The sequence below is a fragment of the Nostoc sp. genome (assembly GCF_036919595.1).
GTDB lineage: Bacteria > Cyanobacteriota > Cyanobacteriia > Cyanobacteriales > Nostocaceae > Nostoc.
Genome location: NZ_JBALCO010000011.1, coordinates 1 through 57,671, shown reverse-complemented (window position 1 = coordinate 57,671; position 57,671 = coordinate 1). Strand labels below are relative to the sequence as shown.

General features: G+C 40.5%; 48 protein-coding genes and 4 pseudogenes (1 of these 52 running past the window's edge). 23 read left to right on the top strand and 29 right to left on the bottom strand.

Annotation, left to right across the window (positions count from 1 at the left end; translation table 11 throughout):
* Positions 1–1,162, bottom strand: the 5' portion of a protein-coding gene (locus tag V7K21_RS01515) for a DUF3352 domain-containing protein (protein WP_335171069.1). The gene continues 518 nt to the left of window position 1, outside the view; only the first 1,162 of its 1,680 coding nucleotides appear in the window; it begins with the start codon at positions 1,160–1,162; its stop codon lies beyond the left edge, outside the window.
* A 534-nt stretch (positions 1,163–1,696) separates the two neighbouring features.
* On the opposite strand from V7K21_RS01515, the gene V7K21_RS01510 reads away from it, so the two are divergent.
* From V7K21_RS01510 to V7K21_RS01500, 3 genes are all read left to right on the top strand, one after another.
* Positions 1,697–4,336: a M1 family metallopeptidase gene (locus tag V7K21_RS01510; protein ID WP_335171068.1), complete on the top strand. Its 2,640-nt coding sequence runs from the start codon at positions 1,697–1,699 to the stop codon at positions 4,334–4,336.
* 1,217 nt (positions 4,337–5,553) lie between these two features.
* Entirely contained in the window at positions 5,554–7,278 is a 1,725-nt protein-coding gene (locus V7K21_RS01505) for an ABC1 kinase family protein (RefSeq protein WP_335171078.1), read from the top strand.
* 29 nt (positions 7,279–7,307) lie between these two features.
* Entirely contained in the window at positions 7,308–7,682 is a 375-nt protein-coding gene (locus tag V7K21_RS01500; protein ID WP_335171067.1) for a hypothetical protein, read from the top strand.
* 43 nt (positions 7,683–7,725) lie between these two features.
* On the opposite strand, the gene V7K21_RS01495 is transcribed toward V7K21_RS01500, so the two are convergent.
* The 9 genes from V7K21_RS01495 to V7K21_RS01455 form a co-directional block, all read right to left on the bottom strand.
* Positions 7,726–8,763 carry an Npun_R2821/Npun_R2822 family protein gene (locus V7K21_RS01495; protein ID WP_335171066.1) on the bottom strand — a complete coding sequence of 346 codons (1,038 nt, stop codon included), beginning with the start codon at positions 8,761–8,763 and terminating at the stop codon, positions 7,726–7,728.
* Positions 8,764–8,779: 16 nt separating this feature from the next.
* Positions 8,780–9,670, bottom strand: a complete 891-nt coding sequence (locus V7K21_RS01490; RefSeq protein ID WP_335171065.1) for an Npun_R2821/Npun_R2822 family protein — start codon at positions 9,668–9,670, stop codon at positions 8,780–8,782.
* A gap of 3 nt (positions 9,671–9,673) precedes the next feature.
* The gene (locus tag V7K21_RS01485; protein ID WP_335171064.1) at positions 9,674–10,654 is read right to left on the bottom strand and encodes an Npun_R2821/Npun_R2822 family protein; all 981 of its coding nucleotides are present in this window, start codon (positions 10,652–10,654) and stop codon (positions 9,674–9,676) included.
* 3 nt (positions 10,655–10,657) lie between these two features.
* On the bottom strand, positions 10,658–11,617 hold the full coding sequence (locus V7K21_RS01480; protein ID WP_335171063.1) for a glycosyltransferase family 10 domain-containing protein: 960 nt from the start codon (positions 11,615–11,617) through the stop codon (positions 10,658–10,660).
* 51 nt (positions 11,618–11,668) lie between these two features.
* Entirely contained in the window at positions 11,669–12,880 is a 1,212-nt protein-coding gene (locus V7K21_RS01475) for a glycosyltransferase (protein ID WP_335171062.1), read from the bottom strand.
* 4 nt (positions 12,881–12,884) lie between these two features.
* Positions 12,885–15,203 (bottom strand): ATP-binding cassette domain-containing protein, encoded by a 2,319-nt coding sequence (locus V7K21_RS01470; protein WP_335171060.1) that lies wholly within the window; start codon positions 15,201–15,203, stop codon positions 12,885–12,887.
* A 231-nt stretch (positions 15,204–15,434) separates the two neighbouring features.
* Positions 15,435–16,586, bottom strand: coding sequence for a glycosyltransferase family 4 protein (locus V7K21_RS01465; RefSeq protein ID WP_335171059.1), 1,152 nt, complete (start codon positions 16,584–16,586; stop codon positions 15,435–15,437).
* Positions 16,587–16,695: 109 nt separating this feature from the next.
* Entirely contained in the window at positions 16,696–17,538 is an 843-nt protein-coding gene (locus V7K21_RS01460; RefSeq protein WP_335171058.1) for a glycosyltransferase, read from the bottom strand.
* Positions 17,539–17,582: 44 nt separating this feature from the next.
* The gene (locus V7K21_RS01455) at positions 17,583–18,506 is read right to left on the bottom strand and encodes an alpha-1,2-fucosyltransferase (RefSeq protein WP_335171057.1); all 924 of its coding nucleotides are present in this window, start codon (positions 18,504–18,506) and stop codon (positions 17,583–17,585) included.
* Positions 18,507–18,918: 412 nt separating this feature from the next.
* On the opposite strand from V7K21_RS01455, the gene gloB reads away from it, so the two are divergent.
* The 4 genes from gloB to V7K21_RS01435 all read left to right on the top strand — a co-directional run bounded on the left by gloB (position 18,919) and on the right by V7K21_RS01435 (position 22,656).
* Positions 18,919–19,692 (top strand): hydroxyacylglutathione hydrolase, encoded by a 774-nt coding sequence (gene gloB / locus V7K21_RS01450; RefSeq protein ID WP_335171056.1) that lies wholly within the window; start codon positions 18,919–18,921, stop codon positions 19,690–19,692.
* 233 nt (positions 19,693–19,925) lie between these two features.
* Positions 19,926–20,384, top strand: a complete 459-nt coding sequence (gene rplI, locus V7K21_RS01445; RefSeq protein WP_298907546.1) for a 50S ribosomal protein L9 — start codon at positions 19,926–19,928, stop codon at positions 20,382–20,384.
* A 144-nt stretch (positions 20,385–20,528) separates the two neighbouring features.
* Entirely contained in the window at positions 20,529–21,890 is a 1,362-nt protein-coding gene (gene dnaB / locus V7K21_RS01440; protein ID WP_335171055.1) for a replicative DNA helicase, read from the top strand.
* Positions 21,891–22,137: 247 nt separating this feature from the next.
* Entirely contained in the window at positions 22,138–22,656 is a 519-nt protein-coding gene (locus tag V7K21_RS01435) for an alpha-ketoglutarate-dependent dioxygenase AlkB (RefSeq protein ID WP_335171054.1), read from the top strand.
* 171 nt (positions 22,657–22,827) lie between these two features.
* On the opposite strand, the gene V7K21_RS01430 is transcribed toward V7K21_RS01435, so the two are convergent.
* Positions 22,828–23,349, bottom strand: coding sequence for an FKBP-type peptidyl-prolyl cis-trans isomerase (locus tag V7K21_RS01430; RefSeq protein ID WP_335171053.1), 522 nt, complete (start codon positions 23,347–23,349; stop codon positions 22,828–22,830).
* Positions 23,350–23,427: 78 nt separating this feature from the next.
* Positions 23,428–23,751 (bottom strand): phasin family protein, encoded by a 324-nt coding sequence (locus tag V7K21_RS01425; protein WP_273769398.1) that lies wholly within the window; start codon positions 23,749–23,751, stop codon positions 23,428–23,430.
* A 136-nt stretch (positions 23,752–23,887) separates the two neighbouring features.
* Here V7K21_RS01425 and V7K21_RS01420 point away from each other — a divergent pair.
* Positions 23,888–24,199: pseudogene (locus tag V7K21_RS01420) on the top strand (TIGR03792 family protein).
* Between the two features lie 76 nt (positions 24,200–24,275).
* Here the strand turns inward: V7K21_RS01420 and V7K21_RS01415 are convergent.
* A complete protein-coding gene (locus V7K21_RS01415; protein ID WP_335171052.1) occupies positions 24,276–24,680 on the bottom strand; it encodes a 2TM domain-containing protein in 405 nt (134 codons plus the stop codon).
* A 479-nt stretch (positions 24,681–25,159) separates the two neighbouring features.
* Here V7K21_RS01415 and V7K21_RS01410 point away from each other — a divergent pair, with 479 nt between their 5' ends.
* Both V7K21_RS01410 and V7K21_RS01405 read left to right on the top strand, forming a co-directional pair.
* A complete protein-coding gene (locus V7K21_RS01410) occupies positions 25,160–27,433 on the top strand; it encodes an FAD/NAD(P)-binding protein (protein WP_335171051.1) in 2,274 nt (757 codons plus the stop codon).
* 81 nt (positions 27,434–27,514) lie between these two features.
* On the top strand, positions 27,515–27,754 hold the full coding sequence (locus V7K21_RS01405; RefSeq protein ID WP_335171050.1) for a hypothetical protein: 240 nt from the start codon (positions 27,515–27,517) through the stop codon (positions 27,752–27,754).
* On the opposite strand, the gene modA is transcribed toward V7K21_RS01405, so the two are convergent.
* Entirely contained in the window at positions 27,751–28,158 is a 408-nt protein-coding gene (gene modA / locus V7K21_RS01400; RefSeq protein WP_335171049.1) for a molybdate ABC transporter substrate-binding protein, read from the bottom strand. The two genes, V7K21_RS01405 and modA, sit on opposite strands and share 4 nt — an antisense overlap.
* Positions 28,159–28,909: 751 nt before the next feature.
* Here modA and V7K21_RS01395 point away from each other — a divergent pair.
* Complete coding sequence (locus V7K21_RS01395; protein WP_335171048.1) at positions 28,910–29,311, top strand: fasciclin domain-containing protein; 402 nt, start codon at positions 28,910–28,912, stop codon at positions 29,309–29,311.
* 193 nt (positions 29,312–29,504) lie between these two features.
* Here the strand turns inward: V7K21_RS01395 and sfsA are convergent, their stop codons facing one another.
* Positions 29,505–30,230, bottom strand: a complete 726-nt coding sequence (sfsA, locus tag V7K21_RS01390; protein ID WP_335171047.1) for a DNA/RNA nuclease SfsA — start codon at positions 30,228–30,230, stop codon at positions 29,505–29,507.
* A gap of 264 nt (positions 30,231–30,494) precedes the next feature.
* On the opposite strand from sfsA, the gene V7K21_RS01385 reads away from it, so the two are divergent.
* Positions 30,495–31,163 carry a 2OG-Fe dioxygenase family protein gene (locus V7K21_RS01385; protein WP_335171046.1) on the top strand — a complete coding sequence of 223 codons (669 nt, stop codon included), beginning with the start codon at positions 30,495–30,497 and terminating at the stop codon, positions 31,161–31,163.
* A gap of 2 nt (positions 31,164–31,165) precedes the next feature.
* Here V7K21_RS01385 and V7K21_RS01380 read toward each other — a convergent pair.
* Positions 31,166–31,570: pseudogene (locus tag V7K21_RS01380) on the bottom strand (DUF711 family protein); the annotation flags it as partial.
* A 161-nt stretch (positions 31,571–31,731) separates the two neighbouring features.
* Positions 31,732–31,881: pseudogene (locus tag V7K21_RS30540) on the bottom strand (transposase); the annotation flags it as partial.
* A gap of 431 nt (positions 31,882–32,312) precedes the next feature.
* Between V7K21_RS30540 and V7K21_RS01370 the strand changes: the two are divergent.
* Entirely contained in the window at positions 32,313–33,581 is a 1,269-nt protein-coding gene (locus V7K21_RS01370; protein ID WP_335171045.1) for a tetratricopeptide repeat protein, read from the top strand.
* Positions 33,582–33,961: 380 nt separating this feature from the next.
* On the opposite strand, the gene V7K21_RS01365 is transcribed toward V7K21_RS01370, so the two are convergent.
* From V7K21_RS01365 to V7K21_RS01350, 4 genes are all read right to left on the bottom strand, one after another.
* The gene (locus V7K21_RS01365; protein ID WP_335171043.1) at positions 33,962–35,560 is read right to left on the bottom strand and encodes a B12-binding domain-containing radical SAM protein; all 1,599 of its coding nucleotides are present in this window, start codon (positions 35,558–35,560) and stop codon (positions 33,962–33,964) included.
* A gap of 219 nt (positions 35,561–35,779) precedes the next feature.
* Complete coding sequence (locus V7K21_RS01360) at positions 35,780–36,736, bottom strand: NAD-dependent epimerase/dehydratase family protein (protein WP_335171042.1); 957 nt, start codon at positions 36,734–36,736, stop codon at positions 35,780–35,782.
* Between the two features lie 202 nt (positions 36,737–36,938).
* Positions 36,939–38,000, bottom strand: coding sequence for a uroporphyrinogen decarboxylase (gene hemE / locus V7K21_RS01355; RefSeq protein ID WP_335171041.1), 1,062 nt, complete (start codon positions 37,998–38,000; stop codon positions 36,939–36,941).
* Between the two features lie 855 nt (positions 38,001–38,855).
* Positions 38,856–39,545, bottom strand: coding sequence for an Npun_F0296 family exosortase-dependent surface protein (locus V7K21_RS01350; protein WP_335171040.1), 690 nt, complete (start codon positions 39,543–39,545; stop codon positions 38,856–38,858).
* 907 nt (positions 39,546–40,452) lie between these two features.
* On the opposite strand from V7K21_RS01350, the gene V7K21_RS01345 reads away from it, so the two are divergent.
* Positions 40,453–41,190 (top strand): hypothetical protein, encoded by a 738-nt coding sequence (locus V7K21_RS01345; RefSeq protein WP_335171039.1) that lies wholly within the window; start codon positions 40,453–40,455, stop codon positions 41,188–41,190.
* Positions 41,191–41,251: 61 nt separating this feature from the next.
* On the opposite strand, the gene V7K21_RS01340 is transcribed toward V7K21_RS01345, so the two are convergent.
* Positions 41,252–42,568, bottom strand: coding sequence for an ABC transporter substrate-binding protein (locus V7K21_RS01340; RefSeq protein ID WP_335171038.1), 1,317 nt, complete (start codon positions 42,566–42,568; stop codon positions 41,252–41,254).
* A gap of 552 nt (positions 42,569–43,120) precedes the next feature.
* Here V7K21_RS01340 and V7K21_RS01335 point away from each other — a divergent pair.
* On the top strand, positions 43,121–44,167 hold the full coding sequence (locus tag V7K21_RS01335) for a glycosyltransferase family 4 protein (RefSeq protein WP_335171037.1): 1,047 nt from the start codon (positions 43,121–43,123) through the stop codon (positions 44,165–44,167).
* A gap of 83 nt (positions 44,168–44,250) precedes the next feature.
* On the opposite strand, the gene V7K21_RS01330 is transcribed toward V7K21_RS01335, so the two are convergent.
* Together V7K21_RS01330 and pgsA are read right to left on the bottom strand one after the other, a co-directional pair.
* The gene (locus V7K21_RS01330; protein WP_335171036.1) at positions 44,251–45,150 is read right to left on the bottom strand and encodes a S66 peptidase family protein; all 900 of its coding nucleotides are present in this window, start codon (positions 45,148–45,150) and stop codon (positions 44,251–44,253) included.
* A 133-nt stretch (positions 45,151–45,283) separates the two neighbouring features.
* A complete protein-coding gene (gene pgsA / locus V7K21_RS01325) occupies positions 45,284–45,826 on the bottom strand; it encodes a CDP-diacylglycerol--glycerol-3-phosphate 3-phosphatidyltransferase (RefSeq protein WP_335171035.1) in 543 nt (180 codons plus the stop codon).
* Positions 45,827–45,963: 137 nt separating this feature from the next.
* On the opposite strand from pgsA, the gene V7K21_RS01320 reads away from it, so the two are divergent.
* The 7 genes from V7K21_RS01320 (at position 45,964) to V7K21_RS01290 (ending at position 52,207) form a co-directional block, all read left to right on the top strand.
* Positions 45,964–47,385 carry an aspartate ammonia-lyase gene (locus tag V7K21_RS01320; RefSeq protein ID WP_335171034.1) on the top strand — a complete coding sequence of 474 codons (1,422 nt, stop codon included), beginning with the start codon at positions 45,964–45,966 and terminating at the stop codon, positions 47,383–47,385.
* A 116-nt stretch (positions 47,386–47,501) separates the two neighbouring features.
* Positions 47,502–48,473, top strand: a complete 972-nt coding sequence (locus V7K21_RS01315; protein WP_335171033.1) for a DUF362 domain-containing protein — start codon at positions 47,502–47,504, stop codon at positions 48,471–48,473.
* A 36-nt stretch (positions 48,474–48,509) separates the two neighbouring features.
* Complete coding sequence (locus V7K21_RS01310; RefSeq protein ID WP_335171032.1) at positions 48,510–48,680, top strand: hypothetical protein; 171 nt, start codon at positions 48,510–48,512, stop codon at positions 48,678–48,680.
* 881 nt (positions 48,681–49,561) lie between these two features.
* A complete protein-coding gene (locus V7K21_RS01305) occupies positions 49,562–49,747 on the top strand; it encodes a hypothetical protein (RefSeq protein WP_273769420.1) in 186 nt (61 codons plus the stop codon).
* Positions 49,748–50,277: 530 nt separating this feature from the next.
* A complete protein-coding gene (locus V7K21_RS01300; RefSeq protein WP_298907371.1) occupies positions 50,278–50,790 on the top strand; it encodes an inorganic diphosphatase in 513 nt (170 codons plus the stop codon).
* 119 nt (positions 50,791–50,909) lie between these two features.
* Positions 50,910–51,293, top strand: a complete 384-nt coding sequence (gene panD, locus V7K21_RS01295) for an aspartate 1-decarboxylase (protein ID WP_335171031.1) — start codon at positions 50,910–50,912, stop codon at positions 51,291–51,293.
* 11 nt (positions 51,294–51,304) lie between these two features.
* On the top strand, positions 51,305–52,207 hold the full coding sequence (locus V7K21_RS01290; RefSeq protein ID WP_335171030.1) for an MBL fold metallo-hydrolase: 903 nt from the start codon (positions 51,305–51,307) through the stop codon (positions 52,205–52,207).
* A gap of 165 nt (positions 52,208–52,372) precedes the next feature.
* Here V7K21_RS01290 and V7K21_RS01285 read toward each other — a convergent pair whose 3' ends face one another.
* The 4 genes from V7K21_RS01285 to V7K21_RS01270 form a co-directional block, all read right to left on the bottom strand.
* On the bottom strand, positions 52,373–53,977 hold the full coding sequence (locus V7K21_RS01285) for a serine/threonine-protein kinase (RefSeq protein WP_335171029.1): 1,605 nt from the start codon (positions 53,975–53,977) through the stop codon (positions 52,373–52,375).
* Between the two features lie 429 nt (positions 53,978–54,406).
* A complete protein-coding gene (locus tag V7K21_RS01280; protein ID WP_273769426.1) occupies positions 54,407–55,237 on the bottom strand; it encodes a phytoene/squalene synthase family protein in 831 nt (276 codons plus the stop codon).
* Between the two features lie 733 nt (positions 55,238–55,970).
* A complete protein-coding gene (locus V7K21_RS01275) occupies positions 55,971–56,243 on the bottom strand; it encodes an FAD-dependent oxidoreductase (RefSeq protein ID WP_335171028.1) in 273 nt (90 codons plus the stop codon).
* 2 nt (positions 56,244–56,245) lie between these two features.
* On the bottom strand, positions 56,246–56,671 hold the full coding sequence (locus tag V7K21_RS01270; protein ID WP_335171027.1) for an FAD-dependent oxidoreductase: 426 nt from the start codon (positions 56,669–56,671) through the stop codon (positions 56,246–56,248).
* Positions 56,672–57,206: 535 nt separating this feature from the next.
* Here V7K21_RS01270 and V7K21_RS01265 point away from each other — a divergent pair.
* Positions 57,207–57,524, top strand: coding sequence for a hypothetical protein (locus tag V7K21_RS01265; RefSeq protein ID WP_335171026.1), 318 nt, complete (start codon positions 57,207–57,209; stop codon positions 57,522–57,524).
* 15 nt (positions 57,525–57,539) lie between these two features.
* Here the strand turns inward: V7K21_RS01265 and V7K21_RS01260 are convergent.
* Positions 57,540–57,671, bottom strand: a pseudogene (locus tag V7K21_RS01260) (IS630 family transposase); the annotation flags it as partial.

Below are 57,671 nucleotides of genomic sequence, written 5' to 3'. Positions count from 1 at the left end.
GATTAGATGGAATCGCACCAAAGGCGAATTCTCCATTCATCCAACCAAAAATATCCTTATCCAGGTCAATATTGACAAATTTCAGTTGTCCGCGCACTTGTTCCAAAGCTTGCTTCATTTCTGGATAATCTTTTGACTGTTCTACTAGCGTTTCCCAGCCACGGCTGATGCCATTTCCGCTAATCAAAGCAAAGGTATCAGTGGGAAATTGCCCCAGTATATTTCCCGGACTTGATTGATACTGAAATTTATTTAGTTGCGGATCTAAATTGGCGATCACTTTTACCCGCATTCCTGCATCATCAACACCAACACCCGCCACCACAGATTTTATCTGCTTCAGTTGCGCCAAGGCTTGTGGAGGTAACTGCTTTGCCTGCGGACTTGCAGCTGCTAATTGCTGTACCATCCCTGCATAGTCTGGTACATAAATTTGGGCGAGGCTGTTTTTGACATCTACTCCTTTGTTGAGAATGGTGCTGGCACCTTCTTTACTGGCAAAAGAAGATTGTCCCTTAAAGGTGTCAATTGCTTTTTCTACAGCTTGCTTTTGGGGGGCTAATACCAAGTGACTATTATTTAAAACTACGCTATATGTCAGCTTGCCATTTTCTGTAGTTTCGATAATTTTTTGACCTTGGTAGTCAGATTCCTGGAATTTTACCCCTTTTTCTGACTTCAATTTTTTAGCAAAATACAAGGCACTGAGTTTATCCTTGATTCCCACCACCATCAGGATATTTGGTTCCTGCTGTAAATTTGTTGGTACATTAGGTGCCTCAGAGGGCACGTTTAACTGTGCGGATTTCACAGGATTTGGTGGCAGTACAGCAATCATTACACTACCAGCCCAAGGCTTTATGTCTTTTTCATAAGAAACGTTACTGCCACTGAATATTTGCTTATTGAAATCTTCCAGACTTTTTGCCACTAACTTTTGTGCTTCTGGAGTGCCAAACTGCTGTAACTTTGCCCAGCCTTGAGAGTCAGTAGTAATATAAGTTGCCATCAATGCTGTTGAAGGTACTACTTTAGCACTGCTTAGAGCGTCTGAGCTACCTCCTGATGGGCTTTTAAAATACGTATAAGTTGCTATACTTCCTGCTACAACTACAGCAGCGCCAATAGCAGGAATGAAAAGCTTTGATTTACTTTCGGGCATTTTATTATCCTCTTTTGCTCAGATTGTCACCGAGATTTATACAAGTGTCATTGTAGAGTTTTCGGATTTATTAATAATTTCCGCTCATTGATCGGTATTTACTGATAAAATTAGTAGTCCTATAAGTTAGCGGTCTAAAATTACTCTCAAAAATACTTCAATGGCATGAGGAGCGAATCCGCAAATGATATGCTGTTCATTTCAAACAAAATAGCCTGTTCAACAGAGGCAAGCTATCCTAAGTTATAAGAATAATTAGGAGTATTTGTACTTAATGAGAATCTATTGAGGTGTAAGAGACTCTTGACTCGATGACAAAAAAGTGCAAAACATCAGGAAAAGTAGATGCGGGAGGGATATGGAAAAAAGTTCAAGGATCGGCAGCCGACGTTCAGAAATTCGGGTGAGATTAATTTCAATTCCCCAATCGCAAAGGGGAGTCCTCAATTGATTTGGGAAATACAGACACCGCTTTTTGCTTAACTACATCCAGCCAAGCCAGACTTTTCAGGATTACAAGGTCAGTAAGGATCAATGTCGAAGTTTTATTTTGATACAGATAATAACGCACACAAACCTTTTGAGTTACCGGGAGCAAGACCACACTACAACCCCGATCGCCCCGGACAGGTAGAGCATATTTTTCTCGATATCAGCTTGGATATTCCCAAGCAAAGCTATCAGGGCAGTTGTAGCATTCGCCTCTTACCAATCCGTAATGGCATTGATCGTCTGACTTTGGATGCTGTCAACCTGAATATCGAGTCTGTGCAGGTGGACGAGGTGGCACAAAATTTTGACTACGATGGGGTAGAGCTTTCCATCCAACTTTCTGAGGCGACCCAGATTGGTAAACGCTTGCTGATTGCGATCGCCTACTCGGTGGCAAAACCGCAACGCGGTATTTACTTTATTCAACCAGACAAGCACTACCCCAACAAGCCTACTCAAGTTTGGACTCAAGGAGAAGACGAAGACTCTCGCTTTTGGTTCCCCTGCTTTGACTATCCAGGACAACTGTCTACTTCAGAAATTCGCGTCCGCGTCCCTAACCCTCTGGTGGCGATTTCTAACGGCGAACTGATTGATACTACAGAAGATAGTGATTACAAAATCTACCATTGGTCACAGCAACAAGTTCATCCTACCTACTTAATGACTTTGGCAGTCGGTGACTTTGCCGAAATTCGGGATGAGTGGAACGGGAAAGCAGTCACCTACTACGTAGAAAAAGGACGGGAGGAAGATGCTAAACGTAGCATGGGCAAAACTCCGCGCATGATCGAATTTTTGAGCCAAAAGTATGGCTATCCCTATGCTTTTCCGAAATATGCCCAGGTTTGCGTCGATGACTTCATCTTTGGGGGGATGGAAAACACCTCCACAACCTTGCTAACAGATAGATGCTTGCTGGATGAACGCGCCGCCTTAGATAACCGTAATACCGAAAGTTTAGTCGTCCACGAACTCGCGCACCAGTGGTTTGGTGATTTAGTAGTGATTAAACATTGGTCTCATGCTTGGATTAAGGAAGGAATGGCTTCCTACTCTGAGGTGATATGGACAGAACAGGAATATAGTCTAGAAGAAGCAGCTTACTATCGTTTATTGGAAGCTCGTCGTTACATTAGTGAAGATAGCAGCCGCTACCGCCGGCCAATGGTAACACATGTTTACCGGGAAGCTATTGAACTTTATGATCACCACATCTACGAAAAAGGGTCTTGTGTTTATCACATGATTCGGTTTCAATTGGGAGATGAATTATTTTGGCAGGCTATCCAAACATTTATCCAAGATAATGCCCACAAAACTGTAGAAACAGTAGACTTACTCAGGGCGATTGAAAAGGCTACTGGACGAAATCTTTTGTTCCTCTTTGACCAATACGTTTATCGTGGTGGTCATCCCGATTTTAAAGTAGCTTACTCTTGGGATGGAGATGCTAATTTAGCAAAAATTACGGTAACTCAAACCCAAGCTGCTGAAGGTAAAAATGGGAGTAAGGATTTGTTTGATTTAAAAATCCCTATTGGTTTTGGCTATCCGCTACAAGAAGTGAGAAGTGGGGAGTTGGGAGTTAAAAATAATTCCCAACTCCAAACTCATAACTCACAACTCAAAACTTTTGTAGTGCGGGTAAATGAACGTGAACAAAGCTTCTACTTTCCCCTAGAAAATAAGCCCCAATTTATCAGCTTTGATGTTGGGAATAATTACCTGAAAACAGTAGCTTTGGAGTATCCAATACCAGAGTTAAAAGCCCAGTTAGAATCTGACCCCAACCCAATTTCGCGCATCTATGCAGCAGAAGCTTTGGCGAAAAAAGGCGGGTTAGAAGCTACCATTGCACTATCTGTGGCGCTAAAAAATGACCCCTTGTGGGGTGTGCGTGTGGAAGTGGCTAAACAACTAGCCCAAATTAATTTAGACCAAGCCTTTGATGGCTTAGTTATTGGATTAAAAGATAAAAATGCTTACGTGCGACGATCTGTAGTGGAAGTACTTGCTCAAATCAAAACCGCTGAAAGCTATAAAGTTGTGAGAAGCTTGTTGCAAAAGGGCGATCCCAGCTACTACGTGGAAGCAACAGCCTCTCGTGTGATCGGGGCGATCGCATCTGCAAATTTGGAAGAAAAACCCAAGGAAGACAAGGTATTAAAGCTGCTAAAAGGCGTTTTAGAAGAGAAAGCAGGTTGGAATGAAGTCGTGCGGAGTGGTGCAGTTGCTGGTTTAGCTGAATTCAAAACTTCGGAAACAGCCTTAAATCTGCTAATCGAATACACCAAACTTGGCGTACCACAACCTCTACGTTTAGCCACAATTCGCGCTTTAGGAAAGATTTCTGTAGGTCAGAATCCGGTTAATTTAGAACGAATTTTAGAAAAATTAACAGAACTAGCCAAAGAAACCTTCTTTTTAACGCAAGTGGCGGTAGCAGCAGCATTAGGACAAATGGAAACACCCAAAGCAGTCAGGATTTTGCGATCGCTAGCTGAACAAGCAGTCGATGGGCGTGTACTTCGTTATGCTGAAGAAGAAATTTCTAAGGTGCAAAAGAATATTGGTTCAGAAAAAACCCTGCGTCAATTGCGTGAAGATTTCGACCAACTCAAACAACAAAACCAGGAATTAAGAAGCCGTCTAGAAAACTTGGAGGCTAAATCTAAATAGCACTACATGATAATTAAAAGTAGCTTATTGGTAATTGGTAATTGTGGCAAAACCACTACCAATTATCAAATTTATATCATTCCTAAATGATAATTATATTATGAGTCGCGGGTTGATTCATCCACCTAACTATACATTTTGTCCTGCAAGAAACCGAACAGATATAGGACTTACGCAAAAAACCTCTCAAACTCTTATTCCTTCGTGTCCTCTGTGGTTCGATTTTTCGTTACCTGTGCGTAAGTCCTGATAAGCTAATCGTCATTCATTTTTCCAGGATGATTCGCTTGTAGTAAGGGCTTCAGCCCTGTTTTTATGCAACTTAAATGCTGATTAGCTTATCATTTCTCTGTGAGGCTACGCCAAATTTTCTTGGCTTCTTATTTGTTTATTTATTTCTTTGTGTCCTCCCCTGCGGTAAGCCACAACTCTTAGAGACGCTTCTCTACGAGAGGCTCCGTCAACGCGAACATGTCTATGCGTTCTTTGCGGTTCGTTCGTCATATAGTTTGGTGCATATTCATACAGAATTGGTATGAAATAAATCATCTGACTTACGCTCGTTCTATGCGCGTTTTGGCTTCGTTGAAACTAATATACGGTGAGGATATAACATGTTTAAATTGCAGTAGTATACTACTTGGGCTTGTCCTGGTTAGTCAATAAAAGTTTGTTTCTGTTAGGAATAACTTCTGAATGGGCTGTAATTACAGTTACAGCAGTCACCTGTAATGCTATTTTATCAACTTCATTATGGACGAGTGTTTTAGAAGACCATGATCGCAGGAGTATTCAGGCAAAGCTAAATGGGTCGCTAAGACAATCTGAATTTTAAAATGATTAAATCCAAGACAGTAATAGTACTACTGCTCCATATAACTGTTAGTAAATAAAGTTACTTAACTGTCACAGTTTATTTAAATTTTTATACATCAAATATAGGTAAATATTTATATTTTTATAAACAATGGTTAAAAAAAGATAAAATCATCTGAAACTTGGATAAGTAGTTGTAGTTTTATAAAGTATAATTAAGAAAAAGATAAAGAAATCTAGGCAGTAATATAGGCTAAAATCGCCTCGAACAATATCCCCAAAGGATAAAGTTTTAGTTGTTTTAGATAAAAGACTACTGCAATCCTGAACTTGCAACTAACTTGTGGGTCAGCATAAAAACCATAATTGTAAATTTTTCAGTGGAAGAGGCAAAAAAAGGCGTGGGTCAGTATCAACCTACTCAGCTAAAACTCTATAATCCAGATGTGATCGCTCGCTACTATAGTTACCGTCCGTGGCTTGCCTGGGGGCGACTGCTGAGAATTATCTCCTCTTTTGCAGGATTTCTACTCAATCTCAAGTGGGACGAATGGCAAGATAAAGTTGAGCAGAATAAAGGTAAACGAGCTATCCAGTTGCGAGAACTGCTGACCAGGCTCGGTCCGACTTTTATTAAAGTTGGTCAAGCCCTCTCTACCAGGCCTGACCTGATACGCAAAGATTTTTTAGAAGAACTGATCAAGTTACAAGATCAGTTACCACCTTTCGATAATGCGATCGCTTACAAAATTATCGAAACTGAGCTAGACCGTCCAATCCATGAAAGCTTTAGTGAACTGTCACCTAACCCGGTAGCTGCTGCTAGCTTGGGTCAAGTATATCGTGGTCGTCTGATCAGCGGCGAAGAAGTCGCAGTTAAGGTGCAACGCCCCAACTTACGCCCGATTCTCACCCGCGACCTCTATCTATTGCGGTGGGCGGCGAGTTGGATAGCTCCCTGGTTACCCCTCAATCTCGGTCACGACCTAAGTTTAATTGTGGACGAGTTTGGCACGAAGCTATTTGAAGAAATCGACTATATTAATGAAGGCCGCAATGCCGAACACTTTGCTAGCAACTTCCGCAACGACCCGCAAGTTAAAGTTCCAGGAATTTACTGGCGTTATACCAATACCCACGTTTTAACGCTGGAATGGATTGATGGCTTCAAGCTGACGGACACTAAACGCATCCGCGAAGCAGGTTTAGACCCAGAGGCGATCATCCAAATTGGTGTTACTTCAGGATTGCAACAGCTTTTGGAACACGGCTTCTTCCATGCTGACCCTCATCCCGGCAATTTGTTTGCTGTGGTTGATGGTCGGATGGCTTACATTGATTTCGGGATGATGGATCAGTTGGGGGAAACCACCAAAGAAACGTTAGTAGATGCACTAGTGCATTTGGTGAATAAAGACTATACCGACTTAGCTGAAGATTTTGTAAAATTAGGATTTCTGACTCCAGACACGAATATTTGCCCAATTGTGCCAGCATTAGAAGCGGTGCTGGGAAACGCCATTGGCAAAAATGTCAAGGATTTTAACTTCAAAACTATTACCGATGAATTCTCGGAACTGATGTACGAATATCCTTTCCGAGTCCCAGCGAAGTTTGCTTTGATTATTCGTTCCCTGGTGGCTCAGGAAGGTATTGCCCTGAGCCTGAACCCAGATTTCAAAATTGTTGAAGTGGGTTATCCCTATATAGCACGGCGGTTGCTGACAGGGGAATCGCCCGAATTACGGCGGCGATTATTGAATGTGTTATTCAAAGATGGTAAATTCCAGTGGCAGCGGTTAGAAAATTTGATTGCGATCGCTCGTAGTGATAACAACTTTGATGTATTGCCCACAGCCCAGATGGGGTTCCAATATTTAATGTCCCAAGAAGGCAAGTTTCTACGGCGACAACTGGTACTTGCTCTTACCGAAGATGACCGCCTCCACACCGAAGATGTCCAACGCCTGTGGAACCTGGTTAAAGATGACTTAAAACCGGATCGTTTACTAAATATAGCGATCGGTATTTTAACAGACTTATCCAGGGAAGGCGCAGCGGCTATCCTCCCAAAAGCTACATTCCTTGGGTCTTTTGCTGGAAACCAGTCAACAAACAAAAAATAAAAATTATTTAATATCAATCAGGAGTTTTCATGTACTATTTTCCTCTGCAACCGCCTTATTTTCTGTTACTTGTTGGCTTTCTAACAGCATTAACATCTGGTTTGGCATTATCTGGCACTTTGAAAGTAATTGTGCAGAAATGGCCAAGCGATCGCACGGAAAATACTAAACCTCGTTCTTCACTGAAACAATTATTTGTGCCATTTCTCGGCATAACTGCCGGTACTTGTGTATTTCTGTCTTCAGGCTTAGAAATATTTGGCTTTCCCTCCTCTTTGGCTTTAGGAGTCGGTCTACCAATTAGTCTGTTTACTTGTTTATTAGTTTGGTTGCAGTTGGGAAGTATGATGACCTTTATAGAACGCGAAGGTATGCAATCTTTAGATTTAGATTCTATGTCATAGATTTAGAACAAGCTGATTTAACTGGCATAGCTTTGCTATATTATTAGTACCCATTAATTCTATCTTTGAGGTTACGATACTTTAACTTGATGTTATTGACTCTTTGCTGAATGAAACTACTAGTAGACTTTTGTAGAAGCAGTAGCTGGCTTGGACGCGTAAAGGTTTGAGGACGTTGTTCAGGCGATTTTAAATACCGATAATATAAGAAAACATCGCGGTAAGGAATATCAACATCTTCACCCCCACAAAGCCGCACAAAAGCTGAAGAAGATATACTCATATAGTGTAAGTACATCAACTTCCGCCCTTCGTCGTAAAGGACGTTATTTAGCAGATCAAATTGAGAACTCCAGTGGTTACCCGTTGCCTGTTCGCAGTCATGAAAAGCAAAGTTATAATACGAAATTCCGCTTCTCACAACCATGTAGTTAAATAAAGATTGGTCAGGCGCTAAAAAAGCCATAACATCTGCCTCACCTGATGTTAATTTGTTGAGTAAGTCGGCTCTTATAGCTGTAGAAAAAACATTTTTCTTAGTGGCAAACCAACCAGCGCAAAACACTTTAGATTGCAAGTTATCTGAGTTGAAAACTTCCTGCATCTGCTCTGGCGAACCATCAAAAATAAATTTTAAATCAGACTTATACTGAAAATCATTGACTACCCAATCATAGGTATCTAGTTTTTCATATACATCATCTACGGATCCCATTAATAAAGTATCTGCATCAAAATAAATAAATTTATCAAAGGAACCATCCACAGCACAAAATTTGCGGTGCATTGGTAACTCATAGAGTTCCGGGAAGCCCCATTCTCGCCAAGTTTTTTGTGCTCTAGGATAATTTTTCCATATCTGGATAGCAAAGTTATCCCAATAAGCTATGGAATCATAATTTTCAAATAAGGTGACATTATCTCTAGATGCAATCTCTACCTTTACTTTGTCTAATCGCTGATTATATGGAAGTATACAAATAGGAATTTTCCTGCCAGCATTAGCTTCTATACTGTTGAGCAACGCAACTAATTGGTCATAGACAACATCATTTGCTAAGATATAAATGCCATCAATCATTGGGATACTCCTAATATTAAGTGCGGGCAGCAACAAAGGGAAATAAACGGCGAGTCAGTTTGGGGATGAAGGCGAATTTGCCCTCATGGAGATAGCGATAGTGTTCCCACAATTGCCAATAGGGACTACCAGTTTTAATCCGCGTACCAGCCCAATGAAGATATTTTAGTCGTTGTCCTCGGTCATAGAGGGCGTATTCTTGCTGCTGGAAATTTTGCGAACCTGCCCAACTACCAGGCCCTCCCCCAGGAATTTTAACGAGATTACCACGCTTGGCAATAAGTTTGAGAACAAGATAATTCAGAATAGGTTGGTCTGTAACTCCTTCAGAAAAATCAAAATATTCGCGATGCACTGCACACTCGCGCAAAACTTCATCCATCTGTTGTTCGGTAATAATTCCTTTTCTTGAAGCCCAAAAGCCACTGTTAAAAACATCTTGAAGTTGAGCATCGGAAAAAATTTGCTGTTCTTTCACAAATGGGTCAAAGATATTTCGCAGCTTGTCATTGGCATGATGGTAATCACAACAGAAGAAATCGACTTCTGAAAGTTTGTCTAAATTGTCGGCGATTTTTTCAAAAACGACAATATCTGTATCTATATAAATAAATTCATCTAAAGGGCCAAACCATACCACCAGTTTACGCATTTTGTTGGGTAAGGCAAGAAAATCTCGATCAAAAATTTCTCCAATGCGTTTGGTAAATTTGTCAATAAGTTCTAAATCTGGGAAAATTTTGATGTTGTGTAAGGTAGCAAGCTGTTCTGCTACCTTATGATAACTTTCATTAAAAGGTATTAGATAAATGGTTACTTCTGGGTCATAGTAACGAATGCTATTGAGTAAGGCAATAGCATTATCGATAACACGATCATTGGCAACAATATAAATTCCCCTACTCATAAATTATCCTTGGTTAATTAACTTAAATTTTCGCAAAGCTCTTGTAAGTAAATTTGGTATTGAAGCGTCATTATAACTTTTAGGAGGGTTTTGAAAGACTGGACGCTTTTCTGGTTCGTGTAAGTAACGATAGTAGAGAAATAAATCCCGATAGGGAAACTCAATATTTTCTCCGGCACAGACTGCTTGATTGATATTAGGAGGAACACCAATGTAATGCAGGTAAGTTAGTCGATTACCTTTGTCATAGAGAATATGTTCTCGTTCCTCGAAGTGCTTAGATGTGGCAGAACATCCTGTTTTTTCATTATCTGGCAGTTGGCGAGCAAAGTTATAAATAGAAAGATTAGACCTCATTACCATGTAGTTTACTAATGGTTGTTCCCCAGCACCTTCATATAAAATTTCTGCCTCACCATTTTGTAAATGGGATATCAGCCAATCTCTTTGTTCAGAGTTAAATATTCCCTGTTTCGCACCATAGAAGCCTGAGCAAAATATTTCGGAATCAATGCGTTTTTGCTCGAAAACTTCTAGTAATTTGGGAGAATTAACATTATATATTTTACTAACGTCTTTAAATTGGAAATCGTAGACAATAAAATCATAACTATCTAGTTTTTCAAATACTGTCGCTAGTGAGTTCATCACCAAAGTATCTGCATCTAAATAAACAAACTTATCGAATGGCCCATCAAAAGCGCAAAAACGACGGTGAGCGCCATAAAGACGGGATTTCCTACGATTCAATCGTTCTGGTGCTGCTGTCAGCATAAATTGATCCCAGCGGTTGATTGATTCTTGATTATCGTAAATAAATACATTAGGACGTTTAGCTATTTCATCAGCAATTCGCTGTGTCTGATCATCGAAAGGATAAATGCAAACAGGAGTTTCTGAACCTAAAATAACATCAATACTGTTGAGCAAAGCCACCAGTTGATCGAAAACATAGTCATTGCCAAGGGTACAAATACCATTCATAATTTATGAGTGTTTAGCAACAAAGTTTGACAACCAGTTAAGCAAGTTTAATTTGTGTAAAATGATTTGACGTGCTTCTGCGATCGCATCTTTGGCAGCATACCAAGCATCAGGTGTAGCTGTCACTTGTTGGATGTAGGCAATGCCTTTTTCATCTAAACTGGGCAATCTTAAAAAACTACCTGGTGGCAATAATTTATCAGCTGCCGGCCCACCATAGTAGATTGGTAGACACCAAGCAAGCAAACTATCCCAAAGTTTTTCACTCACATACCAATTATTATCAGCATAATTTTCAATTGCCAGATTGTAATAGTATGGTGCCATGCCATACCATTTATTACCCAATTCTCCCGATTTTTTAGCCGATTCTGGTAAGTTACGCCCATATAAATCAAATTTAATGCCACTAGATTGCAGAGACTGCAAAAAGTCTAAACGCTGGCGATGATTAACTGTGCGGCTAATTCCTGAAGTAATCCAACTACATGGAGCAACCTTTTTGGGAGGTGGCATTTCATTTAAATCTTGAAATGAATTTGAGTGATACCAAATAGCAGGCATATAGTCTGGAGTAGGAGCAAAATTATCAGGACCAGAAACGTAGCCGGAATACTTTTGGGCTTGTTGATAATTATGATTAGTTATTTCAACAATTTCATCTAAAGGTGGTTCTCTTAGTAAATAAATAATCCCCTCTTTGTTCACACCACGCAGTAGAGAATCAACATTTACTATTGATTTTTGCTGCTGTTTACGAAAACTATCTAACCAAGATTTTTGTGGCGGTGCTTGAGGAAAATCAAATTGATACATCAACAGAAAATCTGGTTTTACTGCCAGTGCCTGCATTTGTATATTTCCCCAAACTCCAAATTGATTCGGGGTTTGTTGCCACAGCCAATCGGCTCTGGTTTCTAAACCTCGATAGCTGCTAATCATACCTACAGTTTTAATAGTCATTTTAGTTATTAATTGTCATCAGTTATTTTCCCTAATTTCACCCATTTTCACTTACACAATAAGTGAGGGAAGCAGAGATTCATCAACATAACTAAGGATTTTGGCCGCTCTATTTTCCCAAGAAAACTGCTTGACAAACTCGATACTATCTGGATAACCTTCTACTTTTCTGGGATGAGTTTCTAAAACCTGTTTCAGACATTCGGCAAAATTGCTGGGGTTATCAGGCTCACACCAAGCAGTAATGGACTGAGTATCTTTAAATTCAACTAATGAAGGAATTTCTGTCGCTACAATGGGAGTTCCAGAGGCAAAGTAGTCAAATAACTTTAAGGGAGATGTGAAAGTTGCCGCTTTTCCCGAACAATGAGGGTGAGCTAAAACATCGGCTGCTTGTAGCAAAGATGCTAACTCATTATGCAAAACATATCCCAAAAATTTAATATTATGAATCTGTTTTTTTGTGACAAATTGCTGATAATATTCGACTTCTGTTGGCTTACCACCTGCACAGGCAAATTGCACATTCGGCATTTCATTAGCCACATCAATTAGTACATCAATACCTTTAAATTGCTGTAATGCTCCCGCATAAACTACTAATTTTTGGTTTTCGTCTGGCAATAGTTTTTTACGCCATTCTGCTGCTTTTTCTGGTTGTCTCTGCATAAATAAGCGATTAAAACCATTGTGCAACCTAATTACTTTTTCTGGCGGCATCCCATTTTTAATCATGCTTTCGCGGATAGTGTCTACAACTGTGACAGCAATTTGCAATAGCGGATTTGTGACAATTTCTGGCTCAAACAGCTTATCTTCATGGTGATGGTGTTCGTAAATTGCGGGAACGCCATTTTTGATGGCAGCTTTTACAAAATTCCAGTTGCGACTGTGGACAAGTTTAGTAGTTGGAAGTATGTGAAATGGTAAATAATACTTGCTTGCAATAGTGTTAGAGTCAGTAAATTTGCTCCGAAAATGATCAATTGGCCAAGGCATCGGTAAGGGAGCAACTTTTAACTTATCATGGAGGTTGTAATATTTAACAAGTTCCGTTGGTGTTTTTATCGGTTGAAAAGGACGAGCTATATTAGCTATATTAATAACTTTTGCTTTTTTGTGAGGGTATACTAAAACTGTTGAGTATCCCAAGTTGGCGGCGGCATTAGCTGCATTTGTAGACTGCACTAGATGAGCCTCTGGTTGGGGTAACTCTTCACCAATGAAAAAAATATAGTGTTCTTTTAAAGTAGAATTTTTCATAATTTTAGAGATTAATACTATCCTCAAAATTTTCTAAATTATCGAGCAGATATATAGCAGATTCATAAGTTTCAGTAATTAATCCATTTTGTTCTTCTGTAGTGGATATTAAATTATCAGCTAGAGAGCGGAGAGAGCTAAGGATGAGATTAAGAGAAGTCCGAAACTCAACGGAGATATGATTAAAGCTTTGAGAATAGGTATTTATAATATCTTGATTTTGATCAGAAATTGAGATGAATCGCCCCTTCATTTGCAAGTTGATAACATCCTCAAAAACATCTATGGTATTGAGAATTCTCCAAGCTGATTTGTAAGAGTCTTCAATTAATTCCTGCCGTTCTTGGGAATTGTCTACCAGATCATCAAGTAATAAGCGCAGGAACCCAATCATCGAGTTCAGTTGCGTCCGAATTTCGTGAGAGATGCGGAGCCAGCTTTGATTGTGTTTAGTAGCTTCAGGATATTCAGCAAATCTTTTGGAGTTTAGGCGCATTGCCTTAAGAATTTTTGTCTGAATCAAGTTTTTATTAGGGCGATCGCTAAATTGCATTGAGTACAAACGTGAGTAGTAACCACCCTTTTGTAAAAGTTTTTCATGGGTTCCTATCTCTACTACTTGTCCTTGATCTAATACGGCTATTTGATCGGCTTTTTGGACTGTGGAAAGGCGGTGAGCAATTACTAAGGTGGTGCGATCGCGACTAAGATCATCGAGTGCAGCTTGTACTAAGCGTTCAGAAACGGTATCTAAAGCGCTGGTGGCTTCATCTAAAATCAGAATTTCGGGGTTTTGGAGTAGGGCGCGGGCGATCGCTAATCTTTGCCTTTGTCCACCAGACAACATCACGCCGCGATCGCCAATCAAGGTGTCAAATTCCTGAGGCAATTTGCTAATAAACTCATAGGCATTTGCCCGCTTGGCGGCTGTAAGAATTTCATCTCCAGTAGCTTCTGGTCGTCCATAGGCAATGTTATTTCGCACCGAGTCATTAAAAAGAAAGGTATCTTGACTGACAATTCCCATTCGCTTTCGCAGGGATATAACATCGAACTCCCGCAAATCGATGCCGTCAATGGTAATACTGCCAGCGATCGGGTCATAGAATCTGGGTAAAAGGTCTGCCATAGTGGATTTCCCAGCACCAGAACTGCCTACTAATGCTAAGGTTGTGCCACGCGGTAAATATAAATTCACATCTTTGAGTACCAACTTCTCATGACCAGGGTAAGCAAAGCAAAGAAAATTAAAAGACACGCCCTCTTTTAATTTTGTATAGGGAAGCTTACCTTTGCCCATGAACGGCTTATCATGCAGGCTTAAAAACTCATTGGTAACATCTACACTGGCGGCGGTACTGGCAAAGTTGCTGCGAATAGTATTTAACTGAGAAATCAATGGCAGCACTCGCAACAGCACTAATAAATATGTCAGAAGTACGGTAGAAAGGGAAGAAACTTGGTTAGCAAAGAAGGTTTTACTTAAAAGTACAATCAGCAGTAAAGCTGTAATACCCATCACCTCACCCATAGGTGTAATCGCTTCCGAATTAACCTGAGATTCAAAATCTGCTGTTTCTCGATCGCGAATTAATTTTTTAATCCGTTGATATTCTTTTTCTTCATTTCCTGTTGCCTTTACCAATCGAATTCCGTTCAAAGTCTCTAGCACAGAGATTGAATATGCTCTAGACATCTGACTGAGTTGCTTACCAAAGTTTTTAGACCGGGAAATGGCATACTGATTTATTAACGTCACCAACGACAGCAAAAATGTAGCAGCAATTGTCAATTGCAAAGAAATTGACAGTAATAAACCGACAAAAACTAAAATTGTAATTACCAGAATAACTATCTTGACTATACTACCTATAGCACTTGCAGCCCGGCCAATTTCTCCACCAAGACAGTTGATTAAATCACCAACCTTCGTTTTGGCATAATAATCTATATCAATTTCTAGTAACAGCTTTAACCCGGTTTCGCGCATATCCGATGTCAGCTTTCGGGTTAAAGAACTCGATGTTAAGGAACTGGCATAAGTAGCTAAGTTCTTTAAAATAATTGTAAATATAATTGCCCCAGCCATTACTGCTATCCGGTAAGGTTCTGGAGTATGATCAAATGGAGATATCAACCTTTTTAGGATGGGAGGAGCGCTACTTAAATCTACTTCTTGCCCCACAATTTTTAAAACCACTGGCACAATTAAAGCTGTGCTGATCCCATTAAATAAAGCTCCAGAAAATCCTAACAATATTGTCAGCAGAATTAAACCTGGATAGGGTTTAGCGAATCTTAGTAGTAGTTTTCTGGTAGACATTGGGTATTTTTATGCAACTTTCACTTATTAATATTATTCACAAATTACTTGCAAAATTTGCTAAAGTTCAAATAAATCAAACTAAATAATTTTCATGTCTCAACTCCGTTAAAACACGGTTCCATCTACAACACCAGCTTCTAAAGATTTTGCTAGATAGAATACCAGAACTGCTGTGGCACAATGAAAGAATGAAAATCTCTTTTTCAATGCCCCACGCTCAATCAAGATTCACAACTGAGCAATTACTGACTTGAGCACAGAAGCCATAGCCTCTATGCTATAGTGTTCAACACATCTTTCTCTTGCCTTGATACCTTGCTGGTTTGCTGACTCTAAATTTTTAAATATCAATTGAATTTGTTCAGCAAGTTGTTCAGGACAAGCAGGGTCAACCAAATAACCAGTATTACCTAAAATTTGGGGAATATCTCCAACGCGCGTTGATAATACAGGTTTAGCCATTGCCATGCCATCTGTCAACTTCAGGGGAAACTGAGCGCGAGCAGTCAAAGTATCTCGCTGGGGAACAACTACAATGTGAGCAGCTGCTACAACTTTAGGCATTAATTCTACAGGGCACTTTGGTAATTTAATAATCCAACGCCCCCACTTTTGAATCAATTTCTCGTCATAATCATCGTAAGGACTACCACCCACAATCACTAATCTTAAATCTGGCTCATGCAACAAATTGAGCGCCATTAGGATGTCTTCAACCCCCTTGTGAGGTCGTGGTGCCCCAGGAAACATGAGTATTCGATACTCAGAAAGACCATAATCCGTTCTGCTAGACTCAGAATCATACTTCTGGGGGTCAAACATTGCGGTATCTTTACCATTAGGTACGTAAACACCACCGAAGCGTTTTTGGAGAAATTGAGTATCTATCGTTACTGCATCTGCTTTTGAGACTAAGTTTTCCATCCAGTTGAGATACAGTGGGTGATCTGGAAATTTCAATGCCCCATTTTTCTTGAAAATGTCGCGATAAAATTGCTTAAGACTAGGACGATATTTCCACTCATCACCTCCGTGCCAACTAAGTTCCCAATCATCCATATCTAAAATTAAAGGACGACGACCACTAAATTTTTTAAGTAGCGATAGACCAAAACTTGTAAACTTTGGTTTTACTGCATAAATAATATCTCCATCTATTTTTTGCAGGAGTTGACGAGCAGATATCAGAAATTCCGGATAATTTGTACCTGCAAGAGAAACAACTGAAATGCAAGCTGGAGGAATCGCATACAGTTCTTTCCCATAAATAAAACCAACAATCTCTACTTGATAATTAAGGCTTTGCAGTACTTGAGCTAGTAAATATGCTCGAATACTACCGCCTCCTGATAGATCACCAACAACTAATGAAACTTTCAATTGTGAAATGTTCTCCTGTCAATTTGCAATTTCAATATTAATAAATATTTAAATTTTGCCAGAGTGTCATACAGGAAAAAGACCCGTGCATATCTTTATAATGAATATGTCATTTCTTGCGCCAGGGATTTGTAACTTGGTTCGGTAAAAATACTTTAGCGAATCTGTCAAAAATCCTTGTATATAATGAACGACTAATATTTTTAGCATATTGAGGTCGATAAGGATAGGTACAGTGAAGAACTTTAATTTGTTCCTGAATATTATAAGCATCCTCCCATTTACTGAGATAATTATAGGTGGGTGGTAGGATTTTCATGTGAGGGCGTACAGATGCGATCGCAGAAGCAAAAGCCCCTTGGTCTTTTAAAAGTAATTTATCTTGGTTGTTTTTGACAATCTCAAAATAACGTTGAAATTCCTGAAAAAACACTTTAGTTACTTCTGTTTTACAAAAAGCTATCAAACCGCTATTATACTGCACACTATCTGCTTCCAAAGGTAACCCGATAGATTGCAGAATTGGCAAAACATCTTGTAAAAGGTCTTCTTGCTTTCCACGCAATAAATTTGTGGCTTTAACAATAGAAGGTTGCACATCTTCAGTTAATAGCAAATCATATTTATCTAAATATTCAAATACGTCGTTGATATCGGAAAGTAAGCAAATATCTGAATCTAAGTAAATCGTTTTATCAAACTCAGAGGCTTCATAGAGAGCCAGTTTTGCTTGACGTGATGCTAAAACAGTATTTTCATTTGCAGGTGCTGGCTTTAAAATTACATTTTTAAAAGCTTTCAGAAAAGGATAGAGTACTATTGGAACTTGGTCAATTAAAATAATGATTGGCTCTTGATGAAACTTTCTAATTGCCGCCAAAAAATGAATACAATCTTGAAAAGGGTAAAGTCCAGTTAAAATTGTAATAAATCCTCTACTTTCTGTTTTCATAAATAAGTTAAATAATTATTACTTTTAATCCTAGTTCATCAATTTTAATGTGTCCATTCCCAGACACTTTTACTCCAGTCTTCGTTATAGTAAAAAACTCCTTGCCATTGGGAAAAATGAACAAAATCTTCGATTTTTAACGTTTTATTCACATCCCTAATCATATAGAGAGGTCGCTCACCGTAAAATGATGCCCACATAGTATAACTACTAGGAGGGCCAATAATATAATCACATTCAGCTAAAGAATACATATCTTCAATTATATGATTATTGCCATAAACATAAGATAAATGTTGGAAATAATCCTCATTTTGTTCCTGATTTGAGCAAATCAAAAATGTCACTTTTTTGTTATGAAATAGTGTTTGTGCTGATTCCATAACCTTTAAATAATCTTCAACTAAATAAAAATATCTGCCATTTTGATGTTGCTGATAATCTCCATGACGGACATGGACTCCAATGAGCACATCAGTCTGGCTACGAATATTGGATATAAGTTTTCCTACATTTAACTGATACTTCTTTAAAGGTTGAAAGTAAGCACGAATTTTTCCCCCATGTTTTTGCAGATTTGATATATCATCTACAAACCATCCATCGCGAAATATCCATCCTTGAAAAAAGTTGATATACCGTGATTTTAATTCTTTTGTGATGCTTGAATTACTCCAGCTAAAGGGCTGATTCCGCTTAATATTAATTGTGTTAAAGCGTCCGCTTTCAGCTAAATAACGATTGATATTATAATAGTATTTACGTAGCAATCGGTTTCCTACAACTGAAAATTGTGTAGAAGGGTAGCAACATAACAAATCTTTATCTGTTGACGTAAAAAAATCAGCATACTCTTCAAATGCTGGGTTTAGAACTGTGAAATTATTTTCAATAGCAAATGCAAGAAAATTAGCATATAACAATAACCTGTTACCTAGTTGTCCAGATTTTGCAGAGATTACTAACACGTATAAAACCTCTAAAAATGAACAGTGATAATATTTAATCAACCTTTAATATCCAAAAGAATATATATAGAATTTTAATTCTATTAAATCTTACAGATGAAAGAAAATATCCCCAATGATTGAATCGATTTTTTGGTATCCTTATAACAGGAAATAACAAAGTAAATCTAACTTTGTATTTGCGGTTATTTCCAGAGAAAATCCACTGATAAATCCAGATAAATTTTGTTTTTTTCTGGTAAAGTTACCGTATACCTACGGTTGTATATTATCATATATTAATCAGGCTTTACATTTATACTAAACCAAGTATAAATACTTGATGTAACTTATGCAGGTAGCCTGGTTACTTGCTGAGACTTAGGATTGTTACACAATACAAAAGATTTATGTTGTAAGGGAGGCAGAGGTAATGCAGGTAATCCGTCTGGAAGCACTCTCAGACAACTACGTATTCTTGTTACATGATCGCAAACAAAATATCGCTGCTGTTGTCGATCCAGCAGAGTCTCAACCAGTATTAGAGAAACTGGCAGAATTAAAAGCTGAGTTGGTAGCAATTTTCAACACGCACCACCATAACGATCATGTGGGTGGTAATAAGCAATTAATAGAACAATTCCCCCAACTGATAGTTTATGGAGGCGCCGAGGATCGTGGTAGAATTCCGGGACAGCAGGTGTTTTTGCAACAAGGCGATCGCGTCCAGTTTGCAGACCGCATAGCTGAAGTTGTCTTCGTTCCCGGACATACCCGCGCTCACATCGTTTACTACTTTCCCCCCGAAAAAGCTGGTGAGACAGGCGATTTATTTTGCGGCGATACCTTATTTTCTGGCGGTTGCGGTCGCTTGTTTGAAGGAACAGTAACCCAAATGGTGGACTCTTTAAGCAAACTGCGCTCTCTACCCGATGATACACGCGTCTGGTGTGCCCACGAATACACCTTAAAAAATCTGCAATTTGCCCTAACTTTAGATGGCGACAATGCCGACTTACAAAGACGCTTCAATGAAGTAGAAGCTTGCCGTAGTCGAGGAGAAGCTACCATACCCTCGCTACTGGCAGTAGAGAAGCGAACCAATCCCTTTTTACGTTGGGATCAGCCATCATTACAATTAACTGTTAAGAGTAGTGATGCAGTCCAAACCTTTGCGCGTATACGGGAAATGAGAAATAACTTTTAGGCATTGGGCATGGGGCATTGGGCCCCTGCTCCCCCTGTGTTCCGTCATTCCCCACTGCCCAATCCCCCACTCCTTCAATTTTCTAGCGTTAATAGTTGCGATCGCACCCTTCCTTTCGCTACGATCTGTAAGCTTTAGGGTATAGGCAAAGAAGCTTGGAATACAGCATTGACATTGTGAGCTATCCTACCCAAACCCAAATTAATCAGATTTTACAGGAAAAACGAAAAACGATGGCGAAACGTGTGCAGTTAGTTTTAAATCAAGATATCAGCAAGCTAGGAAAATCTGGTGACTTAGTGGAAGTAGCTCCTGGCTACGCTCGTAATTATCTGATTCCCCAGAAATTGGCAACTAATGCCACTCCTGGTATTCTCAAGCAAGTAGAACGCCGTCGTGAGCAAGAGCGTCAACGGCAATTAGAACTTAGACAACAAGCTCTTGAGCAAAAAGAATCTTTAGAAAAAGTTGGCAGCTTGACAATTGCCAAGCAAGTTGGTGAAAACGAAGCAATTTTCGGTACTATCACTACCCAAGATGTTGCAGATGCCATTAAGGCAGCCACTGGTCAAGAAGTTGATCGGCGGGGAATTACCATCCCCGATATTAACCACCTTGGTACTTATCAAGCCGAAATCAAGCTGTATTTGGAAGTAGCGGCACAACTAGATATTCAAGTCGTCGCTAGCTAAAAGACAGCAAAAGGAGCAAAAGGAGCAAAAGGAGCAGAGCAAGCAGGGGTAGCAGGGGTAAATAACAACTCCTAACTCTTATACAGACGCGATTAATCGCGTCTCTACTCCCGACTAGCTTTCATCTCAAAACTAAAATCGTTTATGGCTGAAGAACTGAGTTTTCAAGGGCTAGGTAGCGATGCCTACGGCGGTAAACTACGCGTACCACCCCAAAATATCGAGGCGGAAGAAGCTATTTTGGGGGGTATTTTGCTAGATCCAGAAGCGATTAGTCGAGTTAGCGATCGCCTCCTTCCAGAAGCTTTTTACATTAGCGCTCACAAAGATATTTATCAAGCAGCTGTGAGGCTCCACGCCCAAGGTAAACCCACAGACTTGCTCTCTGTCACCAGTTGGCTGACTGACCATGAGATCCTTGCCCGTATTGGTGGTAGAAATAAGTTAGCAACTCTGGTAGACCGCACAGTGTCAGCTGTGAACATCGACGCCTTAGCAGGGTTAGTGATGGAAAAATACCTGCGGCGACAGTTAATTAAAGCTGGCAATGAAATTGTACATCTTGGTTACGAGACAGAAACCGAGTTACCAACTGTTTTAGATCAGGCAGAACAGAAGGTCTTCGGGGTTACTCAAGAACGTCCCCAATCGGGTTTAGTTCATATTTCTGATACTCTAATTAATAATTTCCAGGATATTGAGGATCGAAATCAAGGCATCGCCTTACCTGGAATTCCCTGCGGATTTTACGATTTAGATGCCATGACCAGCGGCTTTCAACGATCTGATTTGATTATTGTCGCGGGGCGCCCATCAATGGGGAAAACGGCCTTCTGCTTGAACCTAGCTCATAACATCGCCGCTTCTTATAAATTACCAGTTGCTGTTTTCAGCTTGGAAATGTCTAAAGAGCAACTGACACAACGCCTATTAGCTAGCGAGGCGCAAATTGAAAGTACTTATCTGCGAACTGGACGCCTGAGCCAAACACAGTGGGAACCTTTAAGCCGTGCTATTGGTATCCTCTCAGAGATGCCAATTTATATTGACGACACGCCAAATATTACAGTTACACAAATGCGTAGTCAGGCAAGAAGACTACAAGCTGAACTTGGAACTGAATTAGGATTAATTGTAATAGATTACTTACAATTGATGGAAGGAGCAGGCGATAATCGAGTTCAAGAATTATCAAAAATTACGCGTCAACTTAAAGGTTTAGCACGCGAATTATCTGTACCAGTTATTGCTTTATCTCAATTGAGTCGAGGGGTGGAAGCGCGTACTAACAAGCGTCCGATGTTGTCAGATTTGAGAGAATCGGGTTCGATCGAACAGGACGCAGATTTGGTAATAATGTTGTACCGCGATGAATATTACTCTCCAGATACTCCCGATCGCGGTATTGCAGAAGTAATTATAGCTAAACATCGCAATGGACCTACAGGGACTGCAAAACTTTTGTTCAATCCACAGTTTACAAAGTTTCAAAATTTAAAAATTTAGCCAGACTAAATAATTATTTAAATCAATACCTTCGCCAAAGATAGACTACCTCTATCTTTGGCCGAAATAGCCCAACACAAGAGCGTGCAATCCTCTTAGGCAAATATCCTAGTGTAGATTATTCAGAATATTTAATCGAGGGCTTGTTGATGAAACCATCAGGCTGGATACAATAGGAAATAACTGCAACAGAATTTTATATTTATGATTTAAAAGATTAAACCGTAACAAGATTTTTATTTGAGCAATGAACGAGCCTGATTTACTCATTAATGATGAATTTTTGCCGAATAGTCATTCTCTATTTGATAGTCTTATATCCATAACTAACTGGGATGAGCGTATACGGGCGCGAAAAACAGCCAGCTTTGGTTCCCCATATAACTACTCAAACATTTCTTATGAATCATGCCCGATGCTGGATGAGTTACTTCCTATTATTGATAGGCTTGAAAAAAACTTTGGGTTTCGACCGAACAACTGTTTAGTCAATTATTACACAAATGGTAACTCAACAATGGGATTTCACTCCGACTCAATTGATGAACTCATGCAGAATACTGGTATCTCTATTATTTCGTTAGGGGCTGAAAGAATAATTACATTTCAGAATAAACAAGACAAAAGCATAGAATATAGTTACTTACTTAAAAGTGGTTCTTTACTTTTTATGCCTCAAAAGACGCAGCAAGATTGGAAGCATGGAATTCTCAAGCAACCAGAAATATTCGGGCGTATCAGTCTGACGTTTAGGTTGTTGGTATAGTCGCGGCAGTTTGATCAAAGTTACAGATACTTTTTCTCACGTTTTCTAGCTGTACTTCTGCCCCATCTATACTCTGAAATATCTAATTTATTTAATAGGGCATTGAGAACAGAGAAAATAGAAACTTCTTTTAATAATTCCCTCTCGTCCCCATTCCCCATGCCCTAGTTCCTACTTAACTCCCAGCAATTCCACATCAAACAGCAGAGTTGCATTGGGCGGAATCACACCACCAGCGCCACGAGAGCCATAACCTAACTCTGGAGGGATGATTAACTGACGACGACCGCCTACTTTCATAGTGCTAAGTCCTTCATCCCAACCTTTGATTACTTGTCCGACGCCAATTTTAAAGCTGAAGGGTTGACCGCGATCGCGTGAACTATCAAACTTAGTACCATCTTCTAGAGTGCCGATATAGTGAACTTCAACCGTTTGTCCAGGTTGAGGAGTCGCCCCAGTCCCCTCTTTTAACTCGACATACTTTAATCCAGAGGGGGTAGTTACAGCATTGGCATCAGACATAGTATTACTCGCAATTAAGATATTGTTTTCAGTTACAGTTGTGGGCGCTGACGACGTTTGGGTTAACTGGGCAGCAATGGCAGTATTCTGTTTACTGCCTACTTGCCCCACAATCAACAGCACAACACACACCAGCATGAACGCCACGCTGAGGAAAATTGGTTTCAAAATCAGTTCTCCTTACTTAGGTATCCTGGCAAAAACATTACCAACAGGACACAATTAGTTTAAATCAGAAAGGACATCCTAACGCCAAAGCTTATTTTCCAAATCGCGCAATTGACGCTCTAAACGGTCAATTCTACCCCGCAGTTCATCCACTTCCGACTGACGAGCTACCCCCAAATCCTGCATCATATTTCGCATTTGCCGTTGCATTTGGACATCGAAGTTTCCCTGTTCTGACTTTAACTGCTGGGCAATATCATCTATTACCGCCTTGGCTTGCTCAGGATTGAGCTTACCGTCTTTAACTAAATCATCGCTGACTTGGCGCAGTTTTTCTGCTACTAAAGACGTTGTGCCAAGGCCCACCATCATTAACTGTTGCAACCAGTTGTTGTTGTCCATACTCCCCTTCCTCTTACTTATTTCAAACCAGCCGACCCTTGCTCCTGAGTGTAGGCAATCAAGCTATGCTAAAAGCGTAGTTATTCTAGCCTACAGCTCTATTTTGGCAAATTAGTAAACACAGGGTTCAAAGGGCGTGGTTATAGAACTCCTCAAGTTTAAGGTTGTCCCGGATTTGCAGGAAGATTTTATCCAGAAGGACGCACAAATTTGGACAACAGAGCTGGCTGAATATGCTAGATTTCTCGGTAAACAGGTTTGGATCAGCCACAATCACCACACAGAAGTTCTCGTGATCATTTGTTGGGCAACGCGGTAACAGTGGAAAGCCCTACCCCAAGCAGATTTGCAGCCTATTGAAGATAAATTCATTCCAGCACTGGGAGAATTTTATCCAATAGTGGAATCAGCAGAGTATCAAGTACGGAAATTCCCCATTTGTAGGTGAAAGATTACTCTCAACTCGTAGAGGCGTATAGCTATGCGTTGGTGTCTCCATTTTTCAAAGTAGAGAGAAGTTAAATTTATGCACGCCATTTCTGAAAGGCTATCTCGTAATCCTCTGTTTTAGTCTGATAAACACTCCACCAATGAAAAAATAGTCCTAACCCCCAGCCTATAACTGGGAAAATAGCCCAAAAATAACTAGGACTAGTTATTAAATTCAAGAGAATGAGAAATAAATTCACTGTTAGGAAGGAAACAAAATGTGTCCAAAATTCTCTGCGTTGGAAAGTATTAAATGTGCGTCGTGACCGTTCCTCTTCTTGTTGAGCTAACCACTTTTGTTCTGTTGTTTCCAAAATATTAGAAGAAATACCTAACTCAGACGCCATTTCTACAAGCTGTTCTCGTGAAAATTCACTTTCCTGTTTACGAGTGAGTGCTAATTGAAGGATTTGTTGCACATCTTCGGAATCGTACGTCATTTTAATTACCTTATAAGTTTGTGTGTAAATGTGCTTTTTATTTCACGAAGCTTTTGATAGGCTTCGTTCAATTGAGTTAGCGATCGCCTCCACATTTGCACCCAAGATTTAGTTAAATTCACAACCTTATTATTTTCTCACAATCGATTTAGGGCTACTGTATTTGTCAATACCTCTATATTGCTTTAATGACATTAAGCCAAACATTATCTAAAACTCGAATACTAGAAGTGTCAGAAAATATTGACAATTGTAGAGGTAAAATTTTCGCTTTTGAAGGGGTTTTTTGATGTTAACTAAAAACCACGGCATTTGCATCGGATTTGGATGCAATAGACACATCAATGTTAGATAAATAGTTTAAAAACCTTGTCTCGTCTAGATTTTAGTTTGTGTAATCTAACGATCGCCACTCTCTCGATTTACAGAATTGGACACTTAAGTGCAATTCCCACTTATTCATGTGTGTATGTGGTTTTTTGAGTCAATTCATCCGCCTAACAGCTTACGACAAGCGGAAATTTCAATTTATCGGCGGTAAATTAATGAGTAGAAAGCAGCAAGTGCAACTCACATGTCTTATGAACAACAGTATTTTTAACCTAACCGTCTCTCCAGTTGCGATCGCCATCATTGGTGGTGGCTTTAGCGGTTCTCTGGTTGCAGCCAATCTTTTACGCAACGCAACCATGCCACTGTCCATCAAGTTGATTGAACGTAATTCTGAAATAGGTAGAGGAGTTGCTTACGGGACACCAGTGGACTGTCACTTGCTGAATGTGCCAGCGGATAAGATGAGCGCATTTGGTGATCAACCAAATCACTTCCTGAATTGGCTGCACAAAAATGGTCATGAACAGGCAACTCCATCTACCTTCGTTCCACGTCGGGTTTATGGGGATTATGTGCAGGCGACTTTAAAAGCAGCACAGGTAAATGCAGCAGCTAATGTGCAGCTAGAGAAGATTGTGGATGAAGCGATCGCCATCGAAACTAAACCGAGCAACACAATAGTGTACCTGAGCAGTGGTCAATGTTTGCATGTGCAAAAGGCGGTGTTAGCGTTGGGCAATTTCCCCGCAATTCTGCCTAGACCAATTGCTACTCTCAAGAACGACCATGTTAAAGATGCTTGGTCTGCTGATGCGATCGCTGACTTAAATCCAGAGGATGCTATTCTGCTGGTGGGCACTGGGTTAACAATGGTAGATGCGGTTGTTGCCTTGCACCATCAAGGGTTCCAGGGACAAATTCATACCGTCTCGCGCCACGGATTAATGCCCTATAGCCACAAATCAACAACTCCTTATCCAGCATTTCTTGATGTAGAAACTGCACCAAAAACGGCGCGAGGACTGCTTCATGTGGTACGTCAAGAACTGCGCGAGGCTCTTACTCAAGGACACGCCAGTTCCTACAACAACGGACTGGCTCAAGATTGGCGAGCAGTAATTGATGCCATCCGTCCAATTATTTCAGAACTTTGGCAAGCACTGCCATTGCCGGAACAGAAGCGATTTCTGCGCCATGTCAAAGCTTACTGGGAAGTTCACCGTCATCGGATTGCTGAAGAAATTGCCGAAGTACTGGATGCTGCAATGGAGTCTGGTCAACTGATCCATTACGCAGGTCGGATTCAAAGTTGTCAGGAGTTTGAGAATGGAGTGAATGTGAAAATCTGTGAACGGGGGACGCACAAAGATATCGTTTTGCGAGTTAAGCGGATTGTCAACTGCACCGGCGCAAATTGTGATTACCTCAAATTGCAGCACCCATTGGTCGCTAGCCTCCAAGAACAACGGCTGATCCGTCCTAACACATTGTCAATGGGAATCGACACTGCCCTAAATGGTGCGCTGATTGATGCAGATGGAAATGTATCTCAAATGCTGTACACCTTGGGGACACCGCGCAAGGGCAATCTTTGGGAAACCACCGCTGTTCCTGAAATTCGGGTTCAAGCAGCAAATTTGGCACAGGAGTTACTGAAATCTCTCAATCCAAAACCCGATGCTACTACTTTGGCGTTGAAGAAACCTGCTATGTTATTTCGTCAATTATTCGATAAAGAATCTTGTACTTATACTTACCTAATAGCCGACCCAGAAACCAAAACAGCTATCCTAATTGATCCTGTATTAGAGCAGGTCGAACGTGATCTTCAGATATTGCGACAATTGGGGCTGACCCTAAACTATTGTCTGGAAACTCACATCCATGCTGACCACATCACTGGCACAGACAGACTCAGATCACTTACGAGTTGTTTAGGGATTGTGCCTGAGAATGCCGCGGCTACCTGTGCAGACCAGTACATTGCCGATGGAAATATGTTGGAATTTGGGAACGTGCAGATTCGGGCGATCGCTACCCCTGGTCACACTGACAGCCACATGACATACTTAGTCAACGACACTCATCTATTAACTGGAGATGCCCTGTTCATCCGGGGTTGCGGTCGTACCGACTTCCAAAGCGGCGACGCTGGATCACTGTATGATGCCGTTACTCAGAAGCTATTCACATTACCGGATGACACCTTGGTATATCCTGGTCACGACTACCAAGGACAGACAGTATCCACCATTGGCGAGGAAAAGTGCTGGAATCCTCGGTTTGCAGGACGCAGCCGCAACCAGTTCATCGAATTAATGAAAAACCTCAACTTACCCAAACCTAAAAAGATGCTGGAAGCTGTACCTGCAAACCAGCATTGTGGCAAAGTTCTAGCTGCATTGGACTATCAAATTTGAAAATTTAGCTATGAAAAGGGTAAGCCGATGTCTACAACAAGCTATTTGGTGACGCACTTTTTCTATTGAGATTATATGGCGATGTCTAACGACAAGCCGCTGCGCGTCTACGCTCTGTTGTTTTCTGAGAGAGTTATTCTTTCTAACTCAGGACTTACGCAAGAACTCTCTGAAACTCTTATTCCTTTGTGTCCTACCCTGCGGGAAGCCACTTCGTGTCTATGCGTCCTTTGCGGTAGCCTGCGGCAAGCCGCTTCTCTAGGAGAGGCTGCGCCAACGCGTCTACGTTTTATCATGATTTTGCGTAAGTCCTGTAACTAATTGCTTCTAATTGCCTTCTTTAATGTCGTAGGAACAATCAAAACTAGACTGTTTTTGACGACGTTTTTACGAGTACCTGCAACCAATTTACTTGGAGTTGAATTCTGCAAAACATTTATTTGGTCGTTGGCAGCAGAAATGAAAATATCTGCTGGTGCTCCTGCTTGTATTTGCTTGAGCAACGTACCAGAAGCACCAAATGTATAGACAACGTTGACACCTGGGTTAGCATTTTGGTACTGAGTCTTAATGGTATTCAGCACATTTGTTAAGCTGACAGCCGCATACACGTTAAGTGTAGTTGCGGAACTTGCTGGTGAAAAATTGACAAACTGTAAGCCAATTACCAACATCATGCTGGTAATTGCCGTAGCAATCCAAGTAATAAGTCTTCTTCTGTTCATGAAAGTCATAGTTTGGGGAAAATATTACCTAAGGATCTTATTGCTCACACACATAATTTACGTACAGGCAACGAAAAAACCGATCATATAGAAGGAAGGCAGAGGATACGGATAAACGAGGTTTGAGAGGGTTTTTGCGTAAGTCCTACGCATAATCAATTCTGGAAATAAACGACCAATCGCAATTGCTAAAAGCATTAGTGTGATGGAAATTTATTGTTTCCAGGTAGGATTACAGAAACGGCGAGTGAAATGTATTTAGTGATGAAATATTATCAGTTAAATACGCTCATTACCAATATTTTTGGTTAATAAACCCTGACAATAGGGCAAATGCATTTATGCTAAATATTATAAAAAAAGCTAGGTTGATTGTGTGGCAGGAGTTTTGTCATAAGTTTATCGGCTAAATTCTAAATAATTAAAATTTTTGTAATACCAATATTTTAAAAATGAGGCGCGTTTCCCAATTTATATACTAATTTATTTGGTAATTAAATTGCTGCGTTGATACTACTCAACAGGCATCGCCCCTACATCTGTGTAGAAGAAAAAGGAGCGCTTGCATCCAAAAGTGCTTGTATAGCAACCGCCTGGATCAATTTCATATAATTCTCTGTTTAGATAAAAATATTTACAATTTTTAATCATAGCAATAAAACATTTTGTTTAACATGCATCTAACGATAGATAGATTTTATAAAATAAATAGTCTAGATTTGTAACAGATTACACAGAACTAGGTAAACACATGGCCAACATAGTTGACACTGCCACTAATAATGGTTCTTTCACGACACTAGTTGCAGCAATCCAAGCTGCTGGTTTGGTAGATACACTGAAAGGTCCTGGTCCATTCACTGTCTTCGCACCCACTGATGAAGCGTTTAACAAGCTTCCAGCAGGTACAGTAGACGCATTACTTCAAGACATTCCAAAGCTCAAGAAAATCTTGACCTATCATGTTGTCTCAGGTAAGGTACTAGCTGCTGATGTAGTTAAACTGAAGACAGCTACAACAGTTGAAGGTTCAGATGTAAAAATTGACGCTTCTAATGGCGTTAAGATCAATGATGCAAAAGTTGCAACACCAGATGTTGCTGCTGATAATGGTGTCATCCACGTCATTGATACAGTTTTGATTCCTGCATAAGTAAACCTCACAATAGCGAATGCTATTTGTGGGGCGACTACCTATAGTCGTTTGTTGATAACAGTCTGGTTGGATGTCTTTTAGTAAACACCAACTACCAATAAATCCATCTAGATATTGTCTAGATGGATTTATTGTTTCATGCGTTTAGAGACATTGGATTGCAACGTCTCTAGTGTTTGATTAGATGTAATCAAATTTTTAGTTTTGCCAAACCCAAATAACGGATACCTTCGGGGGAAATGTCAAAACGGCAAGGTAAGACTTCTAAACCAAGTGTGATCGCATCCCGTAATAATTTACCATATACAGGATCTGTGCGATCGCCAGGGGAAAACTCAGTACAATCACTGCGATTGATAAAGTAAAGCATCACCGCACGAGTTAGAGGTAGTAGCGCCATTAGTTCTCGCAAGTGCTTTTGTCCTCTTGTAGTCTCCGTATCAGGAAATAGGGCTAATCTCCCCTCAGACAAAGTTGTATTTTTCACTTCTAAATAAATCGGGCGTTCCTCATTACTCCCCATCAAGAAAAAATCCACTCGACTTTTTTTATCTAGTCCATAAACCACCTCGCCCTTGATTTGACTATAGTCGCCCAATTCTGGGAAAAGGTGTTTCGCCAAAGCTATCTTTACCACCCGATTGGGTAGAAAAGTATTTATACCTACCCAAGTCGGCTGGTTATCATCTACCTGAATTAGTTCTAAAGTGTAAGCCAATTTGCGGTTAAGATTATCGCTTTTGGAAAGCTGTACCGCACTTTGGGGAGTCGATACTCCAGTCATTGGCCCTGTATTTGGACAGTGTGCTGTCACTATTTCGCCAGAAGTAAGTTGAACGTCAGCAAAAAACCGCTTGTAGCGTTTTAGCAGAATACCCGGATACAAAGGTGGGTAACGGTAAAGCCAATCAATCATTATGGAACCTTGTTGCTGCTAGTAAATATACGTCGATTTCTTCCCCACCGAACGCCCATCAGTAAATCTTTTCAGCAGCTACTTATACACCCATGAGTATTACTCCACCCTGTGACAGAATGTGAGTAACTTTATATATCACAAAGAGTCAAATTTTGTAGTTAAATTGACAACATCTTAATAAAAAGTAGCATATACTAGGTGTTATAAGCCTCCCATAAAGAAAAATTTGGGAGAATTTCAATGTGCAAGGAGGTAAATCCTATGCAAAAAGTGTGGACAGCAACGGAATTAGAATATGCTTTTCTGTTTACTCTTAGAAAGGTAAATTCGATCAATCCAGAAGGCTTCAAGCCATTTTTTAGTAATATGCCTATTGACCCTTATATCAAAGGCAACTATCGTTCGAGAAGATTATCTCGGTTCACAGTCTCTGGAAATGAGTTAATCAAATTACCTCATGGCTACTTCTTTCAAAGTAAAGAGTATAATCGATTAGTGGGTGATGTAAAAAGAGAGTTTGCAGAATTAGATGATGAACTCATAGAACTTGATATTTTCAGAAATCTTGTCTTAGCATTTAGTGATTCTTGTAAACTTCATCCAGAAGCTGAAATCGGTGTTCATCAAATTAGAATTATTTGTTCACCAGATAATTCAGCTAATCCAGCGCCTGAAGGTATCCATCAAGATGGTACTGATTTTATTGGTATCTTCTCAGTAGATAGAGATAATATTGAAGGTGGAGAAACACATTTGTATACTGCGAAAAAAGAAAAGCCTGTATTTAGCAAAGTTCTAAATCCGGGGGAACTTTTATTGGTTAATGACCATGATTTTTTCCACTTCGCCAATCCCATAAAACCAAAAACTGACGCTCAAGGAAGTTGGGATATTTTTGTACTAACTTCTCCTAGCTTGCTTTCAGAATAATTTTAGTTAACTGTAAATATTTTACAATCTACGAGATATGGGGAATTGAATGTAGTCATTTCCCCAGCTTTTTTATTTGGAATTGGAAATAATCCGGCTGGTAGTGGTTTATCTAACTTGATACCTAAAGTTGCCATATCAATTAATAAAGCTGCAATTGCTTCAATTGTGATATCATCACCTGGAATTGGAACTGTATCCAGTCCACAACCATAAACTGCTGAATATAATAAATTTGTAATATCATAGGCTTGCTCGTTAGCTCTGGTAGTTAATCCAACATCTTCACAAACTGGAAGCATCAGTCCAGAGTAACCACAGATTTTTACTGATACATTTTTCAATACACGAGTCAGCATCTCAGAAATTGCGAGAGTTCCCCAACACCCAAACTTGCCACTCATCAATTAAGAGTCACACGCTTATTTTTGTTAATAACATATAAAGTTGCTCAAGAAGTAAAATGAATAAGTACCAGATTTAGATTGACTTCGATATATCTAAGGCGCTTCTGATGAATTTGCCTCAACATAGTAGCAGATTAAATTTAAATCAATAGGGCGTGTCATCAGTTGAGCCAAATCACCGTAGCAGCGAGGTAAATTGCACTGAGAAAATTGACTTTGAGTTTGTCATAGCGGGTGGCGATCGCACGGTACTGCTTGAGTTTGGCTCATATGTTTTCAATTAAGTGACGGGCTTTGTACAAGTCTTTGTCATAATCGCGCTTAGTGGTGCGATTACGCTTGGAGGGAATGACAGGAGTCTTGTGTTGTGCTTGAAGAACATTGATTACTCGTGCATCAGCATCGTATCCTTTGTCTGCTAACACAGTGTCCGTTTTCAAGTCAGGCAACAGTAAGACTTAAAATCCGTTGGAACAAAGGAGTATACAAACTTAGTCATTCGTGGAATGCAAGAGTCAAACCATTGCAAATACCTTGGCATAGCCAGTTGTAGCGAAGCTTCAAAAGTTTGTGGTTTACTGATTTATAACAACTTAGGGTGGAGTGTTCGTTTCAATTCACTGAAAATATGAAATGAAGCAAAGCCACGTTGAATACTTAGAATATTAAAGGTAAGTGGATAGGTTAGGCTACGAAACAAGCCTGCTGGAATTCAACTAACTGAATCAACTAAACAAATGCCATGAATGACGAATTATACAATAGAGGATTGGAAAAGGCTAGGCGAAAAGACTACGCTGGAGCAATTGAAGAATTTAACCATGCTTTAGAACTAACAGCTTACTTTCCCGAAGCATACTTGCAACGGGGTTTGGCACATTATGACTTAGGAGCAATCCTGAATGCTGTTTCAGATTATACCGAAGCCCTGAAGCTTAATCCTGAAAGTGTGGAGGCATATTATTGTCGTGGATTAGCAAGGGTAACGCTGAAAAATCTGCCGGGGGCGCTGGAGGATGTTGAACGCGCTATTGGTCTTAATCTCAATTATGCTGCTGCTTATAATCTGCGGGGAATAGTACGGCGCAAACAGGGTTATATTCAAGATGCGATCGCTAACTTTAAAAAAGCTGCACAATTATATTTAGAACAACAGGATAAAGACAATTGTCGTCTGTGTCTGGAACAAATTAAACAGCTACAACCCAAAGAATTACCTGTTGTACAGCAATCGCATTCTACCAATACGCCAATTTTATCCACCAATGATTATTTTAGGCAATTATTAGAAAAGGCTGAAAAGGGAGATACACAAGAGGCACTCGCCGATTTAAATTGGGTATTAAAAGCCGATCCGCAAGATGCCCAAGCTTACTGCTGTCGTGGGGTTGTGCGTTGTAAAATGGGGAATTATCGAGAAGCGATCGCAGATTTTAATCAAGCATTGCGATTAAATTTTCAAGATGCGATTGTCTATCGCAACCGTGGCAAAGCCCGTTCTGTATTGGGAGATCATCAAGGTGCGATCGCGGATCTTAACCAAGCACTCCAGATGCAACCGGAAGATCCTTTAGTCTATATTGCCAGAGGTAATGCCTATCGGACAACGGGCAATTATCTCGGTGCAATTCAAGATTACACCCAAGCGCTGCAAATTAATCCCGATGATGCTCAAGCTTACTACAATCGCGGCATTGCCTATACTTGCTTAGAAGAAATGCAAAATGCTCTGGAAGATTATCAACGGGCGGCGAGTATCTTTTGTGAACAAGAAGACTGGGTAAATTACCAACAAGTCTTAAGTAGCCTTGAAAAAATCCAGAAATTTAGTCCAGAGCCAAAAAAGCAAAAATATAACCTGCTACGTCAGCGACTTTTGCGAATGGTTGGGGGATATTGGGAAATTGCCGAACGATTGATTCAGCAGAAACAAGATAATTATCCTGGGATGTCAGACGAGTGGTATTTGCAAAAAGTGATTGATGATTTAGAACGCGATCGCGGTAGATAAAATATAAATGCCACTATATACGTAAGGTTAATAGTCAATACTTGCTTTCTGTAGTTACACCACTTCTTCCGCTGCTACTCAAGTTAGGAGAGTACTATTTTAAGCGCATGGTTGTAAAGTAAGTTAAACTGACATATTGTAAACCAAAACCAGCGTAGTTCGGGGAGCCACTGCGCCCTTGCTGTTTCCCGACTTGTACCCCTACGGGAAAGCAAGCTACGCGCAGCGTCTCTCTTAGGAGAAGCAAGTGGCGTTTGAGGGACGAAACCCAACACTAAACGCGACTTTGTTGGGTTTCGCTACGTTCAACCCAACCTACAATTATCCTTAACCCAAGCGTATTGGTTTATAGTATACCTTACGAGCTTTCAAACATCCTCTTAACTGACTACCGCTTCAGCTTTTTGTTCTACTTTTTCCTTAACTAGCACATATGGATTTTCTGCACCTTGTGCTAGATATTCTGCTAGCTGGCTTTCAATTTGATCGCGCACAATTTGGCGATACTCAAGAAAATGTTCGTTGTGGGCACAAGCAGCAATGTAATGTTCAACAACTCCTGGGTTACGCTTGATGATGCTGAACAAATGATGCCAGAATTTCCAGCGAGTTTCCCGTTTGATTCCTTGTCGCCAAATTACAGTCAGCAGCGCTCTAATAACTACCCACTCAGGCATTTTGGCTGGTGCTTTCCAACTTGGCAAACCCATCATCAAGAAACAGCGGTAGGTACGATCCAAGTATTGCATCGGGTCGTATAAAGTACAAAACGCCTCAATATATTCTCGTGCAAGTTCTTCCAGGGGACGGGTGGGAAGGAAGTTCATCAATGTTGTTTGGTTGATGTTGCCATCTTGGTTTTCCCGCAGTCGTCCTTCCTTTTTCAGGCGATGCCAAAGCGCGGTGTTAGGTAACGCTTGCAACATGGCAAAAGTAGTAGAGGGAATAGCTGCTTGTTCAGCAAAGCGGACAATGCGATCGCCTGCACCTGCTTTTTCGCCATCAAACCCAATAATAAACCCAGCCATTGGGCGCAATCCTGCTTTGGTGATGGTTTGCACTGCCTCAGTTAGGGAACTGCGAGTATTTTGAAACTTCTTGGTCATTTGCAAACTATCCTCATCCGGCGTTTCGATTCCCAAAAACACCGCCGAGAAACCACACTCAACCATCAACTCCAACATTTCTGAGTCTTGTGCTAAGTCAACTGAAGCTTCAGTGTCAAATCGGAAGGGATACTTGTGTTCTGCCATCCAGACTTTTAACTCTTTGAGCAACAATTTCACATTTCGCTTGTTGCCAATAAAGTTATCATCCACCATAAACACACCCCGCCGCCAACCCAATTTGTAGAGGTAATCTAACTCTGCCAACAGTTGTGCTGGGTTTTTGGTGCGCGGTTTGCGCCCGTAGAGAACAATAATGTCGCAAAATTCGCACTGGAAGGGACACCCACGCGAAAATTGCACCGACATCATGTCATAGGCATCAAATTCTAATAAATCAAAGCGGGGTATTGGTGTGGTTGTCACATCAGGTTTTTCAGTGGCGCGGAAAGTGCCAGATGTGTCTCCCCTTTTTATTGCTTCAATAAACATGGGCAGCGTGATTTCCCCTTCATCCAGAATCAGAAAATCTGCGCCAACATTTTCAACTTCGTGAGGTACAGAGGTGGGGTAGGGGCCGCCGACTGCGACTAGCTTGCCACGTTTTTTTGCTTCTTGAATTTGGTCAAGTAAATCTTGTTTCTGGACAATCATCGCCGAGAGAATTACTACATCTGCCCATGCCCATTCTGCTTCTGTTGCTGGACGGATGTTGCGATCGACCAGCTTGAATTCCCATTCTTGGGGCAGAATCGCGGCTACTGTTACTAAACCCAGAGGTGGTAATAAAACCTTGCGATCAACTAACTCCAAGATTTTTTCATATGACCAAAAGGTTTTGGGAAATATCGGATACACTAACAAGATTCGCATCTAGTATCAATCCTCACACTTTGATTGTTATCCCACTTTAACGAAAATTAAGAGTTATTGACTTTTTCTTAAAGTTGTTCTAGTTTAGCACTAATATTTTTCTCTGAAATTGGAACGAATTAAGAGAATACAGCCGTCAAAAGTAAGTGTTTCGCTATGATAACTACACTCAGTAATCACAAGATTTATCTCAAGAATTAGTGTAATTTATTACAGAGATTAGTTAGGAGCTTCAACACCGCTAATTTTCAAAACATCACTCATGGTTGTACAATAATTTGGCAAGCCGAAACTATGGGGATTAATTGCTTTTTCATAAGTGAAATGCCGATAGTTCATGCAAAACCGATCCCAAGCAGCCATCTGAATGTGGAACAGAACAATAATCAAATTAGCTAATGCTATAGATACGGGAATGCGAAAGTAAATCTTTTTGCCTAGATAAGCACAAACTTCTTTCACTGCTTGAGTAGCAGTTAACGGTGCTTGACCTAAAACAAGCCAACGTGATTGCTCATTTTTGGGAGGATGATCAATTAAATATCGTACGACAGTGGCAATGTCTCGTCCGTGGATAAAGTGAAAACTGCCATCGGCTTCTAAAAAGCGAATCAAATTAATATATTTCGTAACTTCTGGAATGCCAGATGTGAGGTGAGAATAGGGTTTATTGGCATCACCACCTAATACTAAAGTGGGAAATACCGTGGTAATTTTGGGTGCGAGCGCTAATTTTTCTTTTTTATCTAAACACTCATATTTAGAACGAATGTAATCTGTCCCAATTTCCCCGGCTTCTTTTAATGGTTGATTGTAGCGATCCAAAACACTAGCTGTCGAAAAATAAATCACCTGCTGGCAACGTTCTGGATCTAGCAGTTCGAGCAACTCTATAGTCTTGACGACATTAATATCAAATGTCTGATCACCACCCCAAGCTGTGGCTGTGAGTACCGCCGTATCAATTGTGGATAGCAAATCGGCAAACTGGCAAATATTTTGCATATCACCTTGTAAAACGTTGATGCCTGAACGGGCGTTGGTATCAACTTGCAGTTTACTTGGGTTCCTAACTAGCAGATATACTTCGTGATCTGTTTCTTTAATTAAGGCTTCTGTTAAATAATGACCTATACAACCACTTGCACCAGTCACTAAAATCCGTTTCTGGCTCATACTAAGATTTTAATAAGTTAGGAGTTAAGAGTTAAGAATTAAGTTAAAAGTTCCCAATCAGGAGTTATTAATCAAGTTAGGAGTTAAGAATCAAGTTAGGAGTTAGAAGTGAGGAGTTAAGAATAAAAAAATAACTTTGCACCTCGCAACTGAGAACTTTATAGTTTATTACTCCTAACTCATAACTCATAACTCCTCATTCTCAAGCCTTAACTCCTGCAAGATTCAGTTCCTTTGCGGTTTCAAAGAAGAAAGCGACATTTTCCTCTGGAGTTTCTGGTAATACACCATGGCCGAGATTGAGAATGTGACCCCAATTGCCAGCTTTGCGAACGGTATCGAGAATGCGATCACGGATAAACTGTTTAGAGCCAAATAGCACGCCTGGATCAAGATTTCCTTGAACTTTGACTTGCTTGCCCAATCTTGCCCGTGCATCTGCCATATCCACTGCCCAGTCTACACTGACAATATCAGCGCCAGATTGTCCCATTCTTTCCAACACACCCGCACTACCGCTAACTAGCAAAATCAAAGGTGTATCGGGGTGGGTTTGCTTGACTTGCTGGAAAACTCTCTGTTGATAGGGGAGAGCAAAGGTGTCATAATCTTGAGGACTCAACTGACCCGCCCAAGAATCGAACATTTGCACAACTTGAGCACCAGAGTCAATTTGGTAGCGGGCATAGATGGCGATCGCATCTGCTAATTTAGCTAACAATTGATGCAGTATCATTGGCTCGGAAAATGCCATGTTTTTGATGATGGAGTAGGTTTTAGAACCTTTTCCCTCTACTGCATAAGCTGCTAACGTCCACGGCGCACCCACAAAGCCCAACACCGTTGATTTATCGCCTACAACAGATCGCAGCGTCTGCAAAATTGTTTTGATAAATGGTAGAGCTGCTTCTGGTTCTAAGGGACGCAAACGATCAATTTGTTCTTGAGTCCGCAGGGGCGAGTGAATGATTGGCCCTTTACCTTCGGCAATATCCATGTCAATACCCAAACCAGGTAATGGGGTGACAATATCAGAAAATAAAATTACTCCATCTGGTTGGAAGGCTCTCCACGGTTGCAAAGAAACCTCAATTGCTACATCTGGAATTTCCGAGCGATCGCGAAACGAAGGATACTGCTCTCTTAAGTCTCGATATGCTTTCATATATCGTCCTGCTTGTCGCATCATCCATACAGGGGGACGATCTACTACTTCACCACGAGCAGCCCGTAAGAGATGAGGAGTCGTTGAAGAAACACCCATTTATTACTTCATCCTAAAGAGTCACTTTTTTCTGCCACTGTTTAGCTTATCATTATGAATTACACTTTATTAGCTTATTAGCAACTTGTCAGGAAAAGGTGAGTAGCAGGGTAAACGCATCTAAAATTACTCTTGATCGCAACCAAGGTTAAGAACCAAAGGAAAAATGCTAATTTTTTCCTTTGGTTTAGTTTCCAAGACTCAAAGCGATGTCTACGACAAGCTACGCCTACGCCTAAAAAGGCCATTTATGGGCAAATATAAGGGGCTATTGAGATGAAAGCTTGATTTTACCAGACAAAATTTTGATTCGCTCCCGATCAATTTTGAGTAAGTTAATAAATTAATAAGGCATTATTTGTAATTTTTCTTTACAACTTATCCCATGCAGATATCTCAGGAGACACTTATAAACAGTAATTACCGCCAGAATTAAAGCGGAAATATTAAAAAGCTCGCAAAAAAGCTGTGGTCAACCAAATTTTTTGGTGCGAAACATTAGATAACTAGTACAATAAGGCAAAAGTCAAAATAAAAAATACTTATCCCGTAAGCTTTTTAACCATTCCAGATGGTAGGTTAATTTCTGCCATGACGTATTAGTAATATTTTAAATATTTTGGATATCAGCGCTCGGTTGGCTTGACTACAGCATTAATGCCAGCAAGCGCTACAAGTTATTGTTTTTTTGACTTATCCCATGAAATCATCGTTTTAAGTATCACATAGAAATGCACCTCTCACTTATGCATGAAGGGAACGCATCAGGAAAAGTGCATGACAAGTAACAGATGTGTCTCTACGCCAAGTGTAGAGACACATCCTTAAGGATTTTCAATGGGTATCCTGATAAATTTATGCTTTCACTGTCACTTTATGTTGTGAGCGTTTGAAGAGTGAAGTCATACCACAAGCACCTATTGCTAACACACCTAACATCGCATTAGGTTCGGGAACGCTCTGGCTAGCTAGTCTATAGGCGTGGTTATCTGTTTCAAAGGCAATACCATCTGAGCGCATTACAACTCGGTCAAATGTTTCTCCTGTTCCAGCTACAAGATTGATAAACATATTAGCTTGAGTACTAGTCCAACTACCATCAGCTATAGCAGTTGGCACATCTGCACCACTAAAGGTCTTTAACAACTGATTACCTTTATAAATGTCAATATAGTTATAACTATCCAATGAGCCTGCATAAAAACCGAAGTAATCAACAGCTTCTTTGAAGTTAATATTGACAAACCCACTGTCTCCTGCAACATTACTACCTGATGGAGCAATTGTTAAAAATTTGGTATTATCCCCATAAGGTGAGGCGTATTGACCAGATACACTACCTTGAACAATGTTAGTAGTAATATTAGAGTAGGTAACAAATCCATTGGGATCATTTGCTGTGCCATCGTCAAAGGTGACAGTTTTGGTATTAGAGTAGCTAGAAAACGGGCCAGTGTTGACTTGCAGAGTTACGGCACTGGCTGGATTTGCACTTATGACCACAACAGATGTTGCTACTAAAGCCAAGGATAATTTTTGCAGCATTCTAGTAATAAACCTTGAGAAACACAAAGATAATTAAGACTGAACTTTTCTTTAAACCTAGCTATGAAAAACTGATTTTATTACTCCAACAACATAGAATAAAATCACAAAGATTCTTATGTCCTTCTAGATGACTTTTGTTGGGTACAACAAGCTCGAAGATGTAAGTTTATCTTGATGCTTTGTAATCCTATTGTGATTTTTTTTAGTCGTAAAAGATACGGTATATATACTAAAATATCTTTAAAGATTAAGTGAAGGTTCTTGTGCAATTCTAGTGGGCAGGACAAACGCATCTAAATTACTCTTGATCACAATCAAGGTTAAGAACGAACAAAAGAATCACCATTTCTCGTTTGGTTTAGTTTCCGAAACTCAAAGCGATGTCTACGACGGGCTACACTAATACTTCTCGGTTAAACGGCAATAAAGTTAAAGTAGGAGTAGGTTGAGTTGAGGAACGAAACCCAATATTATCAACCGTTCGTTGGGTTTCGCCACCGCTCAACCCAACCTACCATTCTTATCCGAGAAGTGTTGCGGCCTACCCCGAAATCTTTAGCAATAAGCATATGTTAATGAGATTAGTTTCAGATTTATTGAGAATAAGCTGCTATTATTGACATAACATACCCGCCTTGGGAGAGTGGCGAGTAGCGAGTGGGGAATGGAAAATAGGGACTGGCGAGTGAGAAATAGGGTAAAACAAGAATCAATATTTAATTGAGGATTGGGCATTGGGCACTTGTACTTAGCGTATCCCTACGGGGAAGTAAGCTACGCGTAGCGTCTCTAAGAGTTGCCGTAAAGCCTGCGGCATAGCTACGCTTAAGGCGCAGCCTCTCCAAGAGTTGTATTGGTTATTCTCCCCCTGTATCTCCCTATTCCCTCACTCCCCTAACTTCCTATGCAAACTGACTCTAACAGTCCTGATCGTGTTGCATCTGCTAATAACGAGCCTAACCCAGGAAAGCTTTTAATTCCGCGATCGCAGCGACAGAGGTTTTTTATTCAGTTTACCTTAATGACCCTGATCGGATGGGTTGTGGGTGGCGTTGCCAGTATCGCCTTAGAGAAAATTATTCTCCAAAGTCTCTCATCTAGCGTTCCTATCCAACCACAAACATGGAGCATTTTGGTTAGAAGTCTCAGTAACGTTGTATTTGCCGTAATTTTCGCTGCTGACCAAGCCCTAGTAATTTATCGATATTTACCTGGTTGGCAGTGGCTATTTGCTACTAGTGTAGGTTGGCTGATTGCCAACGGTGTTTCTACAGCCTGGATTAACTACATTTCAACCATTGCCTCATCATCTCCTGAAGATACTTTGATTTTGGGATTTCTATCTGCGATCGCATATATAATCTCTGGAATTTGGCTCGGTATTTGCCAATGGCTGGTATTGAGGCGATATACAGCTAGCATTTGGTGGTGGAATTTTTTACCCTCAATCTCTTTCTTCTTGATCACTATTTTGGTTTGGTTGCTTTTTCTTGTACAAAATTTGATTCCAGAAGTAAACCGTAATTTTATATTGTATTGGAGTGGACAAGGCTTTACGGCAGCAATTCTAGGAGCTATACCAGCAATTGGCTTGTGTACATTGAAAAGAAATTCACATCGCCAAAGTGGAATTTCTGCATAATTGTTATCAACTCAGATTAGGCACGAGCTTTGCAAATCATCATGTATAAGCTGATTGCTGATTATTGATCCCAAATCAGTTCTAAACGCTCTTGTGCTATCTTCAGCGTTTTTTCAGCAGACTCTCCTAGCAATGTAGCCTCGATCGCTCGACCAAGACTCTCAGAAATACGACTATATCCAGGAATAATCGGTCGAGTGCCAGCCAGAGGAATTTGTTCCAAAAACACTTTTAACCAAGGTTTTTGGTTGATGAATTGCTGATAAGCTTCACTTTGAGCAGCTTTCAGGTTAACTGGTAAAAAACCGGTTCCGATACTCCATTCTTTTTGGAATTCTTCACTCAAAACATACTCTAAAAACTTGAGTGCAGCTTGTTCTCTTGTCGGTGTGGTCTTCATCACATACATATTTCCAGTGCTGGTCACGCTAGCAGGCTTCACATTAGCAGGTATGGGGAATACCTTATAATCGACGTTGGACTTAATTATATAAGTCCAAGGGCCTGTGATCTGCATAGCAACACGACCCCCAATAAAAGCATCTTCTTCATAACCTCGTTCTGGGGAAGAAAGTGTTGCCGAACCATCTGTTAACAGGTCGTGCCAAAATTTTAAGGCTGCGATCGCACCGGGATTCGTCAGATTCGGGTGGTTATTGGTCACAATCTCTCCCCCAGCGCTCAATAAAAAGGGGAACCAACTAAAGACAGTCCATTCTTCCTTTCCTAAAGGCAGTAATATTCCGTACTGTTCAGGTTGATTATCCCCATTCCGATCTATGGTTAATTTTTTGGCGACTTTCCTCAACTCTTCCCAAGTCTTAGGAATTTGCGTAATTCCCGCAGCTTGGAAAAGTTTAGGTCGGTAAAAAATGCCTAGATTGCTGGTGTAGAGTGGGATTGACCAAAGATGCCCGTCTAATTTTAATTCTTCCCATAGGTTGGGGCTAATTTCCGACTTCAATGGCAATTTATCCAGCCATTTTTCTAAAGGTCGAATTGCCCCTAGTTCCATAAATTGACCTGTCAATTGAGGATCGAATGACAGAATATCTGGAGGTGCATTCCCCACAACTGCTGTTAATATTTTTGGCAATTGTGGTTGACCTATGAAGATAGATTCTACCTGAACATCAGTATGAGTCTGATTAAATTTATCTACTAGTTTGTTAAACACATCCCGATTAATAGGAGGATTGATTGATTGCCATAGACTCAGATGAATTATACCGTCATTCTTCTGGACTTTCCCTTGACAACCAGATAAAAATATTATACATATACTGACAACAATTAACAGAAGTGAAAGTTGCCAAGCCGAATTGATCAACTTGCGATAAAAATGCTGAACTTGAGATTGTAAAAGGGTAAGGTTCATGCCAATTATTAAATGTGTTGGGCATCTATCACGTTACTATTCTTAAACCATACCGCAGTGTAGTCAATTCGATGAAGGTTAAATTGCTTCTCTCTCAAAGGTTCAAAATCGTCTAAAGCTTTTTGACAACCGTCCCAATGACCTTAGTCATCCACCTGAATCATCCCATTAAGAACAACACCCTGAGCAAGGCTATTTTTTAGAACATGTGTTAGATATTAGCCAGCAGTTCTTACGATTTTATCAAGCTTTGAACTCTGAAGGTAAGATGATAGTGAATTGGTATTTCTTTAAAGTTTTTAATCAAGAATACCCTTTTCGTTTAGATGATCTAAAGTAGTAGAAACATTTTTCCATACACTTCAGAGTCACTTCTTAGAGGTTTTTCACCCTTACCTGATTACAACCCGCTGCTACCGTAAGCAGAGTTGAATTTAATTTCATGTCTTTTGGATGGAGCCACCGCGAAACCCAATAAGTGCGTTGTTTAGGTGAAAAAATAATTTTTGTGAAAATACATTAACGACGAAAATGTACCAGAAATTCTTATTTATGTCTACACCAATGGGTGCGTTAGGTTCAGGATTGGGAGGCGGAGTAGAGTTGACCCTATCTAATATTGCTACAGAGATGCTGCGGCGAGGACATCAATTAGAAATTGTTGCACCACAGGGTTCTGTCAGTAATTCATTACCTATTAGAGAAATCTCCGGAGAACTAATACAGATACCAGCCCAAAATCAGAGTCGTAGTGATCCGATTTTGCTGCATAAAAATTCTGTTTTAGCGAATATGTGGGATTATGCTCGCCAAGTGCAAGCAGATTATGATTTGATTGTTAATTTTGCTTATGATTGGCTGCCACTGTATTTAACACCATTTTTTAACCGTCCGATCGCCCATCTAATTAGTATGGGTTCTTTGACAGATGCAATGGATCAGATTATTGAACAAGTAGCAATCAATTTTCCAAGTAGTATTGGTGTTCACAGTCAAACACAGGCAGCAACTTTTACATTTACAGAACGGTGTATTTGTCTACTGAATGGTTTGGATTTATCTATTTATCAATTTTGTCCCGAACTAACTCAGAGCTTGGCGTGGGTAGGTAGGATAGCTCCTGAAAAAGGACTAGAAGATGCGGTAGCAGCAGCAGAAATAATCGGAATTACACTGAAAATATTCGGGTTAAAACAGGATGTATCTTACTGGGAGAAGATTTGTCAACAATACCCTGATGCTCCCATAGAATATGTCGGATTTTTACCAACGGTTGAGCTACAAAAGGAGCTAGGTAAATGTCAAGCACTTTTAGTAACTCCTCGTTGGATAGAAGCATTTGGAAATGTAGCAATAGAGGCGCTTGCTTGTGGAGTACCTTTAATTGCCTATCGTCGGGGTGGTTTAACAGAAATTGTCCAAGAAGGCAAAACTGGTTTCTTAGTGGAACCAGATAGTGTCCAAGGTTTAGTAGAAGCGATTCAACATTTGGATGAAATTGACCGCCAAGCTTGTCGCCAGCAAGCAGAAACTTTATACTCTTTAGAAGCTATGGGCGATCGCACAGAAGAATGGTTTCAAAAAATTCTGAAAAAATGAATAGTAATAATCTCCTTTAACTTGGATATTATTTGATTTTATGTACTACCAAAACTTTTTGTGATAAAAATATTTGCAGGAAACTATGGTGCGATCGCTAATATCCCCGTATCCCCATTTAAAGTTGCTTCTACACCTACTGGTAATGCTGCATTGGGACTATCATGACCAAAAGGTAGATTAGAGACAATCGGAATATTTAAATCGCCCAGGCGATCGCGCAATACTTCTTCTACACTAAAGCTAGACACAGTTGGTGGCGCTTCACAGCGGGTAAAACCGCCCAAAGCAATACCGCAGACTTGAGACAAAGCACCGCTCAAACGCCACTGTGTCAGCATCCTATCGATACGATAGGGTGCTTCTGTGACATCTTCCAACGCCAAAATTACACCATCCAGATGTGGCAAGATTGGTGTAGCTAAAAGGTTAGTTGCCACCGTGAGATTACCAGGTAATAAAGTGCCAGTTACCGCGCCACCACCCCACCCGCAACCTTTGAGAGGCGCGAGAGGACGACCTTCTACCGAATCGAATAATCGCTCAATTGACCAATCTGGCTCATCTACCAAAGTTGTCAGCACAGGAGCATGAACGCCGGAAATTCCTGCTATATAAAGGCTCCACAATAAAGCTGTAATATCAGAAAAGCCTATAAGCCACTTGGGAAGTACTGAATTTTGTTGCCAATTCCAATCTTCTAAAATGCGGGTGCTACCAAAACCACCTCTGGCGCAGAGAATACCGCGACAATCGGGATCTTGCCATGCTGCTGCTAGTTGATGACGACGAGTTTTATCTTTTCCTGCAAGATAACCCCATTTATCATCTATCTGAGGAGTGATTTCTACTCGATAACCACGCGATCGCCAAATTTCTAAACTATGTTCAAATGCCTCAAATTCTCGCAAAGCACCACTAGGGGCAATTACTCGTAGTAAGTCTCCAGGTTTCAAGGGCGGTGGTAAGATTTTGGATGGCATGAAAAAAGTTAGGGGTTTGGAGAGACGCGATTAATCGCATTAGTACAGGAGTTAAGAATAAAGACTATACCTCAGAACTCCGATCAAATTTTATTGAATCATTTTTCAAAGCGATTGCCACAGTGGTTTTATTTTAGGTTCGCTTTGTATTTAACTGTGGATTTTCCTTAGTTGGGTTTTGCGGTATCAGATAAATACCCCCAGAGATTAAAGTTAGGGCGACAGAAATCCAAAAGGCAATCAGAGAGGGAGTTTGCCACACTTGAGTAAGCGGTGCAATCAAAAGTGCGATCGCGACTATTTGACTAACAGTTTTGAGTTTACCCCAAATATTTGCCCCGGTAATCGTTGTTTGATTTACCCGCCAACCAGCGATCGCTAATTCTCGCGCTAAAATCAGGAATACTCCCCAAGCCGGCACTTTTCCTAGTTCAATAAAAACCAGCAACGGCGCAAGTACCAGAAATTTATCCACTAAGGGATCAAGAAATTTACCCAATTCACTAATTTGGTTGAGTTTCCGCGCCAAATAGCCGTCTAGCCAATCAGTCAATGCAGCAATGAGAAAAATCGCCAAACATATCCACTTAGCTTGAGGTGTAGGATTATATAAACCGTAAAGCAGAAAGGGTATCCCCAATAGGCGAGAGAAGGTAATCCAGTTGGGTATAGTCATAGGGAATTCAAAAATCAAAATTAACAAGTGTAAAGCAACAAGCAGCCAACCAAATATGCAAAATCTATGCAGATTAGTGTATCTGAGTGTACCTGCGTGGGAAAATCTGTTTTCTGTAGCTCTCTTAAAACAATACTATGACTGAACACACAGACTCCCAATTCCGCATCGAACGCGATTCGATGGGCGATCGCCAAATTGCTAGTAGCGTTTATTACGGCATTCAAACGCTGCGGGCAATTGAAAACTTTCCCATTAGCGCTATTAAACCTTTACATACTTACGTAGATGCTGGATTGCTAATTAAAAAAGCTACAGCAATTGTGAATGGAGAACTGAATTGCATTCCCCAAGATATTAGTCAGGCGATTGTCCAAGCAACTGATGAAATCTTAGCTGGGAAGTTCCGGGATCAATTTGTCGTGGATGTTTATCAGGCGGGTGCTGGAACATCCCACCACATGAATCTCAACGAAGTTCTGGCAAATCGCGCCTTAGAAATTCTTGGTGAAGAAAAGGGCAATTACAAACGTGTTAGTCCTAACGATCACGTTAATTATGGGCAGTCTACCAATGATGTGATTCCTACCGCAATTCGCATTGGTGGTTTATTGGCATTATCCAAGACGTTACACCCAGCAATAGATAGTGCGATCGCATCTTTAGAAAATAAAGCTGTAGAATTTCAAGATATCGTCAAATCTGGCAGAACTCACTTACAAGATGCAGTACCAGTGCGTTTGGGTGAAAATTTTCGGGCTTGGGCGCAAATTCTTACAGAACACCAAAACCGGATTTACACCGCCTCTGGTGATTTGATGGTGCTAGGTTTGGGAGGTAGTGCAGCCGGAACGGGGTTAAATACTCATCCTCTGTATCGCGCCCGTGTAGTGGAAGTTCTCTCAGAATTGATTGACACTCCTTTAGAACCTGCGCCTCACCTCATGGCAGCCATGCAGAGTATGGCACCATTTGTAAATGTTTCCGGTGCTTTACGCAACTTAGCGCAGGATTTAGTCAAAATCTCTCACGATTTGCGGCTGATGGATTCGGGGCCAAAAACAGGCTTGAAAGAAATTCAACTGCCTCCAGTGCAACCCGGTTCCTCGATTATGCCAGGGAAATATAATCCAGTGATGGCAGAGATGACATCAATGGTATGTTTTCAGGTGATGGGTTACGACAGTGCGATCGCTTTAGCTGCACAAGCCGGACAATTAGAATTAAATGTGATGATGCCCCTGATTGCCTATAACCTAATTCACAGTATCGAAATTCTCGGCAATACCATCGCTGCACTCACCGAACGCTGTATTCAGGGAATTACAGCCAACCGGGAACGTTGTTTAGCATCCGCTGAAGGCAGTTTAGCTTTAGTAACCGCACTCAATACCCACATCGGTTATTTAAATGCCGCAGCTGTCGCCAAAGAATCTTTAGAAACTGGTAAATCCCTGCGGCAGATTGTCCTAGAACGAGGATTGATGAGTGAAACAGACTTAGCCACAGTCTTAAATCTAGAACAAATGAGTGTTATCTTACCGCTCAGGACAGAATAATAGGTTACAGGGTATTGGGCATTGGGCAATAACTAATAGTTTTCTTCCCCTGCCTCCCCTGCCTCCCCTGCCTGCACTGCTCCCTACTCTCCACTCCCTCTATCCCCTATCTATCCATGCAGACTCAAAAACCATCTGTTAGTCTCATTCGGGCTACATCTTACCAACCAGAGTCCTTACGAGAATCCTTAGTTATTCTCCTGGAACCTTTTGGAGGAATAGCAGCGTTTGTGAAAAAAGGCGATCGCGTTTTACTCAAACCGAATCTACTTACAGGGACGCGTCCTGGTAAAGAGTGTATCACCCGTGCCGAACTAGTTTACGAAGTTGCCCAGATGGTAATTAAGGTTGGCGGTAAACCATTTTTGGGCGATAGTCCTGCTTTTGGCAGTGCCAAGGGCGTAGCAGTAGCAAACGGCTATCTGCCTATTTTAGAAGAACTTAATCTTCCGATTATCGATTTTCACGGTCAGCGTTACCAAACCGTTAGTGACAATTTTAACCATCTGCGGTTGTCTAAAGAAGCAATGGAAGCAGACGTAGTGATTAACCTACCAAAAGTGAAATCGCATATGCAGTTGACATTAACACTAGGCGTAAAAAACTTGTTTGGTTGCGTCCCCGGCAAAATGAAAGCTTGGTGGCACATGGAAGCTGGAAAAGACGCGAATAGATTTGGTGAAATGTTAGTAGAAACTGCCAGGGCAATTAACCCTAACTTAACCATATTAGATGGCATCATCGGTCATGAAGGAAATGGCCCCAGTAATGGTGAACCTCGCCACCTGGGCATTTTAGCAGCCGCATCAGATATATTTGCCTTAGATCGGGCAATGGTAGAAATCCTCAATGTCCCTCCTGAACAAGTGCCCACAGTTGCAGCTTCCCAAAGGCTAGGAGTTTGTCCAAAACTTGCTACCATAGAGTTTCCGCATTTAAATCCTGACTTATTAAAAATAGAAGATTGGCGGCTACCAGACAAGTTAATGCCTATCGATTTTGGTATGCCCCGCGTCATTAAGTCTACGTTTAAGCATCTTTACACCCGATTTATCAAGGAACCAATGAGTGTTTACGGAAGGAATTAGGGAGTGGGGGAGATGAGGGAGATAAGGAGAATAACCATGCCCAATACAACTCTTGAAGAGGCTGCGCCAACGGTTTACCTCGACTTCGCTACTTCGACGCCGCTCAGTACAAGTCGGTACAAGTCGCTCAGTACAAGTGCCCAATGCCCAATCCATAATTTACATGTGCAAACTTCGTTACAGCAATTTCATTTATTAGCAGAGTAATCTGTAATTACCCTCCGATTGCTTAACCAAACCGCCCTATGATAGTTAGTGGCGGTTTTTTTGGCTGATTAATTTGTTATATAATTTCTCGTCTTAGATTTTGATTTATCCAAAAACTTATATGGATTTAGGATTTGGAAATTGGGATTGGATATTTTGTTCAGATATGAGCAAAGTTTGGTGATAACCCGCTACACGTCTACACCACCTTCTAAAACGCTTTTTATTCTTCCTATATATAGATTGACAAAATTACTGTTAGATTACATATATTTTAAAATTTAAATTCTGAAATATTTGTTTAGTGGTATCACTGAATCCATGCTGCACAACACAGTTGATGTATCTGTATTTATTCGGTAGTTATAATTGGTTACAAAAATCATTCCTACCATTTCTTCTCTGGTGTCAAATACTTTGTGTATAACTACTGTATAAGAATCAAAAAAACTGACAGATATTCAGTGCTTTTGCGGTTTTGTATCCTGTATCACAAATTAGCAATTACAGTAAAATGACCTTATCAAAGGCGTTGTAGGATGTTATAATCATGAAGTATCGGACAAATACATTTTGCTAATTAATCTTTAAACAGCGAAAAAATGTAATTTATAATGCTGTTAAAGTTAGCTTGAGGTATGCGAACGTTTACACCATACAGGGAAACATCTGAAAATATTAATTACAAAATAAAACATGATTTGTTTATTTGTAACTTTGTATTAAGAAGTCCATGTATAAAAAGGCTATTATGACAGTTGCAAAACTGATTTAGATTGGAGAATGCCAGACATTTTACAGTTTAAAAATAGCTGAAATAGCATAAAAACTCTCGATAAGAGAGTAGACCTACACAGTGTTACGAAGAACTTCAATTTTGTATGAATTCAAATAGCCAGTCTGCCAATACCGATACATATTCCCAACGTTTGGCAGACATTGTGGGAACTGCGATCGCTCTATTGACTCTCACCCTACCCGTGTTTGTCATTGCCCACTATTCTTCAACTAATGTTCAAAATAACCAGCAACCCCTGATCCAAAACCTCAAAGGAAGTCAAGATTGATAAAGCTTTCCAGTAGTATTTCACCAGCAGGAGAGCTACAAAAAAAAGAAACCTGATTTTGAGAAAATCTCTGTAGATTTGAATGTAGTTCATTAGGAATAAGCCGAAATCTGGATTGTGTGACTCCAGATTTCAGTTGTATTCACAGAATGGCGCATAAATCCCTTTAACAGCAATCAAGGGCGGGAAAGAATAATACCCTTTTGGAAAAAGCGTTGCGAAGTTTCCTCGCAACGCTTTTTCCATTTTTTGGCTAATTTAAGGGAACTAAAAATGAGGGGAATGAGGCAATACTTCTCGGGTTTTGGGGGAAAGGGGAAAGAAAAAACCTTTTCCCCAAATCCAATTCCAAGTTTAAAATGCACAAAGCCAGAAGTATTGGCGGATGAAAGGGATGATGGACAAATAACCAATGCCCCATGCCCTGGAATAAATACCTTGGGAAGAGATCCATATTGCCCTAAAATTCTACACGGGGAGCGAAGCTGACTGAGTGCCCCCATGATTCACTGTTATCAGAGGAGTTTTTTGTGGATTTATCTCGTATTCCTGCCCAACCAAAACCGGGTCTAATCAACGTTCTGATTGAAATTATTGGCGGAAGTAAAAATAAATACGAATATGACAAGGAACTAGAAGCTTTTGCTCTAGACCGAGTACTTTATTCCTCGGTACAATATCCATACGACTACGGCTTTGTACCCAATACTTTGGCTGAAGATGGCGATCCCCTAGATGGTATGGTCATAATTGACGAGCCAACCTTTCCAGGCTGTATTATTGCTGCACGACCGATTGGCTTCTTGGAGATGATTGACGGTGGCGATCGCGATGAGAAAATCCTTTGTGTTCCTGACAAAGATCCGCGCTACACTCAGGTGAAATCACTGAATGACTTAGCGCCACACCGCTTAGATGAAATTGCCGAATTTTTTCGTAGTTATAAAAATTTGGAAAAAAAGGTGACTGAAATTCTCGGTTGGCAAGATGTGGACAAGGTTGCAGCTTTAGTAGAAAAATCCGTCAAAGCTTATAGAGGATAATAGAGGAGTTAGGGTTAGGAGTTAGGAGTTAAGAGTTATGAATTTTTATTCCTAACTCCTCACTTTAATGACTTCCGCTTGTTACGGATCGCAAAAACTGCCACCAATCCCAAACCTAAATGCAGCGCACTCTCCTTTTGGCAAAAATTCATAACTGCACCCTCACGGGGGCGAATATTAACTACGTGGGTAGTATCAGCATCGATGAAATCCTTTTGGAAAAAGCTGGGATCTTACCCTATGAGCAGGTGCAAGTAGTTAATAATGCCAACGGTCAGCGCTTTATTACCTATGCGATCCCGGCTCCAGCCCATTCAGGAGTAATTGAGCTAAATGGGGGTGCGGCACGTCTAGGCATTATTGGCGATCGCTTGATTATAATGACTTACGGGCAGTTCACTCCAGAAGAGTCAAAAAGTTACTCTCCTACGGTAGTCATTGTGGACGAAAAAAACAGGCTGTTGGAAGTGCGGCGCTACGATGACCTGCTCAGTAAGGTCTAATTTCAAGAAAAATGTCAAATTTTGAGTTGTCGGGTTCCCAGAGCTACATAAGAGAAAAGTCATCTACCCTGCCAAGTAGCCCAGCAGGTGAATTTCTCGTGCAATTTTGGGGTGTAAGAGGTTTGATTCCCACTCCAAGTAGCAATGCCAGTCGTTATGGTGGTAATACCGCTTGTGTAGAAATGCATGTAGCTGGGAAACGCTTGATTTTTGATGGCGGTACTGGCTTACGTATACTGGGTAAAATTTGGCAAGAACTACAACAGCCATTAGAAGCCCATTTATTTTTTACCAACTGTCAAGCAAATCGTATTCAAGGGTTTCCCTTTTTTGCTCCAGCATTTATTGTGGAAAATTGTTTTCACATTTACGGCACAGCTGCCTCAAATGGAGCCTCAATCAAACAGTGTCTGTATGACCAGATGCTCCAGCCACACTTTCCTTACCCTTTACAGGTAATGCAGTCAGAATTGCAGTTTTACAATCTGACTTCAGAAAGTGACGTGAAGCTAGATAATGTCACGATTACAACTGCATTAATTAATCAAACTCAGCGGTCAGTTGGCTACCGAGTTACTTGGCAAGAGTATAGTGTTGCCTACGTTACGGATTTGCACCCGAATGCTGATCAAGTAGAGCAAGAGCGGATTTTACAGTTTATTAAAGGCGTTGACTTGCTGATTGCCAATGCCACTTACACTCCCCCTACCTCTCACAACCATGACTCTGCTGATTTACTCTGGCAAGCTGCGGTGAATGCAGCTGTGAATGCTGGTGTGCAACGGTTAGCCATTTCTCATCATCACCCAGATGACCATGATGATTTTCTTGACCAAGTTGAAGTCGATGTCAAATCTGCTTTTCCTCAAGCAATAGTAGCCTATGAGGGTCTAGTTTTAACTGTTGGTAAGTGATTTATACTCGTTGGCAGAGAATCACTAACGGGGAGATGAGGGAGGAGGGGGGTAGGATGCCAATAGTTCAGTTTAAGATTTGATTTCCTCCCTTTCCTCCTTTTTAAGGAGGGAACTAGTCTCGAAGCCAGACCAAGCGACTAACTAGGAAATCTAACCTTCAACTTACAATAAACCTCGTTTACCATTGGGGCGCACGGTCATCCAATTTGTTTTTGCTAGTGCTAGCTGCTCATCTGAAATTTTGGCACTGGTGAGATTAGCACCACATAGATTAGCTCCTCGAAGGTTAGCATTGCTGAGATAAGCATTGCTGAGGTCTGCGCCTCGGAGGTCTGCCCCTTCTAAATCAGCATGGTTAAAGTATGCTTTGCTCAAATTAGCATCCTTGAGATTTGCTTGAGTGAGGCTAGCTCTGCCAAAGTCACTATTGTGGAGATTAGCTCCCTGGAGATTGGTTTTTTGCAATTGAGCGGAATGGAAATTTGTTTGGGATAAGTCAGCACCTTGTAGATTCAGCAAACTTAAATTGTGTAGGGCAAAATCCCGTCTTCCCTTCAAATAGGCTGTTAATAAACCTTGGGTATCTAACTTACGCTTAACTTTAGAATTTTGAACTTGCGAACCATTGCTGTTGCTGTTAGCTAAAGTCGCTGATTTGGCCATCCCAGAACTCTGGTGTAATCCAGCCGCTTCCGCTGCCTTGGCTCGTCTAGCGCGAATTGCTGCCGCTACCTGTGCCACTCCTACACTGGTAACAGCAGTAGAGGAGTTGTTACATAAAACAGCAGAATTTTCCAGGTAGTTGTGTGTTCGCTCTTTATATCTACTATCTGATTTAATCAGTAAACCCTTTGCTAAACTTTCTAAGTATGGTTCTATTTCCAATGCTCTGAGAACTTCTGCTGCTGACTGATAGCGATTACGTACAGACACCTCTAACATTTTTCGCAATACATTGCTCAAGTGGTCACTCACTTGCACAAGCGGCTCCCACATCATCTCGCCAGTGTTGGGATTGTAATCTAACTCTTTAGGTGTTTTGCTAGTCAGTAAATAAATGCATGTCACCCCCAGTGCATAGATATCACTGGCGTAGACTGGACGCATAGCCATTTGTTCTGGAGGTGCAAAACCAGGAGTGCCAATGGCATATGCAGTTAATACTGTTTGTCCTGATTGACTCGTCGCACCTTGAGTAACTTGGTCTTTGACGGCGCCAAAGTCAATGAGTACCATTCTGGCATCTTGAGTGCGGCGAATTAAGTTGGCTGGCTTGATATCACGGTGAATCACCTTTTGCTCATGGATGTATTGCAGTAGTGGCAGAATCTCGCTTAAGAATTGCTTGACTCCAGTTTCGCTCAAGATGCCGTTAAGTTTGACCTCCTCCTGCAAGGTATCACCACTGATATATTCTTGAACTAAGTAGAATTGTTCGTGATCTTCAAAATAGTCTAACAACCTTGGTACTTGGGGATGATTGCCAATCTTACCTAGAGTTTTGGCTTCTCGCTCAAAGAGTTCTCTGGCCATCTGTAAAACGTGTGGGGCGCTTCCTGATGGGCGTAATTGCTTAATTACACAACTCGGTTCTCCTGGTAAGCCTAGATCATCGGCCAAGAAGGTTGCTCCAAAGCCACCCTGACCTAATGGTTTGATCACCTGATAGCGCTCGCGCAACAGTAGTTGCGAGCCACAAGACTGACACCTTTGGCTATTTACCAAATTTTCTGGATTGGGACAGGTAGGATTTAAGCAGTAGCTCATGCACTGTCAACTCGCTGCACGAATAATCACGGTGAGTGTTATACTCCCTTTCAATTATTTAGATATTAATCAACTCTTACCAGGTAATTTTTGCTGGAAATCCTTTGAAGAGTTTCTAAAGTTTAACTGGTATTACGTAAAGCGACCGCCTAAATAAGTCAATTGATTATATTTATACCAATGACTAGTGTTTGAGCTCCTTTTTTATCGGTAGTATTGTTTGACATTGCTGAAACAGCCTTAAGCCAGAGACTTTGAATCCAAAATCCAGCTTGCGCTGAAAGCGCACCTTTGGTGCGACCCAAAATCCAAAATTGGTATTAGAAGTATTGGAGGGCAGTGCCCATCCTACAAAAAATCGCTGTAGGATTTTGGATGCCCAAATTTGGAGGCAATTTAGAATCGTCTCCATTAGTCCTTAAGTAACTATTAACTGGCTTTCATGTCCACACTAATCAGCTGTTCGATAAGTGCAAAAACATCACTGCGGCTGAGTTTCTCTTTACCATTAGCAAGGGCATCAAGGGTGCCATTAGCCAATGTTAAGGGAATTTGGCAAAAATCTAAGGCTGGACCTGTAGGAAGATTTTTTGTGTAAGCTTCTGCTAGGGCTAGATTGCGCCGAGCATACTCTTGCATATTTGCTGCACTCCAACCCTCTGGAAAAAAGTCTACCCCACGCCCTAAATCTTGAGTATGGTTACGCAGGATATTAACTGCTTGTAAACCCCGACCAAACCCAATCGCCTGGGTACGGTTAGTTTGCGTTCCATCGTACCAAGTCCATAAGTCCGAAAGTAATAATCCCACTGCACCTGCAACCCCAAAAGTATAACGATCCAAATCAGATTCTGTGTAAATTTTCCAGTTTCTTTCTGCCCAGTAAGCCATCCGGTCTGCCATTGCAGCAGTGGCATCCCAAATTCGAGGTGCAATGGTTTCTGGTGCTAGCAGTGACCATTCTCTAATCCTCACAGTGACTTCTTCTAAGGTATTCTCATACCCACTAAATCCTCCAAAGAAAGCATCTACCGCGAAGCCATCAACCCCTGCCTGTAATGTCAGACTAATCGTTCTTAACAGCTTTGCTTTAGTAGCGTTATCTAATTCGGGATGATCTTCAATTTCATCAATGGCACGCATACACAAATATGCTGATGCTACTGCTTCTTGCAATCCTGGCGGTAAAAGACTGATTGGAATATAAAAAGTTCGGCTAGTTTCTTTGAGGATTTGCAATGCATCTCTACGTAAATTCATGTTTTCACTCCCCGATTGATTTTTGCACCACATGAAGTTTGCAGTTTTTTGATGATACTGGATATAGTTTTGACTAAACCTTAAAAACTATAGACTATAAGATACGCTAGTATTTAATCTAAAAATTAATAGTTTTTGGTGTTGCAATTAACAAAACTCTCAAATTTATCAAAGTCCTATCTAGTATATAAGGTTTTGGTTGCAAAAATGTGTAAGGCGTCGTTTGATATAGCTTTCAGAAAGTTTTAGTGTATATATAAAGAATTATGCTAATATTTGGTTTATTCCCACGAAAATTTTCCATCAGCAAATATCCATTTTAGGGATTTGAAAGTATTTTAAGTCTGCGTTAATCTGACTAAGAAAGTATAACTATTGTATATATAAAGACAACTTCATAAAAGCTGGTAACGGATAACAGTAACTGTTCGCACCTTTAGGTGCGAACAGCGGGCTTGCTGAAGAGTTAAGGTCAGTTACATTGGACATAGAGGGCTGCAATGCTTGGGTTGGGCTACGCCTACGCTTAGATCAGTTACAGTGGCAGCCTCCTTGCTGTTCCAAGTGACATAAAGTGACCATAACTTAGAGTAAGAAGTTCCCGTATATTTACGAGATTGATAAAACAGCCCACTCAACAAAACATTTGTGAATATTTGATTTCTCATCAGTCTCAAGATATAGAGATTCAACAAGTTGTTTAGAGTTAGGCTAAAGCTATGGTCTCCACTTTTTACTTGTTTTCCACTGATGTCACCTCATTGGGTGAGTTGGTTGCTACTACCACAGCGTCAGTTCTCACAACTTTACCACTGCTCGTCTCAACACGGGCAGGTAAACTACCTAGGATTTTTTCTACGTGTATACTTATAAAAATTATATTGATATTGCGTTGTATAGCTTCTGCAAGTCCAGTTAGATATTTCAGTGGGTCAAATTGCCCTTGTCGGGGAAAGCATAGACATACTCCTGTATCAAAATTGCTCAACGGCGCTTTCTTCACCATTTCTACGTTAGTGAGTCCGACCCGTGTACTGCTTCTAACTTTTGCTGAATCTCATCTATTGATTTCAGGTCTGGGGGAAAAAGATAGCCGTCAAGTCTCTCCAAGTCGCAGCTAATGTTTTCTTGGGTGGCGATCGCCTCTATAGTATTAATCGCTATTGTATGACTTTGAGCAACAAGTTTTGCGCCCTCTTTACTGTGCATTTGCTCCAGTTTATGGTAACGATAAGTAAGTACATTCGATAGGTGTGCCGTTGTTCTTGCCGTTTGACCGCTACCAATGGGGCCATCATCTAGTACGACTACTGATTTACCTTCGCGGGTTAATATGGCAGTTGACATCCCTGCTATCCTAGCACCGACAACGTATACATCTGTATGAGTATTTTCGGTAAGCGTGGGTTGGTCTGGGACTTCTGCCGTTGTCATCCAAATAGAAATAGTTTTACTAGAGTCGTTTCACATGTTTGTTTAGAGTCTCAAGCCTAACTTATCTGCTGGAAATAAGGTTATGGAGGTAAGAGTAATAGGAAAGTAAGAAGGAAAAATACTTTGATATTTTTCCTTCTAGGATTGTGCCTTTATGTGTCTTTTAACCTTGCCACAACCAAGCTAATATATGTATTCCAGCTTGTTCTTGTATAGCCTAGACTATATAATTGTAAATAACGTATCTGCATCATGATAGACATAATAATGTGCTTAATAGTGGATAAAATTGCCAACTTTTTTATTAAGAAAACTTAAATTATTTTGTTAATTATTTTACTCTAGAGCCTTGGATAGTAGAAATGAAATCATTAGCCTAATTTACGAAGTTAATTTGCCTTAAAACAAGGGATTTTAATGAAAAATAAATATTAAATTTGAAATAAAATTTTACAAAATATTTAGTTAGATAGATGTACACTGTTGCCAAGGCAGCGAAAAAAATATATTTGTGTTGGCTATGGAGAGTCTGTAAATGCCAGAGCCTGGGAAATTAGGATCGATAATTAATTGTTTATTAATACTGACATTGTTAGCCTCTTGCAGTGGTAAAAACTCCGCTGAAGATATGGATAAAGAAACACAAAGTGTATCTTCTTGGTTAGCAACAGCAAATATGGTTGGTGATGCCTGGATAAGCGGTGCTGTACCAAATATATATGCTGAACAAACATTGAAAAGAGCCACGGAAGAACTACGAAAAGAAAAAGAGAAAATAGACGAAATAAAGTTATCTAAAGATGTAACTGAGCATGATAAATCAGTGCTATTAGCTGAAGTTTTACAGTTATAGCAACCGCTAGGTTGGTTAGGACACTAAACTCAGAACATACTCCATCGCCGCCCGCAAGGTAGGGAAGTACTCCAGTTGCTTGCGGATACGACTTTTTAGCCAAGACTTTTCCCCGCTCAATTTTATTTAGATCAGGAGAGTAAGGTG

Coding starts and splice junctions, on each gene's coding strand:
- V7K21_RS01510 (WP_335171068.1), top strand. CDS start 1,697: ATGTCGAAGTTTTATTTTGATACAGATAATAACGCACACAAACCTTTT.
- V7K21_RS01500 (WP_335171067.1), top strand. CDS start 7,308: ATGTACTATTTTCCTCTGCAACCGCCTTATTTTCTGTTACTTGTTGGC.
- V7K21_RS01495 (WP_335171066.1), bottom strand. CDS start 8,763: ATGATTGATGGCATTTATATCTTAGCAAATGATGTTGTCTATGACCAA.
- V7K21_RS01490 (WP_335171065.1), bottom strand. CDS start 9,670: ATGAGTAGGGGAATTTATATTGTTGCCAATGATCGTGTTATCGATAAT.
- V7K21_RS01485 (WP_335171064.1), bottom strand. CDS start 10,654: ATGAATGGTATTTGTACCCTTGGCAATGACTATGTTTTCGATCAACTG.
- V7K21_RS01480 (WP_335171063.1), bottom strand. CDS start 11,617: ATGACTATTAAAACTGTAGGTATGATTAGCAGCTATCGAGGTTTAGAA.
- V7K21_RS01475 (WP_335171062.1), bottom strand. CDS start 12,880: ATGAAAAATTCTACTTTAAAAGAACACTATATTTTTTTCATTGGTGAA.
- V7K21_RS01470 (WP_335171060.1), bottom strand. CDS start 15,203: ATGTCTACCAGAAAACTACTACTAAGATTCGCTAAACCCTATCCAGGT.
- V7K21_RS01460 (WP_335171058.1), bottom strand. CDS start 17,538: ATGAAAACAGAAAGTAGAGGATTTATTACAATTTTAACTGGACTTTAC.
- gloB (WP_335171056.1), top strand. CDS start 18,919: ATGCAGGTAATCCGTCTGGAAGCACTCTCAGACAACTACGTATTCTTG.
- rplI (WP_298907546.1), top strand. CDS start 19,926: ATGGCGAAACGTGTGCAGTTAGTTTTAAATCAAGATATCAGCAAGCTA.
- dnaB (WP_335171055.1), top strand. CDS start 20,529: ATGGCTGAAGAACTGAGTTTTCAAGGGCTAGGTAGCGATGCCTACGGC.
- V7K21_RS01435 (WP_335171054.1), top strand. CDS start 22,138: ATGAACGAGCCTGATTTACTCATTAATGATGAATTTTTGCCGAATAGT.
- V7K21_RS01425 (WP_273769398.1), bottom strand. CDS start 23,751: ATGGACAACAACAACTGGTTGCAACAGTTAATGATGGTGGGCCTTGGC.
- V7K21_RS01415 (WP_335171052.1), bottom strand. CDS start 24,680: ATGACGTACGATTCCGAAGATGTGCAACAAATCCTTCAATTAGCACTC.
- V7K21_RS01405 (WP_335171050.1), top strand. CDS start 27,515: ATGTCTAACGACAAGCCGCTGCGCGTCTACGCTCTGTTGTTTTCTGAG.
- modA (WP_335171049.1), bottom strand. CDS start 28,158: ATGAACAGAAGAAGACTTATTACTTGGATTGCTACGGCAATTACCAGC.
- V7K21_RS01395 (WP_335171048.1), top strand. CDS start 28,910: ATGGCCAACATAGTTGACACTGCCACTAATAATGGTTCTTTCACGACA.
- sfsA (WP_335171047.1), bottom strand. CDS start 30,230: ATGATTGATTGGCTTTACCGTTACCCACCTTTGTATCCGGGTATTCTG.
- V7K21_RS01385 (WP_335171046.1), top strand. CDS start 30,495: ATGCAAAAAGTGTGGACAGCAACGGAATTAGAATATGCTTTTCTGTTT.
- V7K21_RS01370 (WP_335171045.1), top strand. CDS start 32,313: ATGAATGACGAATTATACAATAGAGGATTGGAAAAGGCTAGGCGAAAA.
- V7K21_RS01365 (WP_335171043.1), bottom strand. CDS start 35,560: ATGCGAATCTTGTTAGTGTATCCGATATTTCCCAAAACCTTTTGGTCA.
- V7K21_RS01360 (WP_335171042.1), bottom strand. CDS start 36,736: ATGAGCCAGAAACGGATTTTAGTGACTGGTGCAAGTGGTTGTATAGGT.
- hemE (WP_335171041.1), bottom strand. CDS start 38,000: ATGGGTGTTTCTTCAACGACTCCTCATCTCTTACGGGCTGCTCGTGGT.
- V7K21_RS01350 (WP_335171040.1), bottom strand. CDS start 39,545: ATGCTGCAAAAATTATCCTTGGCTTTAGTAGCAACATCTGTTGTGGTC.
- V7K21_RS01345 (WP_335171039.1), top strand. CDS start 40,453: ATGCAAACTGACTCTAACAGTCCTGATCGTGTTGCATCTGCTAATAAC.
- V7K21_RS01340 (WP_335171038.1), bottom strand. CDS start 42,568: ATGAACCTTACCCTTTTACAATCTCAAGTTCAGCATTTTTATCGCAAG.
- V7K21_RS01335 (WP_335171037.1), top strand. CDS start 43,121: ATGTCTACACCAATGGGTGCGTTAGGTTCAGGATTGGGAGGCGGAGTA.
- V7K21_RS01330 (WP_335171036.1), bottom strand. CDS start 45,150: ATGCCATCCAAAATCTTACCACCGCCCTTGAAACCTGGAGACTTACTA.
- pgsA (WP_335171035.1), bottom strand. CDS start 45,826: ATGACTATACCCAACTGGATTACCTTCTCTCGCCTATTGGGGATACCC.
- V7K21_RS01320 (WP_335171034.1), top strand. CDS start 45,964: ATGACTGAACACACAGACTCCCAATTCCGCATCGAACGCGATTCGATG.
- V7K21_RS01315 (WP_335171033.1), top strand. CDS start 47,502: ATGCAGACTCAAAAACCATCTGTTAGTCTCATTCGGGCTACATCTTAC.
- V7K21_RS01310 (WP_335171032.1), top strand. CDS start 48,510: ATGCCCAATACAACTCTTGAAGAGGCTGCGCCAACGGTTTACCTCGAC.
- V7K21_RS01305 (WP_273769420.1), top strand. CDS start 49,562: ATGAATTCAAATAGCCAGTCTGCCAATACCGATACATATTCCCAACGT.
- panD (WP_335171031.1), top strand. CDS start 50,910: ATGCAGCGCACTCTCCTTTTGGCAAAAATTCATAACTGCACCCTCACG.
- V7K21_RS01290 (WP_335171030.1), top strand. CDS start 51,305: ATGTCAAATTTTGAGTTGTCGGGTTCCCAGAGCTACATAAGAGAAAAG.
- V7K21_RS01285 (WP_335171029.1), bottom strand. CDS start 53,977: ATGAGCTACTGCTTAAATCCTACCTGTCCCAATCCAGAAAATTTGGTA.
- V7K21_RS01280 (WP_273769426.1), bottom strand. CDS start 55,237: ATGAATTTACGTAGAGATGCATTGCAAATCCTCAAAGAAACTAGCCGA.
- V7K21_RS01275 (WP_335171028.1), bottom strand. CDS start 56,243: ATGGTGAAGAAAGCGCCGTTGAGCAATTTTGATACAGGAGTATGTCTA.
- V7K21_RS01270 (WP_335171027.1), bottom strand. CDS start 56,671: ATGACAACGGCAGAAGTCCCAGACCAACCCACGCTTACCGAAAATACT.
- V7K21_RS01265 (WP_335171026.1), top strand. CDS start 57,207: ATGCCAGAGCCTGGGAAATTAGGATCGATAATTAATTGTTTATTAATA.